Source organism: Coprococcus sp. RTP21204st1_G4_RTP21204_210225 (assembly GCF_040915385.1).
Lineage (GTDB): Bacteria > Bacillota > Clostridia > Lachnospirales > Lachnospiraceae > Allocoprococcus > Allocoprococcus comes.
In genome coordinates this window covers 1-49,483 of record NZ_JBCPDP010000020.1, presented here as the reverse complement: position 1 = coordinate 49,483, position 49,483 = coordinate 1, and the positions used below count along the sequence as shown (strand labels likewise).

General features: G+C 42.5%; 37 protein-coding genes and 3 tRNA genes. 37 read left to right on the top strand and 3 right to left on the bottom strand.

The genetic code is table 11. The features are described from left to right. Positions 1–497 precede the first annotated feature (497 nt). From AB5213_RS14570 to AB5213_RS14550, 5 genes are all read left to right on the top strand, one after another. A complete protein-coding gene (locus AB5213_RS14570) occupies positions 498–1,412 on the top strand; it encodes a C39 family peptidase (RefSeq protein ID WP_167531620.1) in 915 nt (304 codons plus the stop codon). Positions 1,413–1,502: 90 nt separating this feature from the next. Continuing rightward, positions 1,503–1,584: transfer RNA gene (locus tag AB5213_RS14565), tRNA-Tyr, on the top strand. A gap of 68 nt (positions 1,585–1,652) precedes the next feature. Then, positions 1,653–1,738: transfer RNA gene (locus AB5213_RS14560), tRNA-Leu, on the top strand. A gap of 134 nt (positions 1,739–1,872) precedes the next feature. After that, positions 1,873–2,751, top strand: a complete 879-nt coding sequence (locus tag AB5213_RS14555; RefSeq protein WP_368276868.1) for an aldose 1-epimerase family protein — start codon at positions 1,873–1,875, stop codon at positions 2,749–2,751. A gap of 80 nt (positions 2,752–2,831) precedes the next feature. Continuing rightward, positions 2,832–3,413: a xanthine phosphoribosyltransferase gene (locus AB5213_RS14550; RefSeq protein WP_022220300.1), complete on the top strand. Its 582-nt coding sequence runs from the start codon at positions 2,832–2,834 to the stop codon at positions 3,411–3,413. 224 nt (positions 3,414–3,637) lie between these two features. Here the strand turns inward: AB5213_RS14550 and pepI are convergent, their stop codons facing one another. Further along, the gene (gene pepI / locus AB5213_RS14545) at positions 3,638–4,519 is read right to left on the bottom strand and encodes a proline iminopeptidase (RefSeq protein WP_368276867.1); all 882 of its coding nucleotides are present in this window, start codon (positions 4,517–4,519) and stop codon (positions 3,638–3,640) included. A 148-nt stretch (positions 4,520–4,667) separates the two neighbouring features. Between pepI and AB5213_RS14540 the strand changes: the two genes are divergently transcribed. The 20 genes from AB5213_RS14540 (at position 4,668) to AB5213_RS14445 (ending at position 35,113) form a co-directional block, all read left to right on the top strand. Further along, positions 4,668–4,738: transfer RNA gene (locus AB5213_RS14540), tRNA-Gly, on the top strand. Between the two features lie 398 nt (positions 4,739–5,136). After that, the gene (locus tag AB5213_RS14535; RefSeq protein WP_008371036.1) at positions 5,137–5,625 is read left to right on the top strand and encodes a QueT transporter family protein; all 489 of its coding nucleotides are present in this window, start codon (positions 5,137–5,139) and stop codon (positions 5,623–5,625) included. A 197-nt stretch (positions 5,626–5,822) separates the two neighbouring features. Beyond that, positions 5,823–7,418, top strand: coding sequence for a response regulator (locus AB5213_RS14530; protein WP_117835912.1), 1,596 nt, complete (start codon positions 5,823–5,825; stop codon positions 7,416–7,418). After that, a complete protein-coding gene (locus tag AB5213_RS14525; RefSeq protein WP_195255209.1) occupies positions 7,405–9,129 on the top strand; it encodes a sensor histidine kinase in 1,725 nt (574 codons plus the stop codon). The genes AB5213_RS14530 and AB5213_RS14525 overlap by 14 nt, the downstream gene beginning before the upstream one ends. Continuing rightward, positions 9,116–10,135 carry a substrate-binding domain-containing protein gene (locus AB5213_RS14520; RefSeq protein WP_368276866.1) on the top strand — a complete coding sequence of 340 codons (1,020 nt, stop codon included), beginning with the start codon at positions 9,116–9,118 and terminating at the stop codon, positions 10,133–10,135. Before AB5213_RS14525 ends, AB5213_RS14520 begins: the two co-directional genes overlap by 14 nt. Before the next feature lie 232 nt (positions 10,136–10,367). Then, positions 10,368–11,501 carry a galactose ABC transporter substrate-binding protein gene (locus AB5213_RS14515; protein ID WP_022220686.1) on the top strand — a complete coding sequence of 378 codons (1,134 nt, stop codon included), beginning with the start codon at positions 10,368–10,370 and terminating at the stop codon, positions 11,499–11,501. A 116-nt stretch (positions 11,502–11,617) separates the two neighbouring features. Continuing rightward, positions 11,618–13,135 carry an ATP-binding cassette domain-containing protein gene (locus tag AB5213_RS14510; protein ID WP_334291743.1) on the top strand — a complete coding sequence of 506 codons (1,518 nt, stop codon included), beginning with the start codon at positions 11,618–11,620 and terminating at the stop codon, positions 13,133–13,135. 30 nt (positions 13,136–13,165) lie between these two features. Next, positions 13,166–14,236 carry a beta-methylgalactoside transporter gene (locus AB5213_RS14505; protein WP_008371023.1) on the top strand — a complete coding sequence of 357 codons (1,071 nt, stop codon included), beginning with the start codon at positions 13,166–13,168 and terminating at the stop codon, positions 14,234–14,236. Between the two features lie 22 nt (positions 14,237–14,258). Further along, entirely contained in the window at positions 14,259–14,528 is a 270-nt protein-coding gene (locus tag AB5213_RS14500) for a hypothetical protein (protein WP_008371021.1), read from the top strand. 102 nt (positions 14,529–14,630) lie between these two features. Next, positions 14,631–19,964, top strand: a complete 5,334-nt coding sequence (locus AB5213_RS14495; RefSeq protein ID WP_368276865.1) for a sugar-binding domain-containing protein — start codon at positions 14,631–14,633, stop codon at positions 19,962–19,964. 148 nt (positions 19,965–20,112) lie between these two features. Then, positions 20,113–20,811 (top strand): response regulator transcription factor, encoded by a 699-nt coding sequence (locus tag AB5213_RS14490; protein WP_008371016.1) that lies wholly within the window; start codon positions 20,113–20,115, stop codon positions 20,809–20,811. A gap of 8 nt (positions 20,812–20,819) precedes the next feature. After that, on the top strand, positions 20,820–23,426 hold the full coding sequence (locus tag AB5213_RS14485; protein ID WP_368276864.1) for a histidine kinase dimerization/phospho-acceptor domain-containing protein: 2,607 nt from the start codon (positions 20,820–20,822) through the stop codon (positions 23,424–23,426). 108 nt (positions 23,427–23,534) lie between these two features. Continuing rightward, positions 23,535–24,701 carry an SAM-dependent methyltransferase gene (locus AB5213_RS14480; protein ID WP_117824395.1) on the top strand — a complete coding sequence of 389 codons (1,167 nt, stop codon included), beginning with the start codon at positions 23,535–23,537 and terminating at the stop codon, positions 24,699–24,701. A 36-nt stretch (positions 24,702–24,737) separates the two neighbouring features. Next, on the top strand, positions 24,738–27,251 hold the full coding sequence (locus AB5213_RS14475) for a hypothetical protein (RefSeq protein WP_173685723.1): 2,514 nt from the start codon (positions 24,738–24,740) through the stop codon (positions 27,249–27,251). Positions 27,252–27,266: 15 nt separating this feature from the next. Beyond that, on the top strand, positions 27,267–29,156 hold the full coding sequence (locus AB5213_RS14470) for a fructose-1,6-bisphosphatase (RefSeq protein WP_368276862.1): 1,890 nt from the start codon (positions 27,267–27,269) through the stop codon (positions 29,154–29,156). Between the two features lie 37 nt (positions 29,157–29,193). Continuing rightward, on the top strand, positions 29,194–30,381 hold the full coding sequence (locus tag AB5213_RS14465) for an ABC transporter substrate-binding protein (protein ID WP_368276861.1): 1,188 nt from the start codon (positions 29,194–29,196) through the stop codon (positions 30,379–30,381). Next, positions 30,378–32,069: a sensor histidine kinase gene (locus tag AB5213_RS14460; RefSeq protein WP_008370994.1), complete on the top strand. Its 1,692-nt coding sequence runs from the start codon at positions 30,378–30,380 to the stop codon at positions 32,067–32,069. Before AB5213_RS14465 ends, AB5213_RS14460 begins: the two co-directional genes overlap by 4 nt. Further along, on the top strand, positions 32,050–32,619 hold the full coding sequence (locus AB5213_RS14455; RefSeq protein ID WP_368276860.1) for a response regulator: 570 nt from the start codon (positions 32,050–32,052) through the stop codon (positions 32,617–32,619). Before AB5213_RS14460 ends, AB5213_RS14455 begins: the two co-directional genes overlap by 20 nt. A gap of 86 nt (positions 32,620–32,705) precedes the next feature. Next, the gene (locus AB5213_RS14450) at positions 32,706–33,575 is read left to right on the top strand and encodes a helix-turn-helix transcriptional regulator (protein ID WP_368276859.1); all 870 of its coding nucleotides are present in this window, start codon (positions 32,706–32,708) and stop codon (positions 33,573–33,575) included. A 98-nt stretch (positions 33,576–33,673) separates the two neighbouring features. Continuing rightward, positions 33,674–35,113 (top strand): MFS transporter, encoded by a 1,440-nt coding sequence (locus tag AB5213_RS14445; RefSeq protein ID WP_117835928.1) that lies wholly within the window; start codon positions 33,674–33,676, stop codon positions 35,111–35,113. Between the two features lie 73 nt (positions 35,114–35,186). Here the strand turns inward: AB5213_RS14445 and AB5213_RS14440 are convergent, their stop codons facing one another. Then, positions 35,187–36,050 carry a methionyl aminopeptidase gene (locus tag AB5213_RS14440; RefSeq protein WP_055249318.1) on the bottom strand — a complete coding sequence of 288 codons (864 nt, stop codon included), beginning with the start codon at positions 36,048–36,050 and terminating at the stop codon, positions 35,187–35,189. Between the two features lie 306 nt (positions 36,051–36,356). Between AB5213_RS14440 and AB5213_RS14435 the strand changes: the two genes are divergently transcribed. The 8 genes from AB5213_RS14435 (at position 36,357) to AB5213_RS14400 (ending at position 43,949) form a co-directional block, all read left to right on the top strand. After that, complete coding sequence (locus AB5213_RS14435) at positions 36,357–37,433, top strand: 6-phosphofructokinase (RefSeq protein ID WP_368276858.1); 1,077 nt, start codon at positions 36,357–36,359, stop codon at positions 37,431–37,433. A gap of 14 nt (positions 37,434–37,447) precedes the next feature. Then, positions 37,448–39,016 (top strand): DNA polymerase III subunit gamma/tau, encoded by a 1,569-nt coding sequence (gene dnaX / locus AB5213_RS14430; RefSeq protein WP_008370974.1) that lies wholly within the window; start codon positions 37,448–37,450, stop codon positions 39,014–39,016. A 21-nt stretch (positions 39,017–39,037) separates the two neighbouring features. Further along, on the top strand, positions 39,038–39,388 hold the full coding sequence (locus AB5213_RS14425; RefSeq protein WP_022220696.1) for a YbaB/EbfC family nucleoid-associated protein: 351 nt from the start codon (positions 39,038–39,040) through the stop codon (positions 39,386–39,388). Between the two features lie 16 nt (positions 39,389–39,404). Beyond that, a complete protein-coding gene (gene recR, locus AB5213_RS14420; protein WP_008370967.1) occupies positions 39,405–40,001 on the top strand; it encodes a recombination mediator RecR in 597 nt (198 codons plus the stop codon). Between the two features lie 67 nt (positions 40,002–40,068). Beyond that, positions 40,069–41,169 carry a LacI family DNA-binding transcriptional regulator gene (locus AB5213_RS14415; RefSeq protein ID WP_368276857.1) on the top strand — a complete coding sequence of 367 codons (1,101 nt, stop codon included), beginning with the start codon at positions 40,069–40,071 and terminating at the stop codon, positions 41,167–41,169. A gap of 263 nt (positions 41,170–41,432) precedes the next feature. Then, positions 41,433–42,089 (top strand): fructose-6-phosphate aldolase, encoded by a 657-nt coding sequence (gene fsa / locus AB5213_RS14410; protein WP_270541466.1) that lies wholly within the window; start codon positions 41,433–41,435, stop codon positions 42,087–42,089. A gap of 94 nt (positions 42,090–42,183) precedes the next feature. Next, positions 42,184–43,020 (top strand): transketolase, encoded by an 837-nt coding sequence (locus AB5213_RS14405; RefSeq protein WP_055158468.1) that lies wholly within the window; start codon positions 42,184–42,186, stop codon positions 43,018–43,020. Next, positions 43,008–43,949, top strand: a complete 942-nt coding sequence (locus tag AB5213_RS14400; RefSeq protein WP_022220697.1) for a transketolase family protein — start codon at positions 43,008–43,010, stop codon at positions 43,947–43,949. The genes AB5213_RS14405 and AB5213_RS14400 overlap by 13 nt, the downstream gene beginning before the upstream one ends. A gap of 171 nt (positions 43,950–44,120) precedes the next feature. On the opposite strand, the gene AB5213_RS14395 is transcribed toward AB5213_RS14400, so the two are convergent. Further along, complete coding sequence (locus tag AB5213_RS14395; RefSeq protein WP_008370955.1) at positions 44,121–44,921, bottom strand: hypothetical protein; 801 nt, start codon at positions 44,919–44,921, stop codon at positions 44,121–44,123. A gap of 193 nt (positions 44,922–45,114) precedes the next feature. Here AB5213_RS14395 and AB5213_RS14390 point away from each other — a divergent pair, with 193 nt between their 5' ends. The 4 genes from AB5213_RS14390 to AB5213_RS14375 all read left to right on the top strand — a co-directional run bounded on the left by AB5213_RS14390 (position 45,115) and on the right by AB5213_RS14375 (position 49,082). Then, positions 45,115–45,714, top strand: coding sequence for an HD domain-containing protein (locus AB5213_RS14390; protein ID WP_118199586.1), 600 nt, complete (start codon positions 45,115–45,117; stop codon positions 45,712–45,714). 66 nt (positions 45,715–45,780) lie between these two features. Further along, on the top strand, positions 45,781–46,914 hold the full coding sequence (locus AB5213_RS14385) for a LysM peptidoglycan-binding domain-containing protein (RefSeq protein ID WP_368276856.1): 1,134 nt from the start codon (positions 45,781–45,783) through the stop codon (positions 46,912–46,914). Positions 46,915–46,982: 68 nt separating this feature from the next. Then, on the top strand, positions 46,983–48,161 hold the full coding sequence (locus AB5213_RS14380; protein WP_368276855.1) for a DUF5711 family protein: 1,179 nt from the start codon (positions 46,983–46,985) through the stop codon (positions 48,159–48,161). Between the two features lie 9 nt (positions 48,162–48,170). After that, positions 48,171–49,082: a CvpA family protein gene (locus AB5213_RS14375; protein ID WP_008370946.1), complete on the top strand. Its 912-nt coding sequence runs from the start codon at positions 48,171–48,173 to the stop codon at positions 49,080–49,082. The last annotated feature ends 401 nt before the right edge of the window (positions 49,083–49,483 follow it).

The window sequence follows — 49,483 nt, the reverse complement described above, 5'->3', positions numbered from 1 at the left end:
CTCTTTCTGAACATGAAAATACCCCCATATAGGACTTTTATATTTCATTGTCCTATATGAGGGTAGCATATCAAAATGCCTGGCTTTTTTATTTCATTTTTTTCACAGATTTTCCGGGAAATCGATTATTTTATAAAGTTCTACCATCCGGTTCCAAGAGTCTATCTGTCAGAGTCTGGATTCACAGGTAGAAAGTGGAACTGTGATTTCCGTAAAAGATGAGGCTGGAAAGGTGATCACAGAGATCAAAACAGAGGTAACTCTGGAGAGTAATTATACAGAGCTTTAAACTTAAAAAATTCTAAACTTGTCGGAAAAGACTGTTTTCTCATGAAGAAATATGTTAAAGTAAGGCTGAAATATGCGTAAAAAGGAACAAACATTAACGAGATGTCGTTTAAGGAAGGAAGAACCATAGACATATGATGAGAGAAGACAGGAAAAGAGCGGAGCAGCGCCAGAAAAAAATAGCGAGGCGCAAGCGGGAAGTACAAAGGATGAAAAGAAAGCTATATAAAGCAGGCATTCTTGCAGCAGCAGGAATTATCGTGTTGGCTGTGATCCTGATGCTTTGTGGAAGTGGAAATGCAAAGAAATCTGCAAAAAAGACATCCTCTGCCAAGACAAAGACAGAGACAGAAACAAAGACACCAGAAGAGATAGAAGCTGAGAAAGTCCAGGAGGTGCTGGATTCTGACCAGTATAAAGACCAGCTGGGCGAATTATATAAGAAAAACCCGGAGACGAAGGAAATCATTCTGAACAGAGAAAAGTATTCCGATGATCTGCTGACATGGCTGTTTGATCATCAGGAAGCACTGCAGTGGGTGATTGATTATCCGGAACAGTCAGCACGATCAGAGGAAGAACTCAGTGCGCAGGGACTTCAGGCGGTAGATTTGAAAGATTACAGAATCCAGAACCATATTCCGGTATATTTCCAGTGGAGCGAAGTATGGGGATATGCATCTTATGGTTCCGAGAATATCGGAATGGGTGGATGCGGACCGACCAGCCTTTCCATGGTGGCGACAGGACTTACAGGCAATACTTCATTTACACCGAAGTATGTGGCAGATATGAGTGTCAATATGGGATATTATGTAGATGAAGTCGGAACAGACTGGACGCTTATGACTGCAGGAGCTTCAGAACTTGGAATAAACTCTGCACAGCTTACAAACTGGTCAGAAGACACTCTCAAATCCGAGCTTTCGGCAGGACATCCGATCATCTGCAGTATGGGACCGGGTGATTTTACAAACCAGGGACATTTTATCGTCCTTTCCGGGCTGACAGAGGAGGGCAAGGTACTGATCAATGATCCGAACAGTAAGATCAACAGCCGTAAGAAATGGGATCTGAATACAATTATAAATCAGATGAATGCAGCGTGGTCATTCTGGGTATAAAAATTTGGAAAAAGTGCAGGAGAATTGGATAAATTCCCTTGCGCTTTTCTTTTATTTATGATATAAATAGATATTGTCGAGAGACAAAATGGGTGGATTCCCGAGTGGCCAAAGGGGACAGACTGTAAATCTGCTGCAATTTGCTTCGGTGGTTCGAATCCACCTCCGCCCATTGATGCGAGGTTGAAAAGACAGTGCAGAGCGCGTATGCTTTTCGCAAAAACCGTTTGAGCATCTCTTGCCGCAGTGGCGGAACTGGCAGACGCCCGGGACTTAAAATCCCGTGGGTAGTGATACCCGTACCGGTTCGATTCCGGTCTGCGGCAGTGTTTGAAAAGCAGGAGAAACGTTGAATTTACAGCATTTCTCCTGCTTTTTGTTTAACCGGGATTCTGTTAAATACGCAATTTGCCGGCGTAGAGGCAGAAAAGTAGATACAGAAAGGAATGGAGGCATAAAAATGGGAGCATATCAACTGAAAAATGAAGAACTTACACTGACTGTTATTTCAGCAGGCGCAGAAATGAAATCGCTAAAAGACAATAAGACAGAGCAGGAATATCTGTGGCAGGCAGATCCAAAGTTCTGGGGAAGAACATCACCGGTTCTTTTCCCGATCGTAGGAAATTATGCGCAGAAGCAGTCGGTATACGAAGGAAAGACATATACGCTGTCACAGCATGGTTTTGCAAGAGACATGGAATTTGATCTGGAGAGCCAGACAGAAGAAGAGATTTGGTTTGTACTGAAAGATACAGAAAGTACTTTGGGAAAATATCCATTTCATTTTATTCTGAAAGTAGGATACAGACTCTCCGGACGTCAGGTGGAAGTAATGTGGAAAGTAGAAAATCCAAATGATAAGAAGATGTATTTTTCGATCGGAGGGCATCCGGCATTTAACTGTCCTTTGAAAGAAGGAGAAAAGCAGGAGGATTGTCAGTTGGTATTTGATACAGAAGGACCGCTCATGAGCAGCATCCTGAATGAAGAAGGTGCACTTTGTCCACGGACAAAAATCTTAAATCTTTTCGGAAAATGTCTGAAGCTTGAGGAACATTTATTTGATGAGGATGCACTTATTATTGAAAATCATCAGGCACAGAGGATCGGTCTTGCGGATGCAGATGGAAAGGTTTATCTGGAAGTAGAATTTGAGGCACCGCTTTTTGGAATCTGGTCTCCGGCAAAAAAACACGCACCTTTCGTATGCATTGAGCCATGGTATGGAAGAAGTGACAGAGAAGATTTTGACCATATTCTGGAAAACAGGGAGTGGGGGAATGAACTGGAACCGGGCGATATTTTTGAAAAGGATTATAAGATTCTGGTAAAATAGCGCAGAGGGTTGCGTTTCATGGCTCAGACTGATACAATGAAAAAAATACATGGAATATTAAAGGAAGAGGAGAACGTAAGATGAACTTTTTGGAAGAACGTATTGTCAAAGATGGAATCGTGAAAGAGGGAAATGTTCTTAAGGTGGACAGTTTTCTGAATCATCAGATGGATATTGAATTATTTGACCAGATCGGAGCGGAATTCAAGAAGAGATTTGCAGATAAGAATATCAACAAGATTCTGACAATCGAAGCTTCTGGTATCGGGATTGCCTGTATTGTAGCCAAGCATTTTCATGTACCGGTTGTATTTGCAAAAAAGACACAGAGCATCAATCTGGAAGGGGAGATGTATGTAGCAGAAGTCGAATCATTTACCCACAAATGCAAGAACCAGGTAATTGTAGCAAAGAAATTTCTTTCAGAGGAAGATCATGTGCTCATTATTGATGATTTCCTTGCGAATGGATGTGCGCTGCAGGGGCTGATTCAGCTGGTTACAGAGGCAGGTGCAACTGTAGAGGGAATTGGAATTGTGATCGAAAAAGGATTCCAGTCCGGCGGAAGAATCATCCGCAACCTTGGATATCCGCTGGAATCACTTGCGATTGTAGAAGCTATGGACAGTGAGACGGGTGAGATTACTTTCAGAGAGCAGTAAAAAGTGCAAAAAGACGCATATGCCTGAACAAAAATTTTGTCGGGAATATGCGTCTTTTGCGTATATGATGAGCTAAGTGCAGATTTGTATTTTCACAGGGATCTGCACTTTTTGATATACAAAAAGAGAGTGATATTTGTTTTAGCTGGCCCACGAGCGGTTATAGAAAAACATGGAAAGTGAAGAGTCAAAGATAACAATATATCCAATCACGCTGAGCAGGTTTAGTCGTTTTGCTCCATCCATTCATTTAAAAGCCTGCAATAGTGGTCGGTATCTTCAACGAAGCATACATGACGGCAGTCATCAAAAAGTTCCCAGCGTGAATTCGGGATACTGTCATACATGGTCTTTGCAACCAGTGGAGTGCACAGATCGTTGGTTCCGTTGATGATAAGTGCCGGTTCTTTGATATTTTTCAGTTTGTCACGGTACTCATAGTTGCTGAGATTTCCGATTGGCGTGTATTCATTTGGTCCCCACGCGGTGATATAAGAGTCTGTTCCAATTTTTTTTGGACGGCGCAGGCATTCAGGATCGGTGTCTTTTGGTACGCCGGCGGCATGAAGAAGCATAAAGCGTTCATTGGCTGCGAGATATGCCGGATCGTCAAAATTGCCGGTTGCTTCAGCTTTGGCAATGGCGTCCTGATCTTCCTGGGACATGAATTTGATCATCCGGTGTTGTTCCTGGGCCCACAATTTGGAAGATGGGTGGGTGCTGGAAAGAATAACGGATTTGATCCCTTCTGGTTTGTGATCGCATAAGTATTCGATTGAGAGCATTCCGCCCCAGGACTGTCCGAGAAGATGAAGTTCATTAAGTCCGAGATATTTTCTGAGTTCGATTAGTTCATTCATCCATGTTTTAGAACACCAGAGTTCTGAATGTCCTTCTACATAAGAATTACCGCAGCCGAGCTGGTCGTAGGAAATAATTGCACGACCTTCATCAGCAAGCCGGTCAAGTACTTCAAAGTAGTTATGTGTAGAACCAGGTCCTCCGTGAAGCAGAATGAGTGGTTTTTTATTGCCGGAGCATTCGCCTGCAATACGGTAGTAGGTTTTGTATCCAAGATAAGGCATGTAGCCTTCTGTAATTTTCATATTTAATCCCTCCTATCAGTACACTGAGTCTCTTCATTATAACATCAGAATGAAGTAAGGGAAAGAAAAAGTGGAAAAATAAAAAAATAAAAAAAATAAAAAAATTGTTGACAAACAGTTGAATGATGAATATAATAATAAGAGTCATGCGGGTGTAGTTCAATGGTAGAACACCAGCCTTCCAAGCTGGATACGTGGGTTCGATTCCCATCACCCGCTTTTGTTATGTTTTAAATCAGGAGCCCGGTCGCCAAAGTGGTGACCGGGCTCCTGATTTATAGAGAAAAATTTAGTCATTTTTGACTGGTACGTTAAAATGTCGGCTCGATTATAAGGGTGAACGAAATGTTTACCAGTGTCGTAAATTTTTTGGTACTTACCTTGATTTTTCATCCGTCCCATGCTATACTAACACCCGTTACAAAACCCCTAAAAACAAGGTCTTACAAGGGTTTCGCCGATTCCCGGCGTAAGGTCATATACTTACAGTATATGCCTTCCGCGGCATTCGTCAGATGTCCATGTAAGCATGGACGCCAGACTCATTGCTGCGCGAAAATGAATCGAGTGTTCGTGACCTTCCACTCGTAAAACAAAACTAGAGGAGAGAATTTCATATGAAGAACAAGAATGTAGCATTTATGACTCAGGCAGCGATGATCGCTGCAATCTACGTGGTGCTTACTTATGTATTTGCACCATTTTCATTCGGAGAAGTACAGATACGTATTGCAGAAGCACTTACGATCCTTCCGGTATTTACACCGGCAGCGATTCCTGGACTTTTCGTTGGATGTATTGTTGGAAACATTCTCGGAGGAGCAATCCTGCCGGATATCATTTTCGGAAGCATTGCAACTTTGATCGGAGCATTTTTTACTTATCAGCTTCGTAACAAAAACCGTTTCCTTGCACCGTTACCACCGATTATTGCTAACACAGTAATCGTTCCGTTTGTACTTCGTTACGGATATGGAGTAGCACTTCCAATTCCGTTTATGATGTTGACAGTTGGTGTCGGAGAAGTTGTCGGATGTGGTGTGCTTGGATTAGTCCTTTATACTGCATTGAATCGTTATAAAAATGTAATTTTTAAAACAGCATAAGAAGATGTAAAAAGCGGACAGACTGAAAAGCTATTCAGCCTGTCCGTTTTTTATACTATTATTGTGTATACAATCGTAGAATTTTACAAATTTAAGTGGAGATATATTTATGGAAAAGTGGATATGAATCTTCTATAATATAAAAAGAGAAACTGTAACCAGATGAAAGTTTGACAGTAAGTGAAAAAAGGAGAAATATGAAATATACAGTTGTTGTTGCTGATGATGAGGAGGAAATCCGAAGAAGTCTTGTTCGCAGGGTAAAGTGGGAAGAGATTGGTTTTGAAGTGGTCGGGGAAGCTGAAAATGGTGCAGACGCGCTGGAACTGGTTGAAAAGCTGGAACCAGATCTGCTTCTTACCGATATCAAGATGCCATTTTTATCGGGGATTGAGCTGGCACGGGCGGTCAGGGAAGTTCGCCCAATGGTACAGATCGCATTTTTAAGTGGATTTGATGATTTTACCTATGCGCAGCAGGCAATTCAATATAATATTGTAAGCTATATGCTGAAGCCGATTTCAGCAAAAGAGATCGAGGCGGAATTGATAAAGATTAAAAAAGCCATGGATCAGCGAGTGGAAGAATTTACAAAAGAAAGAAAAGAGAAGCTGGACATCCGCAAGACGCAATTCCTTATTCCGCTTTTGCTCGACAGCTTTCAGAATGAACGGGTGTCCGAAGAGGCACTTCTTGAGCGGGCAGAGGAATGTGAGCTGATCCGTAATCCAAAGCCGGATAATATGCAGTACGTGGTGCTTGTAACCGGAATCCGTGATGCAAATGGAAAGGATCAGACAAGCTATAGCAGTGTAAATGCAGTTGATATGATCCTGAAAAAATATGTTCATTATGTAAGCTGCCATCTGGAAGGAAGAGTGGTATCGCTGATCGCGACGACTCCGGGAGGTATGGGTAAGTATTTACATATTATTGTAGAAGAAATTGTTCAGAGTGTGGAGCGTATTATGGGATATTGCTGTCAGGTCGGGGTAAGCAGGAGTGTGAATACTCTTGGAAAATGCAGAGAGAGCTATCTGGAGGCAATGAATGCGCTCAGTTATTCCAGAAAGGATAAAAGCAGTGTCTATTTCATTTCCGATGCAGAGCACGGATCGGGATTGGAACAGGGAGAAATACAGGAAATTACAGCAACGATGGAGAATTTTTTACGTGGTGGAATGGCAGAGGATCTGGAGATTTATCTGGATGATCTGGAAAAGAAACTGCGAAATGGAGGCAAGAATACACTGGTACTTAGTACGATACTTTTGACTGAGATCGGGGCGGCAGTATATAAGGTTATTTATATGGCAATCGGGGAATGTGGTGTAGAAGTTCTTCAGAAAAAATATTCCATGCAGCAGATGCGTGAAATGGAACGTATGGCAGAGAATTTTCAGATCATAAAAATGCTGTGTATGGAGGCTAAAAAAATGCTTATGGATCAGAGAAAGAAGAGCAGCGAGGTGATCTGCGAGCAGGCAGTGCAGATCATACAGGACCGCTATGCCCAACAGGATCTGTCTGTTATGATCATCAGTGAAGAGATCGGGGTGTCGCCGAATTATCTCAGCAGTCTGATAAAAAAGACGACAGGCAGTTCACTGGTTGAGATCCTGACGAAAAAACGAATTGAAAAGGCAATGGAGCTTCTGCAGTGTACCGGTATGAAGATCGGTGAGATTACAGAGCTGTGTGGTTATAAGGATCAGTATTATTTCAGCCACTGCTTCAAAAAGCTGACTGGAGTATCACCGAACAAATACAGGAGGGAACATGAACAGGCGTAAAAAAGAAGCAGATCAGCACAAGGGATGGAATATATCTATTTCCGGTGTGTTTATTGCAATGGTAATGGGAATCGTCCTGATTTCGGTAGTGGCTGCAACGCTTATTTTTGTTCAGATTTATCGGAATGCAATGGAGCAAAGTGCAGTGACAAGCAGTTCCCAGAGCTGTGAACAGGTACAGAATACGGTTGAGAATTATACACAGGATATGCGGATCATACTGGAAGGGATCGTGGCGAGAATGCGTCATGAGAATAATCATTCTGAGGAATATATCCAGAATCTGGTAAATATCCGTTCCGATGTAGTAGCGGTAACAATCTGTGGTGAAGATGGGGAGCTTCTGCGTTACTGGAACAGAGGGCAGAAGCTGAAAGAGAATTATCGCATTGTTCAGAGTACCGAAATGGAAGATGACGATGGCAGGCTGCGTATAACCAAACCATATGTGGAATCTTTGTTTGAGGGATATTATCCATGGGTTGTAACCGTTTACCAGAAGATTCAGAAAGAAGACGGAACCAGTATACAGGTAAATATTGACATCCGTTTTTCTGACATTGCCAATTATGTTGATGATGTAGGGATCGGGCAGCACGGCTATGCCTATATCGCGGACAAAAAAGGCAATCTGATCTATCATCCACAGCAGCAGCTCATTTATTCCGGGTTAAAAGAAGAGAAGGGAATGGATTTAAAAGAAGGGACACATATTCAGGAACAGGCGATCTATACTGTGAAAAATCTGGAGAACTGTGACTGGAAAATTGTAGGTGTCTGCTATGTAGATGAAATGATTACGGAGAAGGTAAGCAGTGCGGTATCCAGACTTCTGATCGTCCTGTGTCTGGTTATGGGAGCAGTCTTTCTTCTCGGATGGGCATTTTCAGAACTGTTCTCAGCACCGGTAAGGCAGCTTGCTGATGACATGCACCGGTTTGAAAAAAATGCTGAAAATTTTGTATTTGAGCCGATGGCGGGAACTACAGAGATCACGACTTTATCTAACTCGTTTGAACACATGGTTGTGAAGATCCAGAAGCTGATGGAGCAGGTCAGACAGGAAGAAATCACACTGCGGAAAACAGAGCTGAAAGCGCTTCAGGCGCAGATCAATCCACATTTCCTGTATAATACACTGGATGCGATTGCATGGATGTGTGAAGACGGGAAAAATGAAGATGCAGAAGAGATGGTTACGGCACTTGCAAGGCTGTTCCGTATCAGTATCAGTAAAGGGCATGAGCTGATTCCGATCGAAAAAGAAGTGGAACATGCAAAGAGTTATTTGAAGATTGAAAATTATCGGTATAAGAACAAATTTACCTATTCATTTGAGGTGGAAGAGTCGTGCCTTTCGTATCTTTGTAACAAAATTACTTTGCAGCCAATTATCGAGAATGCAATTTATCATGGTGTAAAGCAGATGATCGATGAGGGTGAGATCTGGATCCGTATTTTTGAGGATGGAGAAGATATTATTTTCCAGGTGGAGGATAACGGAATCGGTATGACGGAAGAACAGTGCCGGGAGATTCTGCGCAAAGAGCCGGGAGACCGTACCGGAATCGGAATCAAGAATGTAAATGACCGGATCAAGATTTATTTTGGAAGCAATTATGGACTGAATATCACAAGTGAGCTGGATGAAGGAACCTGTGTGACGATCCGTATGCCGAAGGTCAGGGAGGAAGAATATGAGAAAAAGTAGAAGAAAACCATTTATTGCAATTGGTGCAGGTGTGATCCTACTTGCAATTCTGTTTTTTGTCCTGACGGGTGACGGACTTGGGGAAGGAAAAGAAGGCAGTACAAATAGCGTCATCGAGAAGAAAAAAGTAGTGTTTCTGACAAAATCCATGGATTCTTCTTTCTGGCAGTCTGCATATGCGGGAGCCGGTGCGGCAAGTGCGGAATATAATCTGGATCTGGTGTGCGAAGGACCGGATGGAGACGGTGAGGAAGATTATGAGGCGCAGAATGAAATGATAGACCGGGCAATCCGGGAACAGGTAGATGCACTTCTGTTCTCTGCCATTGATTTTGAAAAGAATGCGGAAGCAATCGACCGTGCGGCAAAGGCAGGAATCAGAATTGTGGTTGTGGACAGTCCGGTAAACAGTGAGGCTGTGGAATGCTATATTGGTACAAATAATTATGAAGCCGGATGTATGGCAGGAGAAGAAGTGCTTGGCAATCCGGCGGAAAATCTAAATATCGGAATCGTAAATTTTGATAAGAGTACGGAGAACGGGCAGCTTCGTGAAAAGGGATTCCGGGATACGGTTCTTAATGATGACCGGGCAAATATTACGGCGTCCATCAATGTGAAGTCTACGATCACCGACGCAAGAGAGGGCACCGAGAGGATGTTGCTTGACAATCCGCAGATCAATGTGATCGTGACATTTAATGAATGGACAACCCTTGGAGTCGGGGATGCGGTAGAAGCACTTGGCGCCGGAGAGCGGACGCAGGTTGTTGCGTTTGACAGTAACGTAAAATCCATTGGAATGCTGGAAAAAGGAAATGTAGATGCGCTGATCGTCCAGAACCCATATGCGATGGGATACCTGGGGATTGAGCAGATCAATACACTACTGAATGGTCAGAAGCCGGAAAAGAAAGAGACGGCAACCAGCAGTATTCTGGTGACAAGAGAAAATATGTATGATGATAAGAGCCAGAAGGCGCTGTTTTCATTTGAAGAAAAGTAACGGGTGAAATGTTTGTAGCTGCTCGGAAGTATAGAAGCTGTAGTCTGAAAAATATTTGGACTACAGCTTTTTAAAGAATTGGGCATTTGAAACATTTATGGACGAAATTAAGTAAAAATTTATATAAACGTTGAAATTCACAAACTCCTCGTAGTTTTTCACATGGGTGTTTTATTCCCTTCTTGTTATACTCGTATCATCAAGTAAACGTTATACAAGGAGGAACGAAATTATGAAAAGAAGAATTGTAGCAGCGATGCTCGCAGGTGTGATGGCACTTGGAATGCTTGCAGGATGCGGGGGCTCCGGTAAGAGTGACAGTGATGGTGGAAGCAGTGATAAGAAATCATCAGACGCTAATATCGCAGTATTCTACTATACCTATTCTGATACTTATATCGCATCTGTCCGTACAGCACTCGATGCAAAACTTGACGAGATGGGTGTTGAATATCAGGACTATGATGGAAACAGCAACCAGACAACACAGAACGAACAGATTGATACAGCGATCCAGACAGGTGCTACAGCACTGATCGTCAACATCGTTACATCTGGTTCTGTAGATGCTTCTTCTCAGATCGTTGAAAAAGCAGAAGCAGCAGGAATCCCGGTTATTTTCTTTAACCGTGCGATCGAAGATGACAAGACAGAAGGCGATGTACTTGGAAGCTATGAAAAGTGCGCATTCGTAGGAACAGACGCTCCGGAAGCAGGACATATGCAGGGCGAAATGATCGGTAACTATGTAGTAGAACATTTTGATGAAATGGATCTCAACGGAGATGGAAAGATCTCTTACGCAATGTTCATGGGACAGCTCGGAAATGCAGAAGCTATTTACCGTACACAGTTTGCTGTAGAAGATGCAGATAAGATCATCACAGACGCCGGCAAACCGGCACTGGAATACTTTGACGCTTCTAACAGTGACAAATATCAGGTTGACCAGGATGGTAACTGGAGTGCAACAGCAGCTAACAACTATATGACAACCAACCTTTCCCAGTACAACGAAGGAAGCAATAACATGATCGAACTTGTTATCTGCAACAATGACGGTATGGCAGAGGGTGCAGTCTCAGCTCTGAATGATAAGGGATACAACCTTGGAACAGGCAAAGACTGCAAGATGATCCCGGTATTTGGTGTTGATGCTACAGACGCAGCAAAACAGCTGATCGCTGATGGCAAGATGACAGCAACTGTTAAACAGGATGCAGATGGTATGGCAGCTTGTATCGCAGACCTTGCTAAGAATGCAGCAGGTGGAAAAGATCTGATGGATGGAACAGATTCTTACAATATTTCCGAAAAAGTAAGCAACAAGATCTTCATTCCTTACCAGGAATACTCAGGAAAATAAAAATGTAAAAAATAAAGGTGGCGGCCAGGTGGTTGGCCAGCCACCTTTTCTAAAGTTGTGACGCAGCCGGATGGAACTGCATAGCGGCAGGTTCGAAAGGTATGCGAGATTAGAAGATGAGAGACAGGAGGACAGCTATGAAACAGGATGTTTTACTGCAGATGACGGATATCTGTAAAGAATTTCCGGGCGTAAAAGCATTAGATCATGTGTCCCTGACAGTTAAAGCAGGCACTGTCCATGCACTGATGGGTGAAAATGGAGCCGGAAAGTCAACACTGATGAAATGCCTTTTCGGAATTTATGACAAAGACAGTGGCAAGATTGAGCTGGAGGGAAAAGAGATTAATTTCAAGAATTCGAAAGAAGCTCTTGAAAATGGAGTTGCAATGGTTCACCAGGAACTGAACCAGGCGCTCAAAAGAAACGTCATGGATAATCTCTGGCTCGGACGTTACCCGAAAGTGGGCGGCGTCATGGTAAATGAGAAAAAAATCTATGACGACACAAAAAAAGTATTTGAAGAATTGAAAATTGATGTAGATCCGAAAAGGATCATGAGTACGATGCCGGTATCACAGAGACAGATGGTAGAGATTGCAAAAGCAGTATCTGTGAATGCAAAAGTCATCGTATTTGATGAGCCGACTTCTTCCCTTACAGAGCAGGAAGTAGAGCATCTGTTTGATATCATTGAGATGCTGAAAAAGAGAGGATGCGGAATCATTTACATTTCACATAAAATGGCAGAGATCAAACGGATTTCAGACGAAATCACGATCATGCGTGACGGAACCTGGGTAGCAACCGAGAAAGCAGATGATCTGGAGATGGATGATATCATCCGCCTGATGGTTGGACGTGAGCTTACCAATCAGTTCCCGCCAAAGACAAATAAACCGGGCGATGTAGCGCTTGAAGTGGAACACCTTTCCGGAATGTATTCGATCCTGAATGATGTTTCCTTCAAAGCAAGAAAAGGAGAAATTCTTGGAATTGCCGGACTTGACGGAAGTGGGCGTACAGAAACTCTGGAGACAATTTTTGGAATTGCAACCAGGAAATCAGGAACGATAAAACTTGACGGAAAACAAGTCAGCAATAAGAATGCACAGGATTCGATCAAGAACGGATTTGCACTTCTGACAGAAGAGAGAAGAGCAACCGGTATCTTCGGCATCCTGAACATTCGTGAAAATACCGTTATCTCCAGCTTAAAGAGACACAAAAAAGGATTTTATCTGAGTGAAAAATCCATGAAAGAAGATACGCAGAAATATATTGATGCGCTGCGGACAAAGACACCGTCGCAGGAGACAAAGATCCGTGCACTTTCCGGTGGAAACCAGCAGAAGGTTATCCTTGGAAGATGGCTTCTTACCGATCCGGAAGTACTGCTTCTGGATGAGCCGACAAGAGGAATCGATGTCGGTGCAAAGTATGAGATCTATCAGCTCATCATCGATCTTGCGAACCGCGGCAAAGTAGTTATCGTAGTTTCTTCAGAAATGCCGGAGCTTCTCGGAATCTGTGACCGTATCATGGTTATGTCCGGTGGAAGACTTGCCGGAGAGATTGACGCAGAAGAGGCGACACAGGAACTGATCATGACTTACGCAGCAAAGTATGTGTAATTTTCAAACAAAAAGAAGGAGGCTTCCCAGATGAAAGCATTTGCAAATATAAAATCACGCTATGCAGAATACAAAGCACTGGATTCCGCAGACAAGGTAAAAGCGTGGAAAGAAGGACTTATCAATAATGCGATTTATCTTCTGATCATTATCGCAGTTATTTACACTTACACACAGAACAGCAGATTCCTGAGCGTGGCATCTATTGTTAACATTATCTCGCTGTCTGCAGCGAACATTCCGATCGCGTGTGGTATTGCAGGAACGATCGTACTTACCGGTACAGACCTTTCAGCCGGACGTGTTGTAGGTCTTACAGCATGTATTTCTGCATCACTTTTGCAGTCAGTAACTTATGCAACCAAAATTTTCCCGGATCTTCCGGTTCTTCCGATACCACTGGTTATTCTGATCGTAATCGTAGTCGGAGGTATTGTTGGATGGGTAAATGGATTCTTCGTAGCGAAATTCCACTTACATCCATTCATTGTAACACTGGCAACACAGCTGATCGTATACGGAATCCTTCTGATGTACATTATGCTGAACGGTAACAACGGACAGCCACTTTCCGGACTGGACAAATCCTTTAAGAATTTTGTAACAGGAAGTTTCTTAAAGATCCGTGGCGTTCCGATACCGAACTATGTATGGTACGCTTGTGTCGTAGTTGTATTCATGTGGTTCATGTGGAATAAGACAACATTTGGAAAGAATATGTTCGCAGTTGGTTCCAACCCGGAAGCTGCCAATGTATCTGGTGTAAATGTTATGAGAACAACCATTCTGGTACATACACTTGCAGGATGCATGTATGGTATCACTGGATTTATTGAATCTGCACGTATCGGTTCCAACCAGGCAAATACAGGTCTGAACTACGAGTGTGATGCGATTGCCGCCTGTGTAATCGGTGGTGTATCTTTTGTAGGTGGTACCGGTAAGATCAGCGGCGTTGTTTTAGGGGTGTTCATTCTGAGAATCATCTTCGTTGCACTGCAGTTCCTGGCAGTAAGTCAGAATATGCAGTATGTGATCAAAGGTCTGATTATTCTGATCGCATGTGCAATTGATATGAGAAAATATCTGGTAAGAAAATAAAAAGAAAAGGCTGGGAAATGTTATGGACGAGAATAAGATGCCGGAGAATGACGGATGGAAGAAAAATGCAAGACTGGCGATTTATGCAATGGCCGGGTTTTATCTGCTGACACTGGCATACCAGATGTTCAGGGCGATTTCCACAAGTCATGGTAATGAGCAGCTTGTTATGATCGTGGCGACGATTCTGTTTCTGATAGTTGGTGTTGGTTTGATCGGGTTTGGAACTATAAATGTCTACAAAAACATGAAAAAGAATCAGAGTACAGATAAAGATCGTAATGAGGAATAGCTCATAACGAGGACAAGACCTCAAAACAAAAAGACAGGAGAGTAATAGCACCCCCCTGTCTTTTTGTGTCTATAAAGAGGAATAAAAACATTGGAGGAAAAGATGAAAACAAGAAAAAGGTATGTCCGTGCCGGGGCTGCCTGCCTTGCGGCATTGTTCACGGTACAGGGAATGACATTGCCTGTGGCGGCAGGTGAAGAGGTGAAAGTAAGATCCAATTCACAGACACAGATGAGTTCAGATCCGGAAGCGGTTTACGTAAGCAATTACGGGAAATCGACGGATCAGAGAACGATCAATTTTGACAGTAATTGGAAATTCAATCTGGGAGATGTGGAAAATGCGCAGACAGCAAATTTCGACGACTCGAAATGGCGCCAGGTTTCGCTTCCGCATGACTACAGCATTGAACAGGATTATTCAAAATCTATGGAAGCAGAAAGTGGATATCTTCCAGGGGGAACAGGATGGTACCGGAAAAGTTTTACCATAGATAAAGCTGCGGAAGGAAAAGAGATCCGTGTTGATTTTAGCGGTGTTTATATGAATGCATCTGTATGGGTAAATGGAGAAAAGCTTGGAACACATCCATACGGATATACACCATTTTCATTTGACATAACAGACTATGTGAAATATGGTGAGGAAAATACAATTGCAGTAAAGGTGGAGAACAAGACGCCTTCAAGCAGATGGTATTCCGGAAGTGGTATTTACAGAAGTGTAAATCTGACCATGACAGAAAAGGTTCATGTGGATCTTGAGGGGACGCAGATTACGACTGAGAACCTGAAAGCAGAACAGGGTGGAACTGTCAATATGGATGTCCGCACACAGGTTGTGAATGATTCTGAAGATGAACAGGCTGTAACCTTGACGCACACGGTATTTCCAAAAGGCAAAGATGAAAGTGCAGCAATCGGAACAGTGACAACCGAAGCTAAAACTGTTGCATCCGGAGAAAGTGATGAAATCGAAATAACACTTGAGGCACAAAGTCCGGCGCTCTGGAGTGTGGACAGTCCGACACTTTATACTGTAAGAACAGAAGTAAAGCTTGGAGAAAATACAGTAGATGTTTACGATACAGAATATGGTTTCCGGTATTTTGATTTTGATAACAATACAGGATTTTCGCTGAACGGACAGAATACAAAACTAAAAGGTGTATGTATGCATCATGATCAGGGAGCACTTGGTGCAAAGGCAAATGCCCGCGCAATTGCAAGACAGATTGAGATCCTGAAGCAGATGGGGTGTAACACGATTCGAGTGACACATAACCCTGCAGCTGATGAGCTGATCCAAGCATGCAATGAGCAGGGGATGTTGGTGATCGATGAAGCTTTCGATACCTGGCTTTATGCAAAAAATGGAAACAGTAATGACTATGCAAAATGGTTCAATCAGAAAATCGACGGGGACAATCAGATTTTAGGTGCAGGGGACGGTATGACCTGGGCACAGTTTGACCTGACAGCAATGGTGAAGAGAGGATACAATGCACCATCAATCATTATGTGGTCTCTTGGAAATGAGGTTATGGAAGGAATCAGCGGTGGCGTTTCCAATTATCCGGCAACTGCCCAGCAATTGGTGAACTGGGTAAAAGAGCTGGATACAACAAGACCGATGACAACCGGAGATAACAAGCTGAAAGCCAACTGGAGTGAAGCAGAAAGTATTGGCAATACATTAAATGCAGCAGGTGGAACCGTTGGATTTAACTATTGCGCAGGCTGGCAGTATGACAACTGGCATAAATTGCATCCAGAATGGCTGATGTACGGTTCTGAGACTGCTTCTGCGATCAACAGCCGTGGAATCTATAATCGGATCAACGGTGGAAGCCAGACTTCCGACAAGCAGCTTACATCCTATGATAATTCTGCTGTAGGCTGGGGCAGTGTAGCAAGTGATGCATGGTATACAACGATTACAAGAGATTACCTTGCAGGAGAATATGTCTGGACCGGATTTGATTATATCGGTGAGCCGACACCTTGGAATGGAACCGGAGCAGGATCAGTAGGAAGCTGGCCGGCACCGAAGAGCTCTTACTTTGGTATCGTGGATACCGCAGGCTTTGCGAAAGACAGCTATTACTTCTATCAGAGTCAGTGGAATGATCAGGTGCACACCTTACATGTACTTCCGGCATGGAATGAAAATGTAGTCTATAAAGACAACAGTGGAAAGGTTCCGGTAGTTGTATATTCGGATGCAGCATCGGTCGAGTTGTTCTTTACGCCGGCAGGTGGAGAAAGACAGTCTCTTGGAAAGAAAGCATTTACACAGAAAACAACAGCTGCAGGTTATACCTATCAGATTTACGAGGGAGAAGATAAGAACGGAACCGAGCATAAGAATCTTTATCTTACCTGGAAGGTTCCGTATGCGGATGGAACACTGGAGGCCGTTGCATATGACGCAGATGGAAATATCATTGAAAATACAGACGGACGTTCCAGCGTGACAACGACTGGCGAAGCTGCAAAATTGCAGATGTCAGCAGACAGAACCGAGATTGCTGCGGATGGAAAAGATTTATCTTATGTGACAGTTGATGTGACAGACCAGAATGGAAATATTGTTCCGGATGCAGAAAACCGCGTTACATTTAACGTAGAAGGTGATGGAGTTCTGGTTGGTGTAGATAACGGAAGCTCTCCGGATCACGATTCTTATCTTGCAGATAACAGAAAAGCATTCAGTGGAAAAGTTCTGGCAATCGTGCAGTCTACGAAAACTGGTGGTTCATTTACTGTGACAGCTACGGCAGATGGACTGGAAAGTGCAGCAGCAACCGTCACAACTTATTCTGTATCAGATGGCACACCAGAAGAAAAAGAGATCGACAGTTTCTGGATGTCAAAGACCTATTATGTCAAGACTGGAAATATCCCGGTACTTCCGACAACGATTGAAACTCGTTATACTGATGGAAGCAAAGAAAGCAAAGCAGTGACATGGGATGCGATCGGAGAGGAGATGGTACAGCAGTCAGGAAACTTTAATGTGCAGGGGCAGATTGAAGGACATCAGGTAACAGTCAATGTAAATGTTATTGATGAAGTTGGAGGACTTCTGAATTACTCAACCTCAACACCAGTTGGAACTGTACCGATTCTTCCGGAATCCAGGCCGGCGGTTCTTACAGACGGAACCATTCTGACCGCTTCATTTGGAGTAAACTGGGATGACATATCGGCTGATCAGCTTGCAGAAGAAGGAATTGTTACGGTAAATGGGACAGCAGATGTACTCGGTGATGAAATTCCGGTAAGTGCAACAATCCGTGTACAGACAGAGCAGATCACAGTTGGAAGCAGCGTGTCCGGAAAGGTAATGAATCTGACACAGAGCATTCCGGAAGGCGAACAGTCAGATACACTTTCTGCAATTGTGGACGGATCAACAACAATCAGTGATAACACAAGTGGAGGAGCAAACCCGACTGCATGGAGCAACTGGCAGAGTTCCCAGAATGGTAATAGTAAAGCAGAGATCACATTTGAGTATGCAACCCAGCAGAGACTAGGACAGATTGTGATGCATTTTGCAAAGGACAGCGGAAGTATGCGTTATCCGGATGCAGGAACAACAGAGATTCTGGTTTCAGAGGATGGAACCAACTGGAACAAGCTTGCAGTAACGGAGACGATCGGGGAAGAAAGTGGACGGGTAAAACCATATACGTATGATTTCACACCGACGACAGCGACTTTTATCAAATTCAAGCTTACGAACGCAAGTGCACCGACAGGAACCAGATGGAAACCTTGTACTGCACTTACTGAGATCGAGTTGAAGGTGGCACAGGGAAGCTTCGTATCGAATACGACAGCGAAGCTGGAAGAAGTCATTGTAAATGGCAATCCGGTACCGGAAAGTGCACTGGCACAGGGAAGCTATTCTACACCTGCTATTTTTGCAGAGGTAGAGGCAAAAGCAGCCGATAATGCGTCAGTGACTATTCTTCCGACTTTCAACAATATCAAGAAGATCATTGTTGAGTCAGAAGATCACAATACAAGAAATGTATTTGAACTCCGTCTTGGAGAAGAGACAGAAGAGACACCAGAATCCGGTGACAGAGATTATCCGATTGGAAGGCTCACTGCATTTGCAGAAAGTGAGTATAATGGCAGTGGAACAGAAGGACCGGCAGAGTACATTCTGGATGAAGATGAAGGAACGCACTGGCATACAAACTGGCGTACAAATGATGCACAGGATGTAGAAAAACGCTGGATCGGACTGGAACTGGAAGAACCGGCAGTTTTGGATGCATTTCGCTATTATCCGCGTGGTGGCAATATGAATGGATTTGTCAGTGAGTATAAAGTACAGTACAAACTGAATCAGGAAGATGAATGGACCGATATTGCAGGCGGTACCTGGGACAGGACGCTTGAATGGAAAATAGCAGAATTTGACGAACCGGTAGAAGCAAAATATGTGAGACTGGTGGGAATCCATACCTATGCGGAATCTGGAAATGATGCACACATGGCAGTTGCAGAGCTTCGTGTCCGTGAGGCGGACAAGCGTGTAGATATTTCGGCAGAAGACAGCCAGGTCACAGTGTCAGTTCCGGAACAAACAGAGGTTGCGAAAGCAGATGAACAGAATCCGGTATATCCACAGGTAGAAGTCAAGAGAACGGTAAACGGCGCAGAAGAGACTTTGAGATACGGAGTGGATTATCTACTGTCCTATGAAAATAATACAGCTTTTGGAACAGGTAAGGTGATTGTTACCGGAATTGTAAATTACCGCGGAGTTGTAGAGCGTACATTTGAAATTGTAAAGAAAGCCCCGGAGTTAAGTGCTGTGTATATCCAGAGTCAGCCCGGAAAGACAGTTTACAAATCAGGAGAAACCTTCGATCCGACCGGTCTTTCGCTGAAATTGGTATACGATGATGATTCAGAGGAAGAACTGGTATATAGCGAAGAAACCGCAGGACTGTTTGGTTTTGAACCAGGTCTGGATACTGCACTTACAGAAGAAGTAAAAGAAATTACTGTGGCTTATGGCGGAAAATCAGCAGTTGTGTTTATCGGAGTAGAATCGCCGGAAAAACCAGGACCTGAAAAGCCGGATCCGGAGAATCCGACACCGGGAAACCCAAATCCAGAGAAACCAAACCCAGAAGATCCAAAACCAGGAAATGGATCCGGCAGTGAGAACAATGGTGGAACAGGAAGTGGAAGCGGATCAAATTCCAATAACGGAAGCAGTGGTGGTAATAATACAGTAAATAACATCATAAATAATAACAACAATAACAACAGCAATTCTTCCAATAAGAATTCAGGAAAAGTGCAGACAGGAGACAGAAATAATCTGGTATTCCCATTAATCGGAATGACAGCAGCAATTCTGGCAGTCGCCACTGTTTTAATAATCAGAAAAAAGAAACGTCTTTAAAAATATAGAAGACATTTAAAGGACTCCCGGCAAGGTAAAATTTGCCGGGAGTATTTATTTTCAAATCTCAAAAAATTCTTAAGAAAATCCCGCCCTATCTCTTAAAAAATCTCTGTTAATCTTGTATAGTATAGAGGAGGTGAAAAAGATGGCAAAAATATTAGTATGTGATGATGATAAAGACATTGTAGAAGCAATAGATATTTACCTGACGCAGGAAGGATACGAAGTCCTGAAGGCGTATGATGGCGACGAAGCAATCAAGGTATTGAAAAGAAATGAAGTTGATCTTCTGATCATGGATGTGATGATGCCGCGGCTGGACGGAATCCGGGCGACACTCAAGATCCGGGAAAACATGAGCCTTCCGATTATTATTTTATCCGCCAAATCAGAGGATGCGGACAAGATTTTAGGACTGAATATCGGTGCAGATGATTACATGACCAAACCGTTCAATCCGTTGGAGCTGGTAGCAAGGGTAAAATCCCAGCTCAGACGTTACACCCAGCTTGGAAGTACGGCGAGATCTGACAACCAGAGCGAGTTCCGGACCGGGGGACTTGTGATCAGGGATGATCTGAAAGAAGTGACTGTGGACGGCGAAAAAGTGAAGTTGACACCGATTGAATACAATATATTACTGTTACTCGTTAAAAATCAGGGAAAGGTGTTCTCTATCAATCAGATTTACGAAAATATCTGGAATGAAGAAGCAATCGGAGCGGACAATACCGTTGCCGTACATATCCGCCATATCCGGGAGAAAATCGAAATCAATCCGAAAGAGCCACGTTACCTGAAGGTAGTATGGGGTGTCGGATATAAGGTAGAGAAGATCGGTTAGGAGGTCTTATGAATAACAAATGGTATCAGAGCGCACCATGTAAAGGAATCCTGATCGTACTGGAGCATATTTTAGCGGTGGTGATGATCACATGTCTGGTTTTTACATTCAGTTATCCGGGCGATAATCTGGCAGGAATCCTGTTTGAAAAGCCACATAAGAAGTATGATCAGTCAAAAGGGTTTACCGACAAGCTGATGAGTGCTGCAAATGATATTACGGCTGCGGAAGGATACGACAGCAATTTTGAAACAGAAGGAAAATATGATGAAAACAGAATTGTAGATCTGAAAGAATATGATTCAGATCGTAAGATTTCAAATGAAAATGTAAATGGGCTTGCATACCGTCTTGGTGATCTTGTGAATTACTGGGAAAACGATCAGGAGATGTACTACGCAGACGGGACCAAGATGGCAGATGGAGACAATGATGATGAGATCATCGTCTGCCAGAAGGATGACGGAACCTACCATTATTATTATGAAAAAGAATTTCGTCGGGAATTTAAAAACGGGAACCTTCAGTTTGGTAATATGGATGAGGCAAAAGATGAATATTCACTGGAAAGCACCGGAGAAGTGATCGATTCTCTGATCAATGACTGGATCGAGAGCTCCGCAAGTATTTACCGCAATATTCTGGACAGTGAAAATCGCCAGGTCTACACAAAGTGCTGGCGGTATGACGGAGAAAAAGTTTCCGAAAACTGTGCACCGGTGGGCGCGAAGAATCTTCTGGAAGTTGTGAACAAGGATTCCAGATGGAACGGCAAGTTAAGTGATGCGATGTCCATGCTTGGAAATACTGTGGACAGTGTACGGGATGAATTTTTGACGTGGCAGTATGTAACGGAAGAATATAAAGAAGATAATACCAATCTTGCATATATGATTGTAGATCTGGACAATAAAAAAGTTTATACCAACCGTCTTGCATATCAGAGATTTGATGAATGGGAAAAGAATCTGGAAAGTATGAAAAAGCTGGGAGTATATGCGGTTGCCACACCAAAGCTTACTGAGTACCAGAGTGATATTGGTATGGACGGATCACAGTGGAAATCACTGATCGGTGGCAATATGTGGATGGATAATTACGAATGCGTGTTCGCGGTAGATACTTCCTATCCAATCCAGGATGACTTTTATCAGGAGAGCAAGATTTATCAGGAGTATGCACCGCAGGTAAGATTTACTTTCTGGATTGCGATTGCAACCGGATTTGCAATGCTTGTAATTCTGGCATGGCTGACAATTGTTGCAGGCAGATCAAACCGGGAAGAAGGCATTGTGTTAAATCGGGTCGATAAAATGAAGACAGAAATCTTTATTCTTTTGTCGGTTGCAGTTATGGTGATATGTATTTACGGGGAAATCAGTTTAAGTTACAGTCTGCTGAACGGAGTCTGGTTTAGCGGAGATGGTTTAAATGGCACATCGGTACTGATTTTTGCAGGGATTGTTGCGGTAAGCGTTTGCATGACAGGACTTACTTTCTGGCTTGGAATGGTAAGAAGGATCAAGGCAAAGACCTTGTGGAAGAACAGTATTTTATGTCTGATCATCAAATACGTCCGGATTGGGATCCGGCATCTGGGGGAGGTCTGGAAAGCTGCGATTTTGTTTGGAGTACTGGTTGTAGTTCACTGGATCGCGATCGCCATGTGGGAGCCGGGAATCTGGCTGTTCGTAATGCTTGCGGCAGAGGCGGGGGCATTTTTCTGCCTGATGCGCAGAGCCATCGGAAGAGCGCGGATCATCAAAGGGGTAAAAGCAATCGCAGACGGTCAGGTTGATTATCAGATTCCGTTAAATGGACTCAAAGGCGGACAGCTTGAAGCAGCAGTCAGCATCAATAAGATCGGAGATGGACTGGACCGGGCGGTAGAAGAGAGCGTAAAAAATGAACGCCTCAAAACGGATCTGATCACAAATGTATCCCATGATATCAAAACGCCGCTTACATCAATCATTAATTATGTGGACCTTTTAAAGAGAGAGGATTTTGAGGATCCGAAGATCCAGAATTATCTTCAGGTTCTGGAAGAAAAAGCATATCGTCTGAAGACACTTACCGAGGATGTGGTAGAAGCTTCCAAGGTAAGCAGTGGCAATATCAGCCTGGAAATGATGAATCTTAATCTGGTTGAGCTGGTTAACCAGACCAGTGCAGAGTTTGAAGAAAAATTTGAGGCAAGGAATCTGAAAATGATCATGAATCTTCCGACCGAACCGGCAACAATCTACGCAGACGGCAGACGAATGTGGAGAGTTCTTGCAAATGTATTTAACAATGCGGCAAAATATGCAATGGAGGGAAGCCGTGTATACGTGGATCTGGTTCAGACAGGTGAGGAAGTACAGCTTACGATCAAGAATGTATCAGAGCAGCCGCTGAATATTTCGGCAGATGAACTGACAGAAAGATTTATCCGTGGAGATGTATCCAGAAGCACGGAAGGAAGCGGGCTTGGTCTTTCGATTGCACAGAATCTGACAAAGCTTCAAGGGGGAAAATTCGAGTTATATCTCGACGGAGATCTGTTCAAGGTACTGATCCGTTTCCCGGTTCCAAAAGAAACGGAAGATGTTTATCAGGAAGTCGAACAGTAACAGGTAAATATGGGGCGTAAGGGAAATTTCCCTTGCGCTCTATTTTATTTCGCTTTACAATAAAAACTGGATTCGTACATATAACCTAAAATGTAAGGGGAAATTAAAATGGAATCATTGAATAATATCTTAAAAAAGAGTTTAAATAAAGAATTTTTATCAGCAATAATCAGCAATCCACGTGAAAAAGGCGGAATTGTAAAGATTAAGATCCGCCCTGTGGAGCATAAAGACAATATTTTGTACCAGTGCGAAGAACACCGGAACAACCAGGTATTTCACCACAATCTGAATGAAGAAGAAGCAGCAGGATATATTGAAAATGCCATGCAGGAATTCAAACAGATGCAGATGGAGACCAGAAAATTCCGCTATCAGGTTCTGGTCAGCAAAAAAGGGAAAATGACGATTCAGAGACGGCTTCAGACCGGGAGGTTCAAAGAGATTGATCTTTCACACAACCGGAAGAAGCATTATATCCTGGAGGAAGGAAAAGCAGTTCCATTTTTACAGGATCTGGGAGTTATGACAAAAGAAGGGGAAATCGTGCGGACAAAGTTTGATAAGTTCCGCCAGATCAACCGTTTCCTGGAGTTTATCGAGGATGTTCTTCCGGAGCTCCCGAAGGACAGGGAAGTAACGATTCTGGATTTTGGATGCGGTAAATCCTATCTGACATTTGCAATTTATTATTATTTGCATGAGTTAAAAGGTTATGATATCCGGATCATCGGACTGGATCTGAAGACGGATGTCATTTATGCATGCAACCAGCTTGCAAAAAAATATGGCTATAGAAAACTGAAGTTTATGGAAGGAAATATTGCAGATTATACCGGCTCTGATGAAGTGGATATGGTCGTGACGCTGCATGCCTGCGATACCGCTACCGATTTTGCACTTGCAAAAGCAGTTGGCTGGAAAGCGAAGGTCATTCTTTCGGTTCCGTGCTGTCAGCATGAAGTGAACCGTCAGATTGCAAATGAAACACTTGCACCGCTGTTTTCTTACGGACTGATCAAAGAGCGAATGGCAGCTCTTGTCACGGATGCTATGCGTGCAGAATATCTCAAGAGGGAGGGATATGACACGCAGATCCTGGAGTTTATCGATATGGAGCATACACCGAAGAATATTTTGATACGGGCCATTTACACGGGAAATAAAGGAAAAAATACTGAGGCAATCCGCACATGTGAAGAAATGCTTCACATCGATCCAATGCTGGGGAGATTATTGGATCAGCAGAATGAAGAGGGAGAAAAAGGAGTATAAATTTAGCAGATTAAGATAAAGGGGACTATAATTACAATGTTTAAAAAGATAGCAATAAAGACAGGGGTACTGACTACTGTATTTATTCTTGCAGTTATCGTATCCAGTTATGTGACGAACAGAGGCAACACTGATATGAGTGCAGATATGGGAGGTGCGACACTGCCAAGAATATCCTTTATGACAGAAGGATATGAAGTGAACTCACTGCCGGGATATAAAAGCGATATGACGCTTACTTCAATGCGTGATACACTGACACCCGTCACAAATAATCAGCTGGATATGAACATTGCAAAATATGATAATCAGATCCAGAAGGTTTACTGGCAGGTATATACACTGAATGGGAAAAAATGTATCCAGGAGGGAACCATTAAAGATGTTCAGGATACAGTAACTTTAAATTTCAAGAATACGAAGATCCTGAAAGAAGAGCGGATTTTGAAAGTAACCTTGTACCTGGATAATCAGAATATTTATTTTTATACCAGGATCAAGAATTCGGCAGATTGCAACTATAAGAAAAGCCTGGATTTCGCAAATGATTTCCACAATGCGGCACTCGAAAATCAGGGTGATAAGGTCGAAAGCTATTTGGAAACAGATTCCAGTGAGGACAGCTCCACCTATCAGGAGGTCACACTTGCATCGACGCAGTCACAGGTGACATGGGGTTCGCTTGCACCGCAGGTATCGGGAAATGTATACTGGGAAATTAAGGAATGCAATGAGAATTACACATCACTTGTCCTCAAATACCAGGTAAAGTGCACCGGGGATACTGATTATGCTGATCGGCTTTACAGTGTAAAGGAATTCTTCCGGATCCGCACCGGGGAAGATGCACAACAGTATCTGCTTGATTATGATCGCACGATGAATCAGAGATTTGATGGTAAGACAACTGCGCTGAACCAGAAGGGTGTTCTTGTTGGGATTGCTCCGACGGACCTGGAGTATGAGACTAATACAGATGGAACCATTGTAGCATTTATAGAGGATAACCAGCTCTGGCATTATGATAAAAAAGAGGATGAAATGTCACTGGTATTCGGCTTCGCAGATGCGGAAAACATGGATGTGCGTACATTATGCGACCTGCATGATATCCGCCTGATTTCAGTAGATGAAAAAGGCAATACCACATTTACTGTAGTGGGTTATATGAATCGCGGTGTACATGAAGGGCAGGTAGGTGTAGCAGTCTATTATTTTGACGCAGAAAAAAATTCCGTTACGGAAAAAGCATTTGTTCCTGGCGAAGACGGATATTATCTGATGAAAGAGGATCTGGGGAAATTTGTATATTACAGCAATTCTGATGAAAATCTTTATGTAATGATAGATGGTACATTGTATCTTGTGAATCTGAAGGACAACACCAGAGAGGTGCTGGTGAAAGATCTGGAGGAAGGGCAGTATCAGGTTTCACCAGACGGACATCTGCTTGCTTACCAGAGTGAGGGCGGAAAGATCAATGAGTCGCAGAAGATTATCGTGCTGAATCTGAAGACGGGCAAATCCTTTGATATTACATCCGAAGGAGACGAATATGTCAAACCGATCGGATTTATCCGGAATGATTTTGCCTATGGCACGCTGCGTGGAAGCGATGCAGGAACCAATATATCCGGACAGAGTGTGTACCCGATGTATAAAGTGGATATCATCACGCAGAAACAGGAGATAGCCAAGACCTATGAGGTACAGGATTTTTACATTCTGGATGGCTATGTGGCAGACAATATGATGACACTTAATCGGGTGAACAGAAATGAGAATACCTATATTTCAACAACGGCAGATTATATTACCAATAATCAGGAGAAGGAAGAGAGCAATATCACAGTTGAGACCTACAATGATGATCTGCGGGGAACTCTGGTTCGTCTTACTTATGAAAATGGGATCAAAGACAGCAAAGCAAAAATTTTAAAACCAAAGCAGGTACTGTTTGATAAACCGATGGTTGTCAGCTTTGATAAACCGAAGGTAAAGAATCAGTATTATGTATATGCACTTGGCAGTCTGCAGAGGGTGTATGAAAAAGCATCTTATGCGATCCAGGAAGCGGAGAAGATAAAAGGTGTGGTCATTTCTTCATCACAGGAATATGTATGGGAGTCCGGAAATACGCCGGATATTTATGAAGTAAATAATATGGATGAGTTCCGGACAGGAGAAGGTGAAAGTACACTTGCAGCGTGCCTGAACCGGATCCTGAAGCTGGAAGGCGCAGAAGATATAAATGCATCAACAGAGCTGGAAAACGGAAAGTCGCCGGCAGAAATCCTGACAGAAGCAACCGGTGGAGAAGGTTTTGATCTGACAGGATGTACACCGGAAGAAATTCAATATACCATCAGTCACGAGACACCGGTCGTTGCCATGTTAAGTGCAGATCATGCAGTACTGGTAATCGGCTATACCAGTGAAAAATATGCTTATATTGATCCGGCTGACGGAGAACGTCATTCGGCTACGCCTGAAGAGATGGCGCAAATGGTAAGCGGCAGCGGAAATGTATTTTTTGGTTATGTAAAATAAATTTGGAGGACGCAAATGAGAGACGAGAAATATTTAGAACTTCTGGCAGAAAAATACCCAACTGAGCAGGCGGTCTGCCGAGAGATTATTAACCTTAAAGCAATCCTCAGCCTGCCAAAAGGGACAGAGCACTTTATGAGTGATCTGCATGGAGAATATGAGGCATTTTGCCATATATTAAATAACTGCTCCGGTGTGATTCGGGAAAAAGTAGATCTGTTGTTTGAAGATACTTTATCAGATCTGGACCGGGAAGAAATCTGTACGCTGATCTATTATCCAGTTGAAAAGCTTGCAATGATAAAAAAGGAAGGAAAAAATAATGAAGAGTGGTATCGTGTGATCTTAGGAGAACTAATCGATATCGCAAGATTATTTTCATCCAAATACACCCGCTCAAAAGTAAGAAAAGCGATGCCGAAGGAATATGCCTATATTCTGGATGAACTGATCCATGTACAGAAGGATGAAGATGATAATCAGCTGGTGTATCACCGCAATATCCTGAATACGCTCCTTGAACTACAGAATGCAGATGAATTTATCGAGGTGCTTGCCGGATTGATTAAACGGCTGGCAGTCGATCATCTACATATTGTCGGAGATATTTTTGACAGAGGTCCTTGTGCAGACCGGATCATGGATTTGCTTACGACCTATCACTCCATTGATATTGAATGGGGAAATCATGATATCCTGTGGATGGGGGCAGCGGCAGGAAGCAGAGCCTGCATCGCAACAGTCATCCGGAACAATCTGAAATACGATAACATGAAGATCCTTGAAAACAGCTATGGAATCAGTCTCCGAAATCTGACCTTATTTGCAGAAAAGATATATCCGCAGATCGATCCGATGGAAGCGGCACTGAAAGCAATTTCTGTACTTCTTTTTAAGCTGGAAGGCCAGGTGATCCTGCGTAATCCGGATTACAAGATGGAAGATAAATTGCTGCTTCATAAAGTGGATGTGAAACGTCAGGTTGTTGAAATTGGCGGAAAAGAATATAAGATCAAGAAGGAAGAATTTCCAACTGTAAGTTTTGCAGCTGAAAGCGTGGAAGAAGTCTATCAGCTGACCGAAGAGGAAGAAAATGTAATGGAAGGTCTTCAGATGGCTTTTGTGAACAGTATCCGTCTGCGACAGCATATAGATTTCCTGTATAAAAAAGGAAGTATGTACCGGATCTTCAACGATAATCTTCTGTATCACGGCTGTGTGCCGCTGGATGAGAGCGGAAACTTTGACGGCGTTGTATTTGGGAAGAGATGCTATCGAGGAAGAGAATATCTGGACTATGCAGAGCATGTTGCCAGAAGAGCCTGGTCGAAGGAGGCGAAAGAAAAAGACAGAGACTTTATGTGGTATCTATGGTGCGGAAGAAAGTCTCCACTTTCCGGAAGAAATACGAAAACCTTTGAGCGTACTTATGTGCTGGATGAGTCGACATGGTATGAAGAATCAAATCCATATTATAAATTTTACGAAGAAGAAAAGGTCTGCAATATGATTCTGCATGAGTTTGGTCTTTATTCCGAGCGTGCTCATATCATTAATGGGCATACACCGGTCAGAACTTCAAAAGGAGAGCATCCGGTCCGTGCGAATGGAAAATTAATGGTCATTGATGGAGGTTTCTGCAAGAGCTACCATAAGACTACCGGAATTGCCGGGTATACATTGATCTTCAATTCCCATGGTATCCGGATCAAATCCCACCAGCCTTTCCTGAGTGTGTATGCGGCACTTACGGAAAATAAGGATATCGAGTCAAAATCAGAACTGGTCGAGACCGAAAAAGAACGTTTGATGGTGCGGGATACAGATAGCGGAAAGAAGATCAAGGAGGATATTGAGGCACTTAAAATGCTGCTCCGTGCATACCGTGAAGGGGAGTTGGAATAGAGTGAAAAAGATTTTTGCATGCGCTTTATGTGTTGTCATGACAGTTAGTTTATGCAGCTGTGCAGGATGCCGGAAAAAGGAAGAAACAAAAGCGAAAGAGAAAGAAACCATTGAATTATGGCATTACTGGGATATACCGGATAATCAGAGACATCTGGAAGAGCTGGTAGAGCAGTTTAATAAGATGCAGGAGGATATTGAGATAGAAGTATCTTATATTCCGGATGAAGATTTTAAAAAACAGCTTGCCCTGGCGATGTCGGAAGAAAAGATGCCGGATATTGCCGTAGTGGACTCCTCGGACTTTCAATTTCTACATCATATGAAAGCGTTTGCTGATCTTACAGATGCTATTCCGGAATTAAAGGAATATAACGAAAAAGCATTGGAACCATGTACGATAGATGGAAGAATTTATGGGCAGCCTTTTGGTGTGAACTGTACAGGGATGTTCTATAATAAAAAACTCCTGGAAGAAAATGGATGCGAAGTTCCGGAAAGCTGGGAAGAATTTCAAGAGACAGCGGCGAAGATCAGCAATGAAGATGTAAAAGGGTTTGCGATCACTGCTTTACAGACAGAAGAAAGTATGTATGAATTTCTGCCGATCTTATGGTCAATGGGAGGGGACGTGTATAGAATTGCAGAAGAAAACAGTAAAAAGGCATTTCTTCTGCTGGATCAGATGGAAAAAGAAGGAAGTCTGAGTCTGCAGAGCATTTCTCTTACCATGGGAGATCTGACAAATCAGTTTCTAAAAGGAAAAATTGGGATCATGTTCAATTCCTCTATGGCGATTGACAGTATCAGGGAAGGAAATCCGGATCTGGAATTCGGTGTTGCACCGATTCCGGGAGGAGAGACATCGGTTTCGGTAGCCGGAGGAGAAATTCTGGCAGTAGCGGAGAATGAAAAGAAAGAGTATGCAATCCGTTTTTTAAAGTTTCTGGCAGATAAAGACCGAATGAAAGAATATATTGATGCATTTGGTTTTCTTGCACCGCGTCAGGATATTATGGAACAACAATTTGCCGAAGATTCGGAAAAGAGAACATTTATAAAAATGTATAAGGCTGCCGGGATTCGTGAGATTTCTCCGGAATGGCCACGGATTTCCCTGACACTTTCCGATACTCTGAGACAGATACTGGTGGAGGAAGAGGATCCGCAGACAATATTGAATAAAAGTGCAGAAAAGATAGAGAAAATCGGAGCAGAGAAATGAAAAAGAAAAATCTGAGACAGATTCTGATTCCTGCATTTATTATTACGGCATGCATTCCGATCACTATTTTTACAGTGATATCGCAGGCACGTCTGAAAAAAAGCACCCTTGATAATATGAACAATCAGGCAGAGGCAGATCTTCAGAAGTCAAATCAGTGTCTGAATATGACATTGGATAAGTATGAGACGATTCTGTATGATATCACTACGGCTGAAGACTTTTTAAATCTTGCGGTTACCGCGAAAGAATCTGCTGATATTATGGAGACAGATGCCTATAATATGCGAAGTGAATTTTCACATATCTGTAACAGAAATCAGGGTGTGGACGGGATTCAGCTGGTATTGGCAGATAGAAAAAGAATCTTTTATGACAGGCTTTCTTCTTCTTCGGTGAACAGTTCCTGGATTGAAAAGGTTGCAGTTCCGGAGACAGAAGAGATGCTGTCTTATACGATGGATCAAGAGAATGAAAATCCGGAAAGGATGTTTCATATCAGCCGTAAGGTAGTAAATTACTGGGATATCAGTGAAGATCTGGGAGAAGTGATTCTGTCAGTCGATGCAGATGAATTGAGTTCCGTGTTGGATGTTGGAAAAGGATCGGAAATATATCTGATAGATGACGGAAGGATCGTCGGAGCGGAAAATGAAAAATTACTGGGCAGGACGGAAGATATTTTAGAGACGAAAAGGGTCAGTCAAAAATCCATTACAAATACCCGGAGCGGCTGGAAAATCGTATTGTGCCAGTCGCTGAGTGAATATCAGAGAGCAATCAGAGAACAGATCGTATTCTGGCTGCTGCTGGCAGTGGCAGTGTTGCTTGTTTTTGTATTTCTGATCTATAAAGTTACAGAACCGGTCATGGTATCGGTAAATGAGATTGTAGATGCGATGAAAAATCTGGAGAAAGATAATTTCAGGGAGAAGCTTGCAATCAAAGAAAATGACAGTATAGAAATACAGAAGATATCGGAAGGCTTCAATGATATGACTGAACGGATCTATCATTTGATCGGTCAGGTGAAACAATCTGCATTGGAGCAGAAGAATGCAGAAATCTCAGCGTTGGAGGCACAGATCGATCCTCATTTTCTATATAATATCCTGGATACCATCAACTGGAAAGCCATTGAAAATGAGCAGTATGAAATCAGTGAGATGTTAGTGGCGCTTGCCGAAATCCTGCGTTATGCCATTAATGATGCAGGAGAACTGACAACGATCGAAGCGGAAAAGGTATGGCTGGAAAAGTATATTCTTCTGCAGCAGGAAAAATTAGGAGAAAAAATCGAGCTGATATTTAAAATACCGGAGGAATTGGAAACTTATAAAATTCATAAAATGCTGCTTCAGCCTTTTGTGGAAAATGCGATCAAGTACAGTTTCCGCGGATGTAAGGGCGAACACCGGCTTACCATCGAAGCTGCGAAGGCAGAAGAACAATTACATCTGATCATTGTAAATAATGGGCAGTGTATTGAGAAAGTCAGATTAAAAGAACTCAATGAAGGAACGAAGATAAAGAATCATCTCGGAATTTCCAATGTGAGAAAGCGGTTGGAACTTTATTACGGAGAAGATACAGCAGTTTATTTTGAAAATATTCTTTCGGGTGGCGTGAAAGTACATTTATTTATTCCGATACAGGGAGGAAATGACGATGCGGATAGCAGTCATTGAAGACGAGAGACCGATTCGTGAGGGGCTTGTACATATTTTGAATAAAATCAGTCCGGAATACCAGGTGGTAGGAAGCGCGGAAAATGGGCGAGAAGGTTTAATTCTTCTTGAAGAACAGGATCCGGATCTGATCCTGCTTGATATCCAGATGCCGGATATGAACGGTCTGCAGATGTTAAAAGAAGCAAGAGAAAGAGGAAGTATGACTAAGGTTGTGATTCTTACGGCATACTCTGACTTTGATTATGCAAAAAAGGCAATTGCACTCGGAATAGAAAATTATCTGCTAAAGCCGGTTAATCTTACGGAACTGAAGAACACCCTTTCTAAAATCAAGGAAGAGATATTCGTAGAACAGAGAGGGAAAAATTCTCTTTCACTTGAAACGGTCATAAAAGATGCGTTAGAAGGCGAGTATGAAGAGGATTCTAGGTTAGAGGAGACGCTTTTGGAGAAATATGGGTTCTCCGGCAGAAAACAAATTTACTGTATGTATCTTTTTATGGGAAAGTATTATGATTCCGAACAAAAAGAAGCAGAGTTTTTTTAGAAGAATTCCGGGAACATAATCCGGACAAAAAAATGTGCTGGTTATGGAGAGAGAAGAGGCAGTCTGTTTTTATCTGTTTTTATGATGTGAAAGCAAAAAAAAATTTTATACAGTATTTGAAGCAATCGGTAGTACCGGCTTTTTCTATGAGAATCCATGATCATGGGGCATTTGCGGGAAAAGAGTGTCAAGGGCTGGGAGAACTGGCGGAGATTGAAAATGCGCTGACCGAAGCATGCGGATGGCATTTAATACTTGGCAACCGGGTATTGATCAAGTGCAAAAAAATCGCGCAACTGAGGACAAATCGTTTTATTTATCCGGCAGATCTGGAGAATCAGGCAAGGAGTGCGGTAATCCATCTGGATTATCCTGCGTTTACCCGGTGCTTTCAGCAATTTATGGAGGCAGGATTACGTGAAGTCCACAGCCCGCAGGAAATCAGAGAGGTTTGTATCCGTTTTGCTTATGCTGTGATCAATACGGCAAAAGAGTGTGGAACATTACGGGATGAAGATCTGCTTGTCCAAAAAATATTACATACGATTTTAAATGCTGTTTTCTGGGAAGAAATCATGGATGCAATGCTGGAATTATTTGCCTGCATAGAAAATGATGAAAAAAAACAGACTTCGGCAGAGCTTCTGGTACAGAAAGCTCTTTCTATTATTAAAGAATGCTACAGTGACGGAATCAATCTGGAGGAAACAGCCAGGAGACTGCATGTTACCGAACAGTATCTGGGTACACAGTTAAAAAAAGAAACAGGCTCTTCTTTTACGGAGATCATAAGGCGATATAAAATCGCACATGTAAAACAATTACTTCTGGATACGGAATTAAAGCTGAATCAGATTGCTTCAATGGCAGGTTTTTCGGATCCCAAGTACATGAGTAAGGTGTTTAAACAGGAAGTAGGGATGCTTCCGAACGAATATCGGAGGATGAATACATAATCAGTTTGTAAAATTCCTCTTTTTATAAAAAATTTCTCCTTTTTAAAAATCTGAATTTGCTATAGTAGGTTCAGAAATTGAGAAGAGGAGGAAGTAAGATGGAAGCAGTCGAAAAAATTTCCGTCGGAGTAATTAAAGAAAAAACAAAAAGTAAAGCAGTCAAAAAAGAAGCAGAAGGTATGCGGGTTTCTACCAGAGAAAAAGTCTGTTACGGAGTTGGTGATATCGGAGCAAACCTTGTGTGGACAACGGTAGCTTCATTCCTGACGATTTACTGTACAGATGTGGCAGGAATTGCAGCAGGAGTAGTCGGAACCCTGATGCTGATCGCAAGATTGTTTGATGGAGTATCCGATCTTTTTATGGGTGTTATTATCGATAAGACAAATACCAGATGGGGAAAGGCTCGTCCGTGGGTATTATGGAGTGCACCTCCGCTTGTTGTTAGTCTGATTATGATTTTTACAGTTCCGAATATCGGAGCAAACGGAAAAGCAATTTATATGCTGCTTGTATATATTTTCCTTGCAGCAGTTTGTTTTACTGCATCAAATCTTTCTTACAATACCATGCTTTCGCTGGTAACAACCGAGCAGCATGACCGAAATGTAATGAATACAATCCGGTTTGAATTTACAATGATCGCACAGCTGGTAATCAATGTGATTACGATTCCGCTGGTACATTTCCTTGGAAACGGCCAGAAGGGCTGGACCTGCATGAGTATTATTTATGCGATCGTAGCACTTGGAATGTTTATTACAACATTTGCCGGAACAAAAGAAAGATATAAACCGATCAAACCGGAAGTGACTGAAAAGAAGAAAAAACATCCGGTTAAGACTATTAAAATTCTTTGCAGCAATAAATACTTTATTCTGATCACATTAGCATTTGCAATTATTTATACATCACTCGGACTTACCGGTGGATCAAGAATTTATTATGCAAAATATGTACTTGGCAATGAGATGATCAACAGTACAATGACATTATTTAACTATATCCCAACGATCCTTACGATCATGCTGATCCCTATTTTTGCAAAAAAATTTGGAAAGATCAAAGCATTATTTGTGGGCTTCCTGTTCTATGGAGCAGGACTTATTCTTGAAATTGCAGGACCGGTCAATCTTCCGATGATTTATGGAGGACTGGTTTTACAGGGAATTGGTCATGCGGCATTGTATTCCTGCCTGTTCGCAATTGTTGGAGACGTAGTGGATTACAGTGAATGGAAAGACGGAATCCGAGAAGAAGGACTTACTTACAGTGTAACCAGCTTTGGACAGAAAATCGGAACAGGTCTTGGGACAGCAGCACTTGGATGGATCCTTGCGGCAGGAAATTATAATGGAACGGCAGCTGTTCAGCCGGACAGTGCGATCTTTGCAATTAAGAGTCTGTTCTTATATCTGCCACTGGCTATCACAGTCGTTGTTTTAATCATCTGGTATTTATTTATGGGAATCGATAAGGTATATCCGACAGTTAGAAAAGAACTGGATGAACGTAGAAAAAACGCAAAACAGAATTAGAAATATAAGATAAATAGTAATAGTAAAAGGATCGGATGGCAGTTCGCCATCCGGTCCTTTTTGTAATAGAAAATTATTTTGTCATAACGACAGCGCCATCATCCGTAATGCGGACCATGTATTCTACCTGAGCAGAAAGTCCGTCATCTTCGGTATAAACCGTCCAGTCATTGTCTTCATCAACAAAGAATTCCGGACTGCCTTCGTTGATCATTGGTTCGATGGTAAAGATCATACCCGGAACCAGAAGCATTTCGCTTCCCTTTGGTGTAACATAGCTTACCCAAGGTTCTTCGTGGAATTCAAGACCAACACCATGTCCGCCGATTTCCTCTACAACAGAATAGCCATTTGCTTTTGCATGTGAATTGATCGCATCTGCAATGTCTCCGAGATGGTTCCATGGTTTTGCCTGCGCAAGTCCAAGTTCGACACATTCCTGCGTGACACGAACCAGTTTTTCGGCACGTTCGCTGACCTTGCCGATCATAAACATACGGGATGCATCTGAGAAATATCCGTCCAGAATGGTAGATACATCCACATTGATGATATCGCCTTCTTCCAGAATAATATTTTCATCCGGAATACCATGGCAGATCTCGTTGTTAATAGAAGTACACACACTCTTTGGGAATCCCTGATAATTAAGCGGTGCCGGGATTCCACCGTGTTCGGTTGTATAGTCATAAACTAATTTATCAATTTCGGCTGTACTCATGCCTGCGTGGATATGGGCAGCTACATGATCAAGTACGGCAGTATTGAGATCTGCACTTTTCTGGATTCCTTCAATCTGAGGAATGGTCTTGAGCATATCTCTTGTCGGAACGATTTCTCCTTTATCTGCATGATATGCGATCTTTTCTTCGATCATAAGATGGCATTTTTTGTATTTTTTTCCGCTGCCACACCAGCACAATTCATTTCTTTCCATGAGAATACCTGACTTTCTTTTATAAATTTTTACGTGCAGAGTCTGATGTGATCACAAAAAATCAGATGTATGCCTGCACTAACTGTTTCACTTCTATAATATATCCATTCCGGAACAAAAAGTCAATCTGTGCTGTGCATTTCGCCAGATGTGATTCAAAATGACAGACCAGGATGCGGTATGTATCGGTTTTGAAGCAGAACTATTGCTTGTATAGGACTCGGGAATCGGTTATAATACAAAGGGATTATAACTGAAAATAACAGACTGATCTGGAAAAGATGAACAGGGAAAGGATGGACAATTATGTTTAGAATTGGAATGCTTACCAGTGGTGGGGATTGTCAGGCACTGAACGCAGCCATGCGAGGTGTTGTAAAAGGACTTTGTTCAAAACGAAACGATGTGGAAATTTATGGATTTCAGGATGGATATAAAGGACTTATTTATTCGAACTTTGAGATGCTGACAGCAAAAGATTTTTCGGGAATACTGACGATGGGTGGAACAATCCTCGGAACATCCAGACAGCCGTTTAAACTGATGCGCGTATCTGGACCGGATGGGATCGATAAGGTCGAAGCGATGAAGCATACTTATCACAAGTTGAACCTGAACTGCCTGGTAGTACTGGGAGGAAATGGAACACATAAGACTGCGAATCTGTTAAGAGAAGAAGGACTGAATGTGATTACACTTCCGAAGACGATCGACAACGATCTGTGGGGAACAGATATGACATTTGGCTTTCAGAGTGCGGTAGATATCGCAACGGAAGCAATTGACAGAATCCATACAACTGCAACTTCACACAGCCGTGTATTTATTGTAGAGGTTATGGGGCATAAAGTAGGATGGGTAACACTTCATGCCGGAATCGCAGGCGGAGCAGATATTATTCTTCTCCCGGAGATCCCGTATGATGTGGATAACGTAGTGCGTGCGATCAAGAGCCGTACAGAGGCAGGAAAGCATTTTACGATCATCGCGGTTGCAGAAGGCGCGATCACAAAAGAAGATGCAGCCCTTCCGAAGAAAAAATTAAAAGAAAAACAGGAAAAGAAGGGCTATCCGTCTGTGGCATATGAGCTTGCAGAGAAGATCCAGAACCGTATGGATCAGGAGGTTCGTATCACAGTGCCGGGACATACGCAGAGAGGTGGAAGCCCGTGTCCGTATGACCGTGTGCTTGCAACCAGACTTGGAGCAGCAGCAGCAGACCTGATCTTAAAAGAGGACTACGGATATATGGTAGGAATCAAGAACGGCAACATCCGCAAGGTTCCGCTTGGAGAGGTTGCCGGAAAGCTGAAGATGGTAGATCCGAAAGCGGATATCATCAAAGAAGCCAAGATTGTCGGAATCAGTTTTGGTGATGAGTAAAGGAGTAATTTAACATGTCATATACTGCCCTGTATCGTAAATTCCGTCCTGCGGAATTTGAAGACGTAAAAGGACAAGATCATATTATCACAACGCTGAAGAATCAGATAAAGGCGGACAGGATCGGACATGCATATCTGTTCTGTGGCACAAGAGGAACCGGAAAGACAACAGTAGCGAAGATTTTTGCAAAGGCAGTCAATTGCGAGCATCCGGTAGACGGAAGTCCCTGCGGGGAATGTACCATGTGCAAAAATATTGCAGCCGGTACTTCCATGAACGTCATTGAGATCGATGCGGCTTCCAACAACGGTGTGGACAATATCCGTGAGATCAGGGAAGAGGTATCCTACCGTCCGACGGAGGGAAGATATAAGGTGTATATCATCGATGAGGTGCATATGCTTTCAATAGGTGCATTTAATGCTCTGTTAAAGACTTTGGAGGAACCCCCGGAATATGTAATCTTTATTCTTGCAACGACAGAGGCACATAAGATTCCGATCACGATTTTATCCAGATGCCAGCGCTACGATTTCAAGCGTATTACGATCGATACGATCGCAGCGCGGTTGGATGAACTGATGAAAAAAGAACAAGTTGAGGTAGAAGAAAAAGCAATCCGCTATATTGCGAAAGCAGCGGACGGATCCATGCGAGATGCACTAAGTCTTCTGGATCAGTGCATTGCGTTTTACCTCGGACAGAAGCTGACCTACGATCATGTTCTTGAGGTTCTTGGCGCGGTGGATACGGATGTGTTCAGCCGGCTTCTCAGACAGATCATCAGCCAGGATGTGGGAAAGGTACTTGCTACCGTAGAAGAGCTTGTGATGCAGGGAAGAGAACTGACGCAGCTTGCGGCAGATTTTACCTGGTATCTGCGCAACCTTCTTCTGGTGAAGACTTCGGATAATATGGAAGATGTGCTGGATGTATCGACGGAGAATCTGGCGCAGCTGAAAGAGGAAGCACAGATGATCGAATCCGGGGTGCTGCTCCGGTATATCCGTATTTTTTCCGAGCTGACAAATCAGCTCAAATACGCAACACAGAAAAGAGTGCTTCTGGAAGTAACACTGATCAAGCTTTGCAAACCGCAGATGGAGAGTACGAAGGATAGTCTTCTGGACCGGATCCGTGCACTGGAAAAACAGGTAGAAGAAGGAAGTTTTGCAGTTGCGCAGCCGCAGGAGAGGGTTGTTTATGTAAATGGTGAAGCACCGAAGCCACAGCCAAAACCGCAGCTTCCGAAAGCACTGAAGGAAGATGTAAAGCAGGTGACATCCAATTTCCGGAAGATTGCAAACGAAGCATCAGGAATGCTTAGAGGCTATCTGAAGCAGGCAAGACTCAGCGTGGACAATCAGGACAGACTTCTGATCGTTCTGCCGGATGAGATCAGCGCCAGCGTGGTAGGAAGCGAAGAACATAAGCAGGAATTAAAAGATCTGATTGAGAAAAAAATCGGCAAGACTGTGGAGATTGATGTGCGTCAGGTGGAGAACGGACGCCATTTTGAAGACAGTTTTGTGGATATAGAAAAAGTGATCAATATGGAGATCACGATTGAAGATGAATAATAATTAGGAGGATTTATAGTTATGGCAAAAAGAGGAGGATTTCCAGGAGGCGGAATGCCGGGAAATATGGCAAATTTAATGAAGCAGGCTCAGAAGATGCAGAAGCAGATGGAAGAGCAGGCAAAAGAGATGGAAGAGAAAAGTTTTACAGCAACTGCAGGCGGCGGAGCTGTAGAAGTGACCGTAAGCGGTAAAAAAGAAGTCCAGAAAGTAAAACTTCAGGAAGAAGTTGTGGATCCGGATGATGTAGAGATGCTGGAAGACCTGATCATGGCAGCAGTCAATGAAGCACTTCGTCAGGTCGATGAGGCAAATACTTCCGCTATGAGCAAGCTGACTGGCGGACTTGGCGGAATGCCGGGAATGTTCTAGAACGGGAGTGTAAAAGATGGATTATTACAGCAGTCAGATCAGTAAACTGATCGAAGAATTATCAAGACTGCCTGGTATCGGAGCAAAGTCAGCCGGAAGGCTGGCTTTTCATATCATTAATATGCCGAAGGAACAGGTAGAACAGCTTGCGGCGACACTGGTAGATGCAAGAAATAATGTAAGATACTGCAAGCAATGCTGCACGCTTACTGACAAAGAATTATGCCCGATCTGTGCCAGCGAGGAGCGGGATCATAAGACGATCATGGTTGTGGAAAATTCCCGAGATCTTGCAGCTTATGAAAAGACTGGAAAATATAACGGTGTGTACCATGTACTTCATGGCGCAATTTCCCCGATGCTTGGGATCGGACCTGGAGATATCCGGCTAAAAGAGCTGATGGAGCGTCTTCAGGGAGATGTGGATGAAGTGATCATCGCAACCAATTCCAGCCTGGAAGGGGAGACTACTGCGATGTATATCAGCAAACTGATCAAGCCGACAGGAATCAAGGTCAGCCGGATCGCAAGCGGCGTGCCGGTCGGCGGCGATCTGGAATATATTGATGAAGTGACGCTTCTGCGTGCACTGGAAGGACGTACAGCACTTTAAGTGACTTAACGTGACTTAAGGACTGTGAGGAGTGCCGGAAACGTATGCATTTGAAAGAAGTAAAGATATGAGAAAGAAGAAAGTAACCTCTTCGGATATCGCACATGCGGCAGGTGTGTCGCAGGCAACGGTATCCATGATCCTGAATAAAAAATATAATGTATCATTTTCAAAAGAAACGATCCGTAAAGTGGAACAGATCGCAGAAGAGATGGGATACGAAGTACCGAAAAGAAAGACCCGCAGAGAAAGCAGAAAAGAAAAACTGATCGTCGTATTTTGTTCCAACCTCACGAACCCTTATTATGTTATGTTGCTTCAGGGGATTGAATCCCGTGCAAAGGAGCAGGGATATGGACTGTTTGTGTGCAATACCCAGAGGGATCTGAAGATGGAGGAGCGGTATCTCAGGATGATGCATGAGCTGAAACCGCTTGGCATTATCTATACCTGCAATCCAAGTCATTGTTTTATGGATACGATAGAAGGGTTGGCAGAAAAAATTCCGATCGTAATTATCAATAACCAGAATGAGCATCTGAATGTAGATGCAGTGGAACTGGATAATTCCAAACTCGGAAGGATGATGGCAAAGCATCTTCTGGATCTGGGGCATCGGAAAGTAGCGTATATTGCACCACCTCTTACAACCAGACAGAAGCAGCGCTCCAAAAGGGTGGAAGGATTTCTGAAAGAATTTGATGCTGTTGGATTAAAAGACAATGTGATCATCAAGGCAGCAAATGAGTCGATCGATATGAGCATCCCGAATATCGATTCGGAGTATAAGATCGGATATGATCTGACGAAAGAGCTTTTGAGAGAGCATAATGATATTACTGCGATCGTCGGATTAAATGATATGATCGCATTTGGAATCCTGGATGCACTTCACGAAGAAAAATATAAAGTTCCGGCAGATATTTCCGTAATGGGATGTGATAATACACTGTTTGCGAAGATGCATAAGGTGTCGCTGACAACGATCGAGCATTTTGTCGTTTTCAAAGGGCGGGATGCCTGTGATATCATTATGAAAAAGATTCTTTCTCAGAACAGCCAGTATTCAGAGATCCAGCCGATCAGCACCTACCATGTAGAATATGAACCTCGTCTTATCGTGCGTGGAACGACGTCTTATGCGAAAACAAAAAAAGGGAAAAATTAGTTTAAATTTAAAAAATATTAGTAATATTTCATAGTTTATGTCTCTGAAAACGCTATAAAATAAAGGATTATCCAAAAACGGTATCAAAAAATTACTAATAAAATAGTTAATATTAACGCGAAAAATTACTAATAAAAACATATGGCTATTGACCTGTCAGAGTAAATTGCGATATAATTTAACCAAGTCAGGCAATCAGATAAAAAGAGAGATTCCTGATAACGGGAAATACGAATTTTCATGTTCATAAGGAGGAAAACGAAATGAGATTTTTCATCGACACAGCAAATGTGGAAGACATTAAAAAAGCTAACGATATGGGAGTTATCTGCGGAGTTACAACAAATCCGTCACTGATCGCAAAAGAGGGACGTGATTTTAAAGAAGTTATCGCAGAGATCGCATCTATCGTAGACGGACCGATCAGTGGAGAAGTAAAAGCAACAACTACTGATGCAGAAGGTATGATTGCAGAAGGTAGAGAAATCGCTAAGATCCATCCGAACATGGTAGTTAAAATTCCGATGACTGTAGAAGGACTGAAAGCTTGTAAAGCTCTTACAACTGAAGGAATCAAGACAAATGTAACACTGGTATTTACAGCAAACCAGGCACTTCTTGCAGCAAGAGCAGGGGCTACATATGTATCGCCGTTCCTTGGACGTCTGGATGATATTTCTGTACGTGGAACAGAACTGATCGAAGAAATCGCTGAGATGTTTGCAGCGGCCGGAGATATTAAGACACAGATCATCTGCGCGAGCGTCCGTAACCCAATGCACGTTACAGAATGTGCACTTGCAGGTGCTGATATTGCAACTGTTCCTTACAAAGTAATTGAACAGATGACACATCATCCGCTTACAGATGCTGGTATCGCAAAATTCCAGGCTGATTACAAAGCAGTATTCGGAGAATAAAATTTACAATCGGAATAATTTACTGTCGGAAGAGCACCAATCTGCGCTTCCGACAAAGTGACTAAAAATAAACTATTTCAGGAGGCATATTTTCATGAACAAGTCAGAACTTATGAAAACTGCAAATGAAATCCGTAAGAGCATCGTGACAGCAGTACACGCTGCCAAATCCGGACATCCGGGCGGATCTCTGTCAGCAGCAGACATCTACACATATTTATATTTTGAAGAGTTAAATATCGATCCTAAGGATCCTAAGAAAGCAGACCGCGACCGTTTCGTTCTTTCTAAAGGACATACAGCTCCGGGATATTATTCTGCACTGGCACACAGAGGATTCTTCCCGGTAGAAGACCTCAAGACACTTCGTCATACGGGATCTTACCTTCAGGGACATCCGGATATGAAGCACATCCCGGGTGTTGATATGTCAAGCGGATCTCTGGGACAGGGAATCTCAGCAGCAGTAGGTATGGCTATTTCTGCAAAACTGAGTAATGATGACTATCGTGTATACACACTTCTCGGAGATGGAGAAATTCAGGAAGGACAGGTTTGGGAAGCTTCTATGTTAGCAGGCTTCAGAAAACTGGACAATCTGGTAGTAATTGTAGATAATAACAACCTTCAGATTGACGGACGTATTGATGAAGTTAACTCACCATACCCGATCGACAAGAAATTTGAAGCATTTAACTTCCACGTAATCAATATCGATGGACATGATTTTGATCAGATTGCAGCTGCTTTCAAAGAAGCAAAAGAAACAAAAGGAATGCCGACAGCTATTATTGCCAAGACCATAAAAGGTAAAGGTGTTTCTTTCATGGAAGACCAGGCTGGATGGCATGGAAAAGCTCCGAATGATGAAGAATACAAGATCGCTATGGAAGATTTAGAGAAAGCAGGTGAAGCATTATGTCAGAAGTAAAGAAAATCGCAACAAGAGAAAGCTATGGTAATGCTTTAGTTGAACTTGGAAAACTGCATGATGATGTAGTAGTACTTGATGCTGACCTTGCCGGAGCTACAAAGACAGGAATGTTTAAGAAAGCATTCCCGGAAAGATTTATCGACTGTGGTATCGCAGAAGGCAACATGATCGGAGTTGCAGCTGGTATCGCTACAACAGGCAAAGTTCCGTTTGCAAGTACATTTGCAATGTTCGCAGCAGGACGTGCATTCGAACAGGTTCGTAACTCTGTCGGATATCCGAAGAACAATGTTAAGATCGGTGCTACACATGCAGGTATTTCCGTTGGTGAAGATGGTGCTACCCATCAGTGCAACGAAGATATCGCTCTTATGAGAACAATCCCAGGTATGGTAGTGATAAGTCCGGCAGATGATGTAGAAGCAAGAGCAGCTGTATTTGCAGCATATGAACATCAGGGACCGGTATATATGCGTTTCGGAAGACTTGCAGTGCCGGTAATCAATGATAATCCGGATTATAAGTTCGAGATCGGAAAAGGAATCGTACTTCGCGAAGGTAAAGATGTAACAATCGTTGCAACAGGACTTGAAGTGAGCGAATCTCTTGCAGCAGCTGAAAAGCTTGCAGCAGACGGAATCGATGCGAAAGTAATCAATATCCATACGATCAAACCTATTGATGAAGAACTTATTGTTGCAGCAGCAAAAGAGACAGGAAAAGTTGTTACCGTAGAAGAACATTCTGTTATCGGTGGACTTGGAAGTGCTGTATGTGATGTGCTTTCTGAAAAACTTCCTACACCTGTTCTGAAGATTGGTGTTATGGATACGTTCGGGGAATCTGGTCCGGCAGTTGAACTGATCAAGAAGTACGGACTTGATGCAGACAGCATCTGCGAAAAAGTAAAAGCATTTGTAAAATAATAAAAAAGGATTCTGAGAATCTATAATAAAAATGCCAGAACCGGTGTGAATCGGGACTGGCATTTTTGTTATGGATGAAAGTTATTGATCCGCTGTGGGAGTGAGAAGGATACAGCACCAGACCAGTGGCACTATAACCAGTTATATTTTGAGAGTGGCATATTTCCCGTTCTAGGAAAATATTTTCCGTATAATACAGCTTACAAGTCCAATTCCGCATAATGGAAGAAGGATTCCTTTCAGACTTCCATACAGCTGCAGACCGCCGGCAAGACCGGTCAGTGGTGATGGAGAAGAAGGAATCAGATTCCAGAACATTCCGGCAGCAATTACAGTTATACCGATGAACAGGAAAGAGAAAAGCCCCCGTCCGGTATCGACACGCTTTGTTCCCCTGTCTCCATAAGCACATGGTCCGGTCAGCGCCCACAGGAAGAAAATAATCTCCATAATCAGCAGAAATGCTGCGACGCCAAGGAAGGCACCGAGCGTATAATTCTTGGCATTTACCGCTGTGGCAAGTGAACCATATACCGGATAACAGCTCCAGAAATTCTTGAAAATATTAAATGCAATTACGGCGATCATCAGAAGCGTTACGCCACGGGCTCCGGTCTGCAGAAGTTTGCCGGTTATTTTTGCGCCTGTCTGCACGGTCTTTTTCACCGGAGTGGTGATGATCGAAGCGGATGGAGTGGAACGTTTTTTCCCCGAAGCTTTTGAACTGCCGTTTCCAGAGTTTCCGGAAGTACGTTTCCGGGCTTTTTTAGACCGCTCCTTTCGTGAATCCTCTGAAGGATCTTCGGTGGAAGAGTGTTCCTTCTTTTTTACTTCCTCACTTTTGTTAGTTTTATTTACATCTCTTTGAGATTTCTTTTTACGCCTTTTTACGGTATCCCGATCCGGTACGTCATCCAGATCAATGATATCAAAGTCAGTATCGTCTGACAGGTCTTCATAAATCTGTTTCATGTTACAATCAGCCTCCTCATTTTTGTTCCGCCCTATTTTATACCAGGAATTTGAAAGAAACAATATGAATCACAGAAACATCACAAAATCATAAGGAATTCTTTAGAAAAGAATGAGGTGGAACAAAAGAAATTTTGGTATACTTAAAGTATGCCGGGAAAAGGAACACGGCAGAAAAAAGAGGGTAACCAGAATGGAAAAATTACAGAAAACGATAACTGAATTAAATGATAAATTAAAAAAGAAAAATAAAACACCGGAGGAGCAGGATGAAGAATTTGAACAGTTTTATGAATGCATCAAAGATATTGCAATCCATCCGGTAGTGCTGAGAATGAAGCTTTATCCGCATCATGGAGTGACAAACTGTTATCAGCACTGTCTTCATGTTTCTTACTATAATTATATCTGGTGTAAGGCACTTGGACTGGATGCAAGGTCAGCAGCGCGTGCGGGAATGCTGCATGATTTGTTTTTGTACGACTGGCATACCCATGCAAAGCGGACAGGGGATCATTTTCATGGGATGACGCATCCGAAAAGAGCGCTCATGAACGCAGAGAAATTTTTTGATCTGAATAGCATCGAACGGGATATTATCATCAACCATATGTGGCCGGTCACACTTTTTTCTGTGCCGCGGACAAAAGAAGGATGGATTACGACACTTGCTGACAAGTATTGCGGCAGTTTTGAGACTGCACAGCGGAAGGAGAGCGATCCGGTAAAGAAAAAACGGGGAATGGACAGGATTGTCGAACGATTTTCCTATTTAGTAGACACAAAGCGATAAAAAGTGTGCTTTCCATATGATACGATAGCCTAAACTACAAAATATGCAGAATGAGGTGAGAGTATTATGGAAAACAAATTTCCAAAAAATGTACGTCAGATAGGAAATGTGAGTGATACTCCGAAGATTTACGTGGAAGATTATGTAGATACATTTCTGAATCAGATTTGTGATAAAGCAGATAAGGAACAGGCAGGTGCATTTCTGGTCGGTAAAAAAGAAGTAACAGAAGGTCAGGAGTGTCTCTATATTTTTGGCGCGATCTGCATGGAATTTTCCGATGATGAAAATGAAATCATTTCACAGGAGAATTTTGAAAAAGCAGAGCAGGAGAAAAAGGAATATTTTGAAGAGGGTACGATGATTGGTTGGATGCTCTGCAGACCGGGCGCGCGAATGGTGATAGATACGAAGATATTCAATACCCATGAAAAATATTTTTCCGAAAGAAATACTATTTTTATATTAAAAGATAATGCAGAGGTGGAAGAACAGTATTATTGTTACAAATATAAAGAGCTGATGCAGATTGGCGGGCATTATGTTTATTATGAAAAAAATGCTGCAATGCAGAGTTATATGATTACGGCACGGAAAAAGATTGGCGTGACACCCAGCGAAGTTGTGGAAGATAAGGCTGCAAAAGATTTTCGCAACCTTGTAAAAGAAAGATTTGAGGCGCAGGAGCAGAAGAAAACTTCCAGGCTGACATACGTGGCGAGCGTGTTTCTGGTAATTGTGGTTCTGATTATGGGCGTGACAACCCTGAACAATTATGGGAAAATGAAAAGTGTCCAGTCATCCCTGGAATTTATACGTAATTCGATCATGAAGCAGGGCGAGGAAAAAACGCAGAAAACCAGTGGCACAGTAAAAGAAGCAAATGAGCAACAAAATGAGAATACCGTTCAGTCAGAGCAGACGAATGATCCGCAGACAGAGGAACAGCAGGATCCGATGCCACAGCAGGGAGAGGGCTCTGATTCTGCTTCGACAGAGGAAGAAAAGGTCGATGATTCTTCGATGAGCACAATGCAGGAAATGAGTGAAGATATTTATATTGTAGAAAAAGGCGATACGCTAGCCAAAATCAGCAAGAAAGTATACGGGGACAGTGGACATGTAGATGCGATCTGCAGAATGAACGGATTGTCGGACGGAAACCTGATTTTTATCGGACAGAAATTGATTCTGCCGTAGTTTTCTGTACATATGAATAAAAACTGTGGTATACTAACAACAAACTAACGACAGGAAAAGGACAGGTTATGGATGTGATAGTAAAGGTACGTGATCCGGAAGAAAACCTGGAAGAGAAGATAAAGGCGTACAAAGTAAAAAAGAGAATAAAGACGGCGGCAACGATTTTGGCGTTTGTGTTTGCACTGATCAGCAGCTATCTGCTTGTGAAATTGCAGACATATACAAGCCTACGGACTTTGCAAAGCTATAAAAATAAAGAGACAGAATCAAGTGATCTGAAATATTTGCAATATGCAGACGGAATGCTCAAATACGGACGGGATGGAATTGCGTATATCAATAAAAAAGGTGTAGAGCAGTGGAACCAGTCTTATCAGATTAAGGATCCGGTTATCAATGTGTCGGGAAAAGCGATGGCGGTCGCAGAGCGCGGTGGAAATGATATTTATGTTATGGATGAAAAAGGCGCGAAGGGAGAAATCCATACGAATTATCCGATCGAGAAGATAGCTGTTGCGGAAAATGGAATTGTCAGTACGATTTTAAATAACGAAAATTCACCAATGGTTGTGTGCTATGATGCGACAGGAAATGTACTGGTAGAGCACAGAGCTTCACTTACCGGAACCGGATACCCGATTGGAATCGCACTTTCGCCGAACGGAACGAGACTTCAGATTTCATATTTGTGTGTAGCGGATGGTGTCGAGGCAACAAGAGTCGGATACCTGAATTTTGATAATACAGAAGAAGCAAACAAAGAATATCAGGTTGCTGATGATGTTTACAAAAACACAATTGTTCCGACTTCGTTTTTTATAGATGAGAAGAAGTCTGTTCTGGTCGGAGATCAGTCGTTTATGATCTATAAGGAAACGGACAAGCCGAAGCTTTCTAAAACAGTAAAGCTGGATAAGCAGATTAAAAGCTTTTTCCATGACGATGAATATCTTGGGTTCATACTGAAAGAAGAAAGCGGAGAATATGAGCTTCGCCTGTATGATATGGAAGGAAATCAGAAATTATCTAAAACATTTACCGGGGAATATGGAAATGTAAAGATTGCAGATGGAAATGTTATCATGTATGATGGGACTTCTTGCCTGATTTATTCCAAACTTGGTGTGAAGCAATTTGAAGGAACGACAGAATATGAGATAAAAGAAGTAATTCCGGTTTTCGGAATCAATAAGTACCTGGTGATGAATGCAGACGGACTTGCAGAGGTACGGCTTGTAAAATAGGAGTAGAGTATGGAAGTAAATATTTTATTGGTAATTGTCGGGGGCATTATAGCAATAGGAGCCATTGTAGGATTTGCCAAAGGTGCTGTCAGGATTGCTGTATCGCTTGGGGCGACGATCCTTACACTGGCGGTTGTGTATTTTGCAACGCCGTATGTCAGCAAGGCAATTTATTCGCTTACACCGATTGATGAGATGGTAGAACAGCAGTGTATAAAAACGATGACAAAAGCCTTCACGGGAGAAGCGGATACAAATTCGGGATTTACGGAAGAGCAGGTACGGGGAATCCTCTCGGCGGCAGGTGTATCTGAGCAGACATTGGAAGCAGCAGGAATTACCGTGGAAGATATTGTAAATGGTAATGTGTCAGATGAGATGCTGCAGCAGTATGGAATTTCACCAGATATCTTCGATGGACATGTGTCAACGGAAGAGGCAGAGCAGTCGATCATGGAGGCTGAGGTTCCAAAGCAAATGCAGATAGTGGCAATCGAGGGGGCAGATCTTCCGGATGTATTTAAGAATCTTCTTCTGGAAAATAATAACAGTGAAGTTTATCAGAAGCTTGGGGTAACGACATTTGCGGAATATGTAAGCAAATATTTTGCAAAGCTGGTTATCGAGATTGTCGCGTTTCTGGTAACATTCCTGTTTGCAACCATTGTGATAAGAGCGGTTGTGTTTGCGCTTGATTTTGTGACAGCACTTCCGGTTCTGGGAATTCTGAACAGGCTGGCAGGAGTTCTGGTAGGGTCGACGATTTCATTTATTATAGTAGGGATCCTGTTTATCGTAATTACGCTTCTGTATACAACAACGATAGGAAAGCAGGCAATGGGAATGATCAGAGAAGATCAGATCCTTAGTTTTTTATATGATAATAATATAATTATGAAAATTGCAACAATGTTGAGATAAAAGGCTTGACAATAGAAACTGATAATGGTATTATAAAAATCCGTCACGGAAAAGTGATGGATTTTTATTTATAATAAGGAATGTAAGGTAGCCTTTGAAAATAAAAATAAAAACCTCAAAAAATGTGTTGACAAAACAAAATACACATGATATTATATAGAGGTTGTCGCTGATAAAAATAAAAAGCGACAAAAAATAATTTAAAAAAGTTGTTGACAAACACGAAACGCTTTGATATAATATAAAAGCTGTCACATGAAACGGCAACAACAAAAAAGAACATTGATAACTGAACAATAGACAACAAACCCTGAAAATTCTTTAAAGAGATTTTTCAAGAACGGACATCGAAAGATGTCAAACCAGAACAGTAAACAGGAACAGAATTGCCAAGCGATTCT

What these genes read in the sequence shown, in the direction of transcription:
- AB5213_RS14455 (WP_368276860.1), top strand. Translation starts at nt 32,050, where the DNA reads ATGCGGATAGCAGTCATTGAAGACGAGAGACCGATTCGTGAGGGGCTT.
- AB5213_RS14475 (WP_173685723.1), top strand. Translation starts at nt 24,738, where the DNA reads ATGTTTAAAAAGATAGCAATAAAGACAGGGGTACTGACTACTGTATTT.
- AB5213_RS14505 (WP_008371023.1), top strand. Translation starts at nt 13,166, where the DNA reads ATGAAAGCATTTGCAAATATAAAATCACGCTATGCAGAATACAAAGCA.
- AB5213_RS14525 (WP_195255209.1), top strand. Translation starts at nt 7,405, where the DNA reads ATGAACAGGCGTAAAAAAGAAGCAGATCAGCACAAGGGATGGAATATA.
- pepI (WP_368276867.1), bottom strand. Translation starts at nt 4,519, where the DNA reads ATGAAAATTACAGAAGGCTACATGCCTTATCTTGGATACAAAACCTAC.
- AB5213_RS14415 (WP_368276857.1), top strand. Translation starts at nt 40,069, where the DNA reads ATGAGAAAGAAGAAAGTAACCTCTTCGGATATCGCACATGCGGCAGGT.
- AB5213_RS14440 (WP_055249318.1), bottom strand. Translation starts at nt 36,050, where the DNA reads ATGGAAAGAAATGAATTGTGCTGGTGTGGCAGCGGAAAAAAATACAAA.
- AB5213_RS14500 (WP_008371021.1), top strand. Translation starts at nt 14,259, where the DNA reads ATGGACGAGAATAAGATGCCGGAGAATGACGGATGGAAGAAAAATGCA.
- recR (WP_008370967.1), top strand. Translation starts at nt 39,405, where the DNA reads ATGGATTATTACAGCAGTCAGATCAGTAAACTGATCGAAGAATTATCA.
- AB5213_RS14460 (WP_008370994.1), top strand. Translation starts at nt 30,378, where the DNA reads ATGAAAAAGAAAAATCTGAGACAGATTCTGATTCCTGCATTTATTATT.
- AB5213_RS14445 (WP_117835928.1), top strand. Translation starts at nt 33,674, where the DNA reads ATGGAAGCAGTCGAAAAAATTTCCGTCGGAGTAATTAAAGAAAAAACA.
- AB5213_RS14520 (WP_368276866.1), top strand. Translation starts at nt 9,116, where the DNA reads ATGAGAAAAAGTAGAAGAAAACCATTTATTGCAATTGGTGCAGGTGTG.
- AB5213_RS14435 (WP_368276858.1), top strand. Translation starts at nt 36,357, where the DNA reads ATGTTTAGAATTGGAATGCTTACCAGTGGTGGGGATTGTCAGGCACTG.
- AB5213_RS14465 (WP_368276861.1), top strand. Translation starts at nt 29,194, where the DNA reads ATGACAGTTAGTTTATGCAGCTGTGCAGGATGCCGGAAAAAGGAAGAA.
- AB5213_RS14380 (WP_368276855.1), top strand. Translation starts at nt 46,983, where the DNA reads ATGGATGTGATAGTAAAGGTACGTGATCCGGAAGAAAACCTGGAAGAG.
- dnaX (WP_008370974.1), top strand. Translation starts at nt 37,448, where the DNA reads ATGTCATATACTGCCCTGTATCGTAAATTCCGTCCTGCGGAATTTGAA.
- AB5213_RS14470 (WP_368276862.1), top strand. Translation starts at nt 27,267, where the DNA reads ATGAGAGACGAGAAATATTTAGAACTTCTGGCAGAAAAATACCCAACT.
- AB5213_RS14495 (WP_368276865.1), top strand. Translation starts at nt 14,631, where the DNA reads ATGAAAACAAGAAAAAGGTATGTCCGTGCCGGGGCTGCCTGCCTTGCG.
- AB5213_RS14395 (WP_008370955.1), bottom strand. Translation starts at nt 44,921, where the DNA reads ATGAAACAGATTTATGAAGACCTGTCAGACGATACTGACTTTGATATC.
- AB5213_RS14550 (WP_022220300.1), top strand. Translation starts at nt 2,832, where the DNA reads ATGAACTTTTTGGAAGAACGTATTGTCAAAGATGGAATCGTGAAAGAG.
- AB5213_RS14510 (WP_334291743.1), top strand. Translation starts at nt 11,618, where the DNA reads ATGAGAGACAGGAGGACAGCTATGAAACAGGATGTTTTACTGCAGATG.
- AB5213_RS14555 (WP_368276868.1), top strand. Translation starts at nt 1,873, where the DNA reads ATGGGAGCATATCAACTGAAAAATGAAGAACTTACACTGACTGTTATT.
- AB5213_RS14390 (WP_118199586.1), top strand. Translation starts at nt 45,115, where the DNA reads ATGGAAAAATTACAGAAAACGATAACTGAATTAAATGATAAATTAAAA.
- AB5213_RS14405 (WP_055158468.1), top strand. Translation starts at nt 42,184, where the DNA reads ATGAACAAGTCAGAACTTATGAAAACTGCAAATGAAATCCGTAAGAGC.
- AB5213_RS14530 (WP_117835912.1), top strand. Translation starts at nt 5,823, where the DNA reads ATGAAATATACAGTTGTTGTTGCTGATGATGAGGAGGAAATCCGAAGA.
- AB5213_RS14480 (WP_117824395.1), top strand. Translation starts at nt 23,535, where the DNA reads ATGGAATCATTGAATAATATCTTAAAAAAGAGTTTAAATAAAGAATTT.
- AB5213_RS14385 (WP_368276856.1), top strand. Translation starts at nt 45,781, where the DNA reads ATGGAAAACAAATTTCCAAAAAATGTACGTCAGATAGGAAATGTGAGT.
- fsa (WP_270541466.1), top strand. Translation starts at nt 41,433, where the DNA reads ATGAGATTTTTCATCGACACAGCAAATGTGGAAGACATTAAAAAAGCT.
- AB5213_RS14485 (WP_368276864.1), top strand. Translation starts at nt 20,820, where the DNA reads ATGAATAACAAATGGTATCAGAGCGCACCATGTAAAGGAATCCTGATC.
- AB5213_RS14490 (WP_008371016.1), top strand. Translation starts at nt 20,113, where the DNA reads ATGGCAAAAATATTAGTATGTGATGATGATAAAGACATTGTAGAAGCA.
- AB5213_RS14535 (WP_008371036.1), top strand. Translation starts at nt 5,137, where the DNA reads ATGAAGAACAAGAATGTAGCATTTATGACTCAGGCAGCGATGATCGCT.
- AB5213_RS14400 (WP_022220697.1), top strand. Translation starts at nt 43,008, where the DNA reads ATGTCAGAAGTAAAGAAAATCGCAACAAGAGAAAGCTATGGTAATGCT.
- AB5213_RS14375 (WP_008370946.1), top strand. Translation starts at nt 48,171, where the DNA reads ATGGAAGTAAATATTTTATTGGTAATTGTCGGGGGCATTATAGCAATA.
- AB5213_RS14515 (WP_022220686.1), top strand. Translation starts at nt 10,368, where the DNA reads ATGAAAAGAAGAATTGTAGCAGCGATGCTCGCAGGTGTGATGGCACTT.
- AB5213_RS14570 (WP_167531620.1), top strand. Translation starts at nt 498, where the DNA reads ATGAAAAGAAAGCTATATAAAGCAGGCATTCTTGCAGCAGCAGGAATT.
- AB5213_RS14425 (WP_022220696.1), top strand. Translation starts at nt 39,038, where the DNA reads ATGGCAAAAAGAGGAGGATTTCCAGGAGGCGGAATGCCGGGAAATATG.